Origin of the sequence: Romboutsia sp. Marseille-P6047 (genome assembly GCF_900604535.1) — a bacterium.
Classification (GTDB): Bacteria; Bacillota; Clostridia; order Peptostreptococcales; family Peptostreptococcaceae; genus Romboutsia_E.
Genome location: NZ_UWOT01000004.1, coordinates 1 through 57,671, shown reverse-complemented (window position 1 = coordinate 57,671; position 57,671 = coordinate 1). Strand labels below are relative to the sequence as shown.

Below are 57,671 nucleotides of genomic sequence, written 5' to 3'. Positions count from 1 at the left end.
ACGTTGCAAATGGATAATAAAATTATACATTACGCACATAATTGTCTGAACTCAAAAGTGCCGCTTTTAGGGCTCTTTTTTTATTGGGAAGAAAAATAAAAAATATAAATTAATGTAAATTAATAGAGTTTATTATTGTTTTGCATATATATTAAATAGGAGGAAATTCATATAATAATTCTTCTTAGGAGAGGATTTTTTGATTAGGGTTATGACTGTTTTTGGAACTCGACCTGAGGCTATTAAGATGGCTCCTATTGTTAAGGAGTTGGAAAGTAGAAGCGAGATAGAGAGTATAGTTTGTGTGACTGCTCAGCATAGAGAGATGCTAGATCAAGTTTTGACAACTTTTAATATAAAACCAGATTATGATTTGGATATAATGAGAAATAAGCAAAGCTTGGTAGAGATTAGTATAAGAGCTTTGGAAGGATTATATAAAATAATTAATATAGTTAAGCCCAATATAGTTTTAGTACATGGTGATACTACAACTACTTTGGTTGGAAGTCTTGCTGCTTTTTATAATAAAGTTTCTTTAGGACATGTTGAAGCGGGCCTTAGAACTTATGATAAGTATTCACCATACCCAGAAGAAATAAATAGACAAGTTACGTCTGTAATAGCAGATATGCACTTTGCACCAACTAATACAGCAAGAGATAATTTATTAAGAGAAAATAAAGATTTAAAAAATATATTTGTCACTGGAAATACTGCTATAGACGCTTTAAAAACAACAATTGATAAAAATTATACTCATCCATTACTAGACAGTATGAAAAATGATAGGATAATTTTACTTACAGCTCATAGAAGAGAGAATTTAGGTGAACCGATGAAACATATTTTTAGAGCGATAAATAAAATAACTAAAAAAATTGATGATGTTCAAGTTATTTATCCTATTCATCTAAATCCTTATGTTCAAGATATTGCAAAAGAAATTTTAGGTGATAATAAAAAGGTGCATTTGATAAAACCACTAGACGTAGTAGATTTTCATAATTTTTTAAATAAATCATATATGATTATGACTGATAGTGGTGGAATTCAAGAGGAAGCACCTTCATTAGGAAAACCAGTTTTAGTACTTAGAGATACTACAGAAAGACCAGAAGGTGTTAACGTAGGAACTCTTAGATTAACAGGAACCAAGGAAGAAGATATATATTATTTAGCAAATATGTTACTTAGTGATAAAAATGAATATGAAAAGATGTCAAAAGCTAGTAACCCATATGGAGATGGATTTGCTAGTAAGTATATAGTTGATGTTATAATTAATAGATTTTTAAATTAAAGATAGGGTATACCTTAAAATATATAATATTTTTAGGTGTACTTTATTTTTTTTTGTTATAAACATAAAAAAACATTGAATATTTGACACTAAGTAATGTAAATTATAATATGACTATATAAAATAAATTGGATAAACATAAAAAAGAGGGAATTTATGATGGTAAAGATAGGTGTTTGTGACGATATTTCATTGCAAAGAAATTTCACTGTAGAGATGATAAAAAGATATTTGAATAGTAGAAACATTGAATTTAGCATATATGAATTTTCGTCAGGTGAAGATCTAATAGAAAACTATCCAGATGGATTAGATATATTATTTTTGGATATTTTAATGGATGATATTACTGGTATGGATGCATCTAAAAAAATAAGAGAATTTGACGATAATGTAGAGATACTATTTGTAACATCAACTGTAGATTATGTTCATGAAGGATATGAAGTTAGGGCTTATAGATATATTATGAAGCCTATAAGTTATGAAACTATAGAAAAGCATTTAAAAGAATGTGTTGATAATATAATTAAAAGGAAAAATAATCATATAATTATAACTACTAAAAATAATTTAGTTAAAGTTGATTTAGATTCTATATTATATATAGAAACCTGTAAGCGAGAATTGATTATTCATGAAAAAGATAAATCGCATAGAGTGAAAATGTCTATGAAAAATATGGAGAAAATATTAAATGGAAAAAATTTTTTTAGATGTCATACTAGTTTTATTGTAAATTTGATGAAAGTTGATTCATTAAATAAAAATACTATATATATACAAGATAAAGAAGTTCCTATAAGTAAATATGCTATAAAAGAATTTAAAGTTAGTTTAGCTAATTGCTTAGGTGCAATTGTATGTTAAATGTATAAATGTGTCTAAGTTTGCACAGTTAACGACCAGTTATGCTAAAAGTCTTGAATGTAAATAAATAAAATGTTATTTTAAAACAAAGATTTTTAGGAGGCTAGTATGTTAAGTGTAAGATATAAAGATACTATTGTAAGTGTAATTGCTATTGTGAGTATGGGTATATTTATTAATAAGATAGATCAATCGATAGTATTTTTAACTTGCTATCTTCCACTAAATATTTTAGTTGGCTTAAAAAATGAAGAATGTATAGAAATACACTTTGTAAAATCTATATTTATTTTTTTGTTAACTATTTTAGCCACAGAAGTTATAGATATAGAATTTTATAAAGAATTAATATTGTTTTATACCATAATTAGTATAGTGGGAATAAATGTGCTTGCGCCTATTTATAAAAGAAATAATACTCCTAATAATTTAAGATGCATAAAAGATAAACTTATGATAGTTATATCTGTTATATATTTAGTGCTTATATTATTTAGCTTAAATTCAAATAAATTAATAGAATATATATTTTCTATAAGTAATCCTATATTAATTGTATATATAGTTTTAATAATAGAAATTGTAAGGGAAAATATAATAATAGACTAAAAAAGACAGCTTTTTGCTGTCTTTTTTTTTATCATATAAAAAAATTTTTAGCAAAATTTATACAAAAAATAATAAAATATAAGGTATTAAATTGTAGATATATAAATATATATATATAAGTATTGATATAAGTAAATTTAATTCTAGAAATAGGTAAATTGACAAAATAATAGGTGATGGTACCCTCTTATTGAAAGTAACATTTAACATAAAACCATGAATATGAAGCATATGTATATATGCCTAAATTCATGGTTTTTAGTATATAAAAAGGGGGATTTATGCGAGATTATACCGACTATAGGGGAAGCGTATTTGAAAATGAAAAAAAGTTATGGAATAAGGGAGCAACATCAAAATTAGAGTTTAATTACGATGAGCTTGAAGACTATAAAAGAGAGATTTTAAAGAATCTTATATTAAAAAATGTTAATAAAAAGAATAAAATTAAAATATTAGATATTGAAACTGGAAATGGATTTTTTGCAACTATTATGGCGGAAGAAGGTCATAATGTAACTGCTATTGATTCTAGTTCAAAAATAATAAGTTCAATTAATAATAATAATTTAAGCAAGAATAAAGTTAAAATTAATTTTAAGACAATGCATAAAAGCTCACTTGATTTTAAAGATAAAAGCTTTGATCTTATAATTTCTAGTAATATAGTATGGAAACTACAAAGTCCTGAAATTTCATTTAGAGAATGGAGAAGAGTTTTAAAAGATGATGGAGTTTTAGTTTATTTTGATTCAAATTGGTCAACAGAAGAAAATATTGAAAGTAGACCGTTATTGGATAAGGAAATTTTAAGAAAAAGTGGATTTTCAGATGTAAGTATTGACCAAAATTTATATAAATTATTATGGCATGAAAAAGGAGTTCTATCTTATAAACCTAAATCAATATTTATGGTAATAGCAAAAAAATAATTAAAAAAATAAATAGTATCCATAAGAATATTTGATGTATTATTCTAGCTTAATTTAGCTAATATTGGAAGAATGTATGATATAATTTTTAGATGAATATAGATGAATAATACAAAGGAGAATATTATGGAAACCTTAAAAAGCATGCTATTAAAAGAAATACCTAGTTTTAGAAAATTAGGTCACAAATTTGAGAACAAAGAGATATCAGCACTAGAATTTAAAGCAACATCAGGTGGGATGGGAGTTTATGCTCATCGTGGAGGAGAAGAGTTCATGATAAGACTTAGAATCCCATCAGGAATAATGAATATAGATCAATTAAAATTAGTTTATGAATTAGCTAAAAAATATAATTTAGAAAGTGTACACACTACTACTCGTCAAGCAATACAATTACATGGTTTAAGTATAGATGGTGTATGTGACATAATGGAAGAAGCTTTAGAAAATGATATGTACACAAGAGGTGGAGGCGGAAACTTCCCAAGAAACGTTTCAATATCACCATTATCAGGTGTAGATAAAGAAGAAGCTTTTGATGTTACTCAATATGCACAAGCTGTAAATAATCATTTTATGAGTAAAATAACTACTTATAAACTTCCAAGAAAGTTAAAAGTATCTTTTTCAAGCAGTAATAGAGATAATGGAAATGCTAAAATTGCAGATTTAGGATTTATAGCAGTTAAAAAAGATGATAAAGAATTCTTTAAAGTATATTTAACAGGTGGACTTGGAAAAAATGCTGCTAAAGCAATTGAGTTTGATGAATTAATAGAGACAAAGGATATATTATATCATGTAGAAGCTATAACTAATTTATTTATGGCTGAAGGTGATTATGGAAATAAAAATAAAGCTCGTACTAGATACATAACAGCTAGAATGGGTGAAGGAGCAGCTTTAGAGTGTTACAAAAAACATTTAGCTGATGTTAAAGAAAATGAAAATTTAGATGTAGTTATTGAGCAGAAGTCATATAACAAGTCTGGAGTAAAAATAGAATTAAATCATAATAGATTAATAGAGCAAAAGCAAGAAGGATTATATACTGTGTACTTCCACCCAATTGGAGGAATCTTAAAATTAGATACATTTAAAACTATATTAGATAATATACAAGGTGTAGAAGATGTAGAAATAAGATTATCAATGACTGAGGGAATGTACATAAGAAACTTAAATGGAGAAGAAGCAAAATCTTTATTAGAGTTAACTCAAAACCTTGGAGGAGAAACTAAGTTAGAACAAAGTGCTGCTTGTATAGGGGTTCCTACTTGTCAAATAGGTATAGCAGAAAGTCAAAACTTATTAAATGAAATATTAGACTACTTCAATGAAAAAGAATTCAATAAAGATATACTACCTTCACTACGTATATCAGGATGTAATAACTCTTGTGGTACTCATCAGATAGGTGCACTTGGATTTGCTGGAAAGAAAAAGAGAGTGAATGATGTTGTAACAGAGGCATTTGAACTTCATATGGACGGTGGATTAGATAGAGAGAATGCTGAGTTTGGTAAAGTTCGTGGAGATATTTGTAGAGATGATATTCCTAAATTCTTATATGATTTAGCAGTAGAAATAGATAATTCTGGTGTTAGTTATGAAGAGTTTGTAAATAATAAATCAGATGTTGTAGACTTAATAGTTGGAAAATACTTAGTATAAAATAATAAATTAAATAGAATAAACGATATGGTATATAAATTTACTATATCGTTTATTTTTTTATAAATAGTAAGTATAATTCATATTATACGAACAAATTAAAAAATATTACATAAAATGATAATATTTTCGTTACATATTATGGTAATGATGGTATAATTATCATAGAAAAAATAAAGGAAGTGAAGCAATGCTAGAGTCATCTTTGGCATATGTAGTAATAAGAAGTATTCCAGAAAGTATAATAATAATGCTATCTAGTTTTATATTATTAGATTTAAAATTAGATGTAAAAAAAATATTAAAACTTGGTTGCTTTTTAGGTGTTGTAGTATCACTTATAAGAAAATTACCAATATCTTTTGGAGTACATACGTTACTATCTATGATAATATTAGGATTAATATTGTTTAAAATAACTAAAAGAAAATTTGTGGAAGTAATTATAGTACCTTGTGATATATGGATATCTTTAGCTCTAAGCGAAGGGATATATTATTTAATTGCTACTGGCATATTAAAAATAGATGCTAGCATACTTACAGATTACAAAACTGTTCAAGGTGCAATATCAACTTTACCATCAATAGGAGTATTATTAATAATAGTATTAATGATAAAGTCTATGAAGAAAAAAATGATGAAAAGTTTTTAAAAGGAGAGTTTAATGGGGGCAATTGAAAATGTTTCCTTAAAACTTGCAAAAGGGTTGGGAAATAAGCTAAATAAGAGTGATGAAGAGGTAGAAGTTTTAAATTATGGTTTATTTTTTATAATACATACATTTAGTGCAATTTTAATAACATTTATATTCGGAATTATATTTAACGTATTAATAGAGATAATGTCAATATCTATTACAGCATCATTATTAAAGCGATACTGTGGAGGAACTCATTCAAGTACTCCTAATAGATGTATATTATCTGGACTTATATTATCTTTATTAATATCATTTATATCTAAATATATGGCTATTAATATTAGTGATATAAATTTAATAATACTTGAATTAGTATCACTGGTATTTTCAATATATTTTATTTATTTAAAATGCCCAGTTGGGTCAAAGAATAAACCATTAAAAAAAGAAAGTACTAGAAATAAGTTAAGAAAAAAGGCATTTAAGTTAATGTGCATATATGTATCATCTATTATATGTATGTTACTAATATATAAAATAAATCAGGTATACATAGTTAAATTAATTATAATATCTATGACAATGGGAATTATGCTTCAAATATTTGCGATGTCAAAAATAGGAGATTTTACTATTAACTTACTTGAAAAACTTTTTAATTTAATTAATATTAAGTAATAAATATTTTTAATATTTATATAAAATATTACACAAGGGGGGACATATATGAATTCATTATTTGATTCAATAGCTGGATTTATATCAAATTTAGCATCAAGTGCATCAACATATTGTATGTTTGTATTCTTTGAACCAGAAGTGCCAAAATCTCTGAGAGAAGAATAATAAAATAAAAACCATAAGGTGTTTATTTCCTTATGGTTTTTATTAAGTAAAATGATATAATATATTCAGGTGAAAATACATGGAAAAAGACAAAAGAATATCAGAACAAAATAAACGGCACGAATATGATAATAAAAGATACGAGAATGTTTTTAAATTAGTTATAATTTTGAAAATAATTTATATAACACTATCTTTAATAGCACTTTTAACTAAGTTAGCCGCAATGAAGTTTGATGTAAGTAATAATATACTTTTAGTAACTGTAGGCGGCGGAATAATATCTATTATGCTAAATTATTATTTATCTTGGTCTGCAAATTATACTAAAGATAGAGTTTATGATAAACCTACTATAAAAGACTATATTGAAAGTATAGTACTTATAGTTATATTTGCACTAGTAGTTGGAAATACTGGTGGAGGAAGTAGTGACTATAAGATATTAAGTATTTTAGCTGTAATAATAGGAGCAATACAATTTGGTCAAAAATATAGTATAGGAATATCTTTAGTATATTCAATTATCTTATTTACAATAGATATATTTATAAATATATTATCAGAAACCTCGATAGAGTTCTATTTTGAAAGGGATCTAGTTTTAGCTGCAGTTTTATTTATAATTGCAATAGTTCTTGGAATGTATGTAGATATTGAAAGACAGTATTTTAAAGAGCTAAAAATTGTTGCAAATATGGATGAACTAACTGGAATGTATAATCATAGGTATTTCCAAGATTCGTTAAGTTTAGCAATTGAAAAAAGTGATGAAATGAAGACTGAAGTATCTTTATTATTTATGGATATAGATTATTTTAAACATTATAATGATACACATGGGCATCAGGCTGGAGATTCACTACTTATGCAAATTGGGGATTTATTAAAAAAGTGTACAAGACATGGGGATATTGTAGCTAGATATGGAGGAGAAGAATTTGCAGTAATTCTTCCAAATACAGATCAAAAACAAGCTATGAAAGTAGCTGAAAGAATAAGACAAACTATTGAAATAAAATATTTTAATGGTCAAGATGAACAACCAAATAAAAACTTAACTATGTCTATAGGTGTATCAACATATCCAACTATAGCAAATAGTAAATATGATCTTATAAATACAGCTGACCACGCTTTATATAGAGCAAAAGCGTTTAATAGAAATAGAGTTGAATATTATCATATTGTATTAGAGGATTTATACAATTCTAATATAGATAAAGAAATATTAGACAATATAAATAAATTTATACGAATGATTAATCAAAAAGATAAATATACTTATGGTCATGTAGAAAGAGTTGTTAGAAGATGTAGAGAATTTGGAATATATTTAAAGCTAAGCACTAAAGAACAACTTAACTTACAAATAGGAGCATACTTACATGATATAGGTAAGTTTAATATATCAAAAGACATATTAAATAAAAGAGATAACTTAAATGTAGAAGAATTAGAATTATTTAAAGAGCATTGTATAAATGGAGAACAACTTATAAATGATGTGGAGTGCTTAGAACCATATACATACATGGTAAAATATCATCATGAAAGATATGATGGTAAAGGATATCCAGATGGATTAAAGGGAGAAGAAATACCTTACTTAGCACGTATAATTGCTGTTGTTGATGGTTTTGATTCTATTATATCAAAGCATCAATATATAAATAAAAAAGTAATAGAAGAGGCTAAGGAAAAAATAAAATCCAATTCAGGAAAAGCTTATGACCCAAAGTTAGTAAATTCATTTATGGAAATGTTAGAAAAAAATAAAAATAGTACATAAAAACCTTGGAGTAAAATATTGCTTTAAGGTTTTTTTTATACTATAATTAATAATGAGAATTATTATTAATTAGATGAGATACGAAGGGGGAATTAAAGTGAATTTAGTTGTTGTAGGTGGAAATGAAAAAATGAAGAAAGATTACATATCACTGGCTAAGCAAAAGGGGTATAAAGCTAAGGTATTTTTAAATATGTCACCAAAGGTAAAGAAATGTGTAGGAGAGCCTGACGCAATAGTTATATTTACATCAGCAGTATCCCATAAAATGGTAATATCAGTAGAAGAACAAGCTAGAAAGAAAAACATACCTATAATAAGGCATAGAAATAATAGTAAAGTAGCATTTACAGAATGTTTAAATTTAGTTGATGAATGTACAGGTAATTGTAAGAATTGTAAAATAAAAAGCTCGAAAAGAGGAAATTAAAATATGACTATTAAAACAAATAGGAAGTAAATCTAATTGAGGATTACTTCCTATTTATTTTTTTATAAAAATAAATAACAATTATATAATATGATATAATAAAATATATCACTTAATAAGGAGTGGGCAAAATGGAAAAGAAATTAGCTCAAGGTAATGACAAAGAAGCCCTTATAAAAAGGTTAAAAAGAATAGAAGGACAAGTAAAGGGAATTCAAAAAATGGTAGAAGATGAAAGATACTGTGTAGATATATTAGTACAAGTATCAGCAATAAGATCTGCCATAAATAAAGTAGGATCAATAATATTAGAAAATCACATAAAAGGCTGTGTAACAAACAGTTTAAAGAATGACGATACAGAATTAACAGAGGAAACAATACAAGAGCTTATGGACACAATAAGCAAGTTTACAAAATAGGGGGAAGATTATGAACCAACAGGGGTATGTAATTGAGATTGTAGACAAAAAAACTGCAAAGATGAAAATGCAAAGACATTCAGCATGTGCAGCATGTGGAAAATGTCAGACTTTATCTTCAGAATCAAAAGAAATACTAGTAGAAGTAGATAATACAATAGGTGCAAAAAAAGGAGACCATGTAGAAGTAAACATGGAAAATGTAAATGTACTAAAAGCAACAGCACTAGCATATATAGTGCCACTAATTTTTCTAATGATAGGAACAATGGGGAGTTACTTCATATTAGAAAAATTAAACGCACTGCAAGGAATGACATTAGAGGTAGTAAGTGGAATAATAGGAATAGCTTTAATGTTAATTTCTTATGTAATCTTAAAAAGAAATGACAATAAATTCAGAGAAAGCAAAAAATTCATACCGACAATAGTAAGGATATTAGATTAAAGCTAATGTATTGGTATAATTAAATTTTATTAAAAATAAATCTTAGAAATAATATACTTATATAACAAAAGGATTGGTGTTTGGAAATTTTAATCAAATATCAATCCTTTTATTATAACTGAATGTACTTTTATAGGCTTAAAATAAATATTAGTTTCAACTTAAAAATTATCAGTTAAACTATTTAACTGATATTCATGATATAAAAAGTATGATAAGATTATATATGAAATTTGGTAACAAAAGTAAGTTAAGGGTAAAGAATTTTAATATAGACTTGTTACTAGGGGGGACAATTATGCTAAAGGATAATATATTAAAATACTTAGGTGAAAAAACTGAAAGCTATATTCAAGATCAACAAAATGAAGTATATACAGCTCAATACATATCAGAAATATTTGGTGTAAAAAGAAATACTATAAGTCATTATATAAATCAAATGATTGATGAAGATAAAGTTATAAAGATAAATACAAGACCTGTTTATTTCTTTCATAAAAGTGTATTCGAGAAAAAATTCTTTAGAGTATCGAGGAATAACTTTTCCAGCATAGAAGAATTATTTGATGAGCATACAGATAAAGAGAAAACTGATGATACTTTCAAGGAATTAATTGGATATAATGGTAGTTTAATTGAATCCATAGATAAAATAAAAACATCTGTGCTTTATCCAACTAAAAATGGCCTACCAATTATGTTAAGCGGACCAACTGGTGTAGGAAAGAGTTTTACAGCAGACCTTATTTATAAATATAGTATCGAGCAGGGTGTAATAAAAAAGGATGCACCATTTATAATATTTAACTGTGCTCAGTATTATAATAACCCAGAATTACTGTCAAGCAATCTATTTGGTTATGTAAAAGGTGCATTTACAGGTGCAGACAAAAACCAACCAGGGATGATTGAAGCTGCAAATGGAGGAATATTATTTTTAGATGAAGTACACAGATTAAATAGTGAAGGTCAAGAAAAGTTATTTACTTTTATGGACAAAGGTTTAGTAAGACGTATGGGGGAGTCGGATGGATGGCACAAATCTGATGTTCGATTAATTTTTGCAACAACAGAGTCACTTTCTGAAAACTTCTTAGAAACGTTTTTACGAAGGGTGCCTATAACTATAAACATACCAGGGTTAAATGATCGAGATATATTAGAAAAGTTGCAGTTTGTATATACTTTTTTAATTAATGAATCAAAAACATTAAGTAAGAATATTCTCATATCTCAAAGAGCATTAGAAGCATTGGCATCTCATACATATAAAGGTAATGTAGGAGAATTAAAAAATACAATTAAGTATATATGTGCGTTGTCTTATTCTAAAAATATTGACTCAGATAAGATAATAATAAAATTAAAGGATTTACCGGAAAGTTTTTTAAAAGAGGCATCAAGCATAAAAGAATCTAAAATACAAAAGAGAAGTGATATTTTAATAACACCAACATCAAATTATAATGAATTATTATTTGATGATATTAATTCAACGAAGGATATTAAAAGTGTTTATAAAAAAATTTTTTATTTATATAAAACTTATCAAGATGATAGGGATAGAGAAAGATTTGAAAAAAATATATTTTTAGAAATTAACTCTTTTATAGATAGACTTATATTTGATAAATCAAAAGATAATAAAAATGTAATGCTGCAATTCATTATTTCGTCATTACAAGATGTTCTTAAATACATAGAAAATAGCTATAATATCAGACTAAATGGTAACTGTATTTACACTATAGCATACTTCCTGTATTTAAAAGGATGTGAAAATATCAGGTTTAGTAAGCATGAAGATAAATTAAGAGATAATCTTTACCACTATATTTTGGAAAATAATGAAGAAGAATTTAAGTTAGTATCTAAGTTATCTAGCTTAATAGATAGTAAAATGGATGTTAACTTATTCAAAGAAGATGAGATTTTTCTTTCATTTTATTTGAAAAGTTTAAAAATTTTCCAAGATAAAAAAACTATAAAGTCAGTAATACTAGCTCATGGATATTCAACTGCAAGCAGTATTAGTAGTGTTGTCAATAGAATACTAGAAAGTAATATATATGAACCATTTGATATGCCTATAGATATTTCAGTAAAAGAAATTGGTGAGAGACTTATTGAATATATACACAGAAATGATATATCTAAAGGACTTATAATTTTAGTTGATATGGGTTCATTAAAGGATATTTATAATCAAATAAAAGATCATATTAATTATCCAATAGCGATAGTTAATAATGTATCTACTCAAATGGCCTTATTTATAGGAGGATTACTAAATAAAGACTTATACATAGAAGAGGTAATTGAAAAAGTTAAAAATCACAATGAAACAGAATATAAAATAATTTATCCAGAAAAGGCAAAAGAAAAAGCTATAATAACTTCATGTATTACAGGTATAGGAACAGCTAAACAAATACAAAAGTTATTAGAAAAGAGTATTCCAAAAGAATTAGGTATAAATATTATAGCTAATGATTATGGCAGATTAAAAAGAGATGGTACTAAAGATGCATTGTTCCAACTATATGATGTCATAGCAATAATAAGTACATTAGACCCAGAAGTTGGTGATGTAAATTATATATCATTAGATGATCTGATTTCGGGGCGTGGAGAAGAAAAAATGCACAAAATATTTAACTCAGTAGCTGATGAAGATACTATTATCGCCATAAATAATAACTTAGTACGTAATTTATCTCTAGAAAGTATAGTTAGTTCAGTAACTATATTAGATAGTAATAAAATTTTAGAAAATGTTGAAATGTGCTTGAATGAATTAGAATTACTTATTGGAAGGCGAATACCTAATGATAAAAAAGTTACATTATACATACATATAAGCTGTCTTATAGAAAGATTAATACGTAAGGTTCCTATAGAAAATTATAATAACTTAGATACATTTGTACAGTGTCAAGAAAACATGATAAATAATATTAAAAAAGCTTTTAGTGGGATAGAAGAAACGTATAATGTCAAAATCAATGTTGAAGAGATTGGTTATGTGTATGATATTATAACGGCTCCAACAGAGGCTTTGAAAGAATTTTAGAAAAAAATAAAAAAGCATGCCACTAATTTGGCATGCTTTTTGCTTTATATTAAGTTGAGATGATAAAAAGGAAAGGGGGTAAATCACAATGGTAAAAATATTACTTGCTTCTCATGGAGATTTAGCATATGGGATTCAGAGCTCTATGAGAATAATAATGGGAGAGCAAAAAAATATATCTACACTATGTGCTTATAAAGATGAAGATTTTGATTTAAAAAAGGAAGTAGAAAATATATTTAAGGACTTAAAAGACGAAGATCAGTTAATTGTTGTAACAGATATTTTTGGAGGAAGTATTAATAATGAATTTATGACTTATATAGAAAGGGAAAATTTTCACTTAGTATGTGGACTTAATTTACCTTTAGTAATGGAATTAATACTTATTCAAGATGATTGTAACATAGGTGAAAATATCCAAAATGCTTTAGATAATTCAAAGCAAACTATTAAGTATTGTAATAGTGTTATAAAATCATTAGCTTTAGATGATGATGGATTTTAAATTGATTATAAAAATATAATAGGGGGAAATAAGATGATTAAATTATTAAGAGTTGATCATAGATTACTACATGGACAAGTAGCATTTTCTTGGACTCAATTTTTAGGAGTTGACTGCATACTAATTGCAAATGATGGACTAATGCACGATGAATTACGCAAAACAACAATAAAGCTAGCTAAGCCTCAAGGTGTAAAAGTTGTTATGAAAAATATACAAGACTCTATAGATGCTATAAACAGTGGAGTTACTGATAAATATAAGCTATTTGTAGTCGTAGAATCAATAGAAGATGCGAATAGATTAGTTAAAGGAACAGATAAGTTTGATGTTATTAACCTTGGAGGTATAAAAGCAAGGGAAGGAACAAAAAATATATCTAAAGCAATAAATATTACTCAGGAAGAAGAAGAGACTTTAAAAGAATTAATAAATTCTGGAGTTACAGTAGAAATAAGACAAATACCAAATGACCAAAAGATATTAGCAGAAAATGTATTAAATTAATTACTTAAAGGGGAGCTATGTTATGGTAACAGCTATATTACTTGGATTAGTAGCGATGATTGCTAATGCAGAATATTTATTAGGTACATCTCTATTATCAAGACCAATTGTTACTGGAGTATTAACAGGTCTTGTATTAGGAGATTTACAATCGGGGATAGTACTGGGTGCAACATTAGAACTTGCATTTATAGGAGCATTCTCGGTTGGAGCAGTAATACCACCAGAAATAATTTCTGGAGCAATTTTAGGCACAGCATTTGCTATTACTACAGGGCAAGGACCTGAAGTAGCATTAGCACTAGGTGTCCCAATAGCAGCATTAGCATTAGTAATAAAAAATGCTTGTATGATTTTTATACTTCCAATGTTTGTACATAAAGCAGATAAATATGCAGAAAAAGGAAATTGTTCTGGAGTTGAAAGAATGCATTTATTAGGAGGATTCTTTGGAGTTAACTTACCTATAGGACTAATAGTATTTTTCTCATATTTACTAGGTTCATCAGCAATTGAAAAAATATTAAATATAATACCTGAATTCATACAAAATGGATTAGCTATAGCTACAGGATTATTACCAGCACTAGGATTTGCGCTACTAGTTAAAATGATAATAAATAAAAAGGTTGCAGTATTCTATTTCTTAGGATTTGCATTATCAGTATATTTAGGCATACCAATAACAGGAATTGCAATATTTGGTACAATACTAGCGATTATTTTAGTTGGTTTAAATAATCAAAATAAAGTTGCTGTAGTAGGAGGTAATGACGATGACGACGACTTCTAAAGAAAATAAAAATATAACCATTCAAGATGATAGTACAACGATAACTAAAAAAGATTTAATGAAAGTATTTTGGAGATCATTTACTATGGAGTGGTCATGGAATTATGAAAGACAGGCTAATATGTCTTATGCATATGGTATGATGCCTATAATTAAAAAGTTGTACAAGACTGACGAAGAAAGAGCAGATGCATTAAAACGACACTTAGAATTTTTTAATACAACTCCTCATATATCAACATTAATACTGGGTATATCAACAGCAATGGAAGAAAGTAATTCAAAATCAGATAATTTTGATACTTCATCAATAAACAATGTAAAGGTAGGTCTTATGGGACCACTAGCTGGAATAGGTGACTCATTCTTTTGGGGGACACTTAGGGTTATTGCAACAGGTATAGGTACATCTCTAGCATTACAAGGAAACATATTAGGACCAATACTATTTTTATTAGTATTTAATATACCACATATACTAGTTAGGTATTTTGCTATGATGTGGGGATATAAGTTAGGTGCAGGAGTACTGGACAAAATACAAAAGTCTGGATTAATGGAATCTCTAACATATGGAGCAGCAATACTAGGATTAATGGTAATTGGAGGAATGACAGCAGAAATGGTAACTGTAAATATACCATTAACCATAGGTAGTGGAGATAGTGCAATGGCATTAGCAGACATATTAAATGGTATTATTCCAGGAATAATGTCTATAGGATTTACAGGATTTATTTATATGCTATTAGGTAAAAACTTTAAGACAACAACTATACTAATGATAATAGCTATAATAGGAATATTAGGTGCATTTTTCGGATTCCTAGCATAGGGGGATAACTATGAAAGAAACGATGTTTACTTATATAAATGAAGAATATAAGACAAATAAAAGTATATTATCTAACAGAAAGAAAAATCTAAAAGAGTTCATTAATTTAGCTAAAGATAAAAATTATGATGAATGGGTAGTTTTAGCTACTGGATCTTCTATCAATGCAATAGAGTGTGCTAAATACTATGTAGAAAATATATTAGAAATTAATATTGAAATGAAAATGCCTTCTGTATTTAGTAATTATGGTAAAGGTATAAATGAAAATGCCTTATATTTAGGAGTTACTCAAGGTGGTAGTAGCTATTCTACAATAGAGGCCTTAAAAACTGCAAGCAAAACAAATGCCGATATTATTTCTCTTACAGCTAATTTAAATAGTTCAGTATGTGATATTAGTAAAGTTGTCGTAGATATCGGTTGTGGTGAAGAAAAAGTTGGATATGTAACAAAAGGGTTTAGTGCAACGGTTCTTACATTTATGCTTATGGGATTAGAACTGGCATATGAGAGTGATAAAATTAATGAACAAACTTATATGGATGAACTAAGAAAGATAGAACAAGCTATAGAACATACTGATAATGTAATAGAAAAAACTTTGAATTGGTATGAAGAGAATAAAGAAGAACTAATTAGTGCAAAGCAAATAGCATGTATAGGATATGGTCCAGGATATGGAGTTACAAGAGAAGCTGATACTAAGATAACAGAAACTGTTAGAATACCGATGAATGGGCATGAACTAGAAGAATATATGCATGGTCCATATTTATCACTATCAAATAAACATCACATAATATTTATAGAGACTGAAGGAAAATTAGAAGATAGGCAACAAGCGCTAAGGTTATATCTGAATGAATACACAGATCATATTTATAAAATAACATATAAAAATTATAAAGAAGATAGACGTGACTTAGCGCTAGATATAAGTGTTGATGAATTAATAAGTCCACTACTATTTGTAATACCTATTCAAATATTGTCTTATTTTCTTGCAGAAGATAAGGGTAATAAATTAAGTCAAAAAATCTTTGAAGATTTTGATGATAAATTAAAAAGTAAAATATAAAATACATAAACTTAGGGGGATTTAATAATGTTAAAATTCAATGGACAAGAGTACAGAACAAGTATGAAATTAATATGTGAAGCAAGAGTAGATGCAGAAAGAGCAGCAGATGAATTAAGTAAAAGGGGATATAAAAATATATTCTTTACAGCAGTTGGTGGAAGTTTAGCACCAATGATGGCTATAGGTGAAATGGCAAAGCAAACAACTACATTACCAGTATTTGTAGAACAAGCAGCTGAACTATTATTAAGAGGTCATAAAAGTTTAGGTAAAGATTCTATAGTTGTAACAATGTCTAAATCAGGAGACACTAAGGAAACTGTTGAAATTGCTAAATGGTGTAAAGAACAAGGTATAACAGTAGTTTGTCTTACAAAAAATCCAGAATCTCCATTAGCAGAGTGTAGTGAATACTTAATTCCTATGAGACATGAGAATGGTGTTGAGTATGAATATATGTTATTATACTGGTTCTTCTTTAGATTATTAAATAATAATGGTGACTTTGAAGAATATAGTGAATTTGCAGATCAACTTGAAAAATTACCAGAAAATCTAATAAAAGCTAAGGCGAAATTTGATCCTATTGCAGCTGATATAGCTAAGAAGTACTATCAAGAACCATATATGATGTGGATTGGTGGAGGAGAAACATGGGGAGAAACTTATTTATTCTCTATGTGTTTATTAGAAGAAATGCAATGGCTAAGAACTAAATCAGTAACTTCAGCAGAATTTTTCCATGGAACATTAGAATTAGTTGAAGACGATGTTTGTGTATTCTTAGTTAAGGGAGAAGGCAAATGCCGTGAAATAGACAATAGAGTTGAAAGATTTGTTGAAAAATATACTAATAAATTTACTGTAATAGATAGTAAAGATTATGAGTTAGAAGGTATAGATGATAAATTCCGTTGGATATTAGCACCAACTATAATATCAACACTTTTAGTTGACCGCTTAGCTTTCCACTTTGAAGATAATACAGGTCACTCTTTAGATATACGTCGTTACTACCGTCAATTTGCTTATTAATTATTAACATAATAGAAGGATTAGCATTTGTGAGTTTTATCCAAATGCTAATCCTTTTTTATATAACCTTAAAATTTTTCCAAAATTTAAGGTTAAATTAAGGTTATTGGAAAATATAAGAGTAAACCAAAATTAAAGGAGGAATTTTTAATGTATAGCAAAGGAAAAATAATAACAGTAACAGTGGTTGCTCTTGTAGTTCTAGCAATAGGAATAGTAAAAGAAGGCCTTAATAAAGGAGATTTAGAAGAAGCGAATGCAGCTTATACTAAAGAAACTTATGTATCAGCTCAGACTACTAGTACAACAGAAACTAGTGCAGTAGCCCCTGAAAAACATGGTTGTAGAAGAGGTAAAGGACCATATGAAGAAACACTTCAACAACTACAAGAATCTGGTGTACTAACTGTAGATGATGTTAAAAAGATAGAAGAGTACAATAAATCTGAAAGAGATGCAAGATTAAAAGAAATGATAAATGAAAATATAAATAATATGGTAAAACAAAATGTAATAACATCTGCTAAAGGAGAAAAACTTAAAGAAGCTTTGTTAAAAGGTATTGAGAAGTAGGGGTGGCGTGTAGTTTTTGAGGCTCGAGCACCGGGTGGATTTGATATATTAATTTCTGACATGCAGCGAAGTGATGCTGCGAATGTCAGGAAATTAATATATTCACATCCACCTTTTTTGTGCTGAGTTAAAAACTACCGTAGCTACTTATCAAAATTTTTTAGGGGGATGAAAATTAATAAAAAAAATTAATAAAAATAGGGAAAGACATTAAATAAAATGGATATAGAAATATGGTAGTGGTATTATTTATGTAGATTAAAGATTTTTTAAGGAGTTTTTTATGAGAAAGATGTCTTTGCAAGGTAAGATTACCTTTGGGAATATTGTTGTTGTGTTTGCTGTTTTGGTTATTACCTTGGGCATTACTATGAGGTTTAGTACTGATATTTTTGTTGATAAGATTGAGAATAATATTGTTAATGTAGGGCAGATGCTTTCTAGAAATCCTTTGGTTATTAATAGTTTAGAAAGTGGTACTTCTAGTGATAATTTTACAAACTACCTAGATGATATTATCTCTCGTATTGATGATGTTGATATTATTGTTGTGGCTAATAATGATGGGACTAGGATTTACCATCCTAGTAAGGAGAATATAGGTAAGAGATTTGTAGGTGGAGATGAGAGTTCCGTTATTATGAGTGGAGAAAGCTATCTTTCTGAAGCGACAGGTACTTTGGGAAATCAAAAACGATACTTCACTCCTGTTTTGGATAAAGATAATAATCAGATTGGTTTTATAATGGTAAGTACTCTTACTGAAAGTATTAATAAAGTTATTAGTGATATTCTGAAGAACTATATTATCGTTGGAAGTATTATTTTTAGCTTAGGTATAGTAATATCATTAATCATTTCAAAAGGTATAAAAAGAACTTTACTTGGATATGAGCCAGAGCAGTTTACTAAATTATATCTTCAAAGACAAGAAGTATTATCTTCGCTAGAAGAAGGTATTATTGCAATTGATGATGAAGGTAAAATAATTGTTTTTAATGATGCAGCTCTTAATATGTTAAATATAAAAGAAGATAATGTTGAAGGTAAATTTATAAAAGATGTGTTTCCACAAACTAATTTATTAGATGTTATAGAAAGTAAAAAAGGTCAGTATAGTCAGCATATGACAATAGAAGATGTTAAAATAATCACTGATAGAATACCTATAATAGAAAACAATAAGGCTATAGGAGCAGTTTGTATATTTAGAAATAAAACAGAAGTTACAAAGTTAGCAGAGGAGTTAACTGGAGTTAATCAAATAATAGATGCATTAAGAGCAAATACTCATGAGTTTATGAATAAACTACATGTTATATTAGGTCTTTTACAGATAAATAAGGTAGATGAAGCAAAGTCATATATAAGCAATATAAATGAAGTTCAAAGAGAATCAACTAGTAATATAATTAGCAAAATAAAAGATCCAACAATAGCTGCATTACTTATTGGAAAGGTAAGTAGAGCTAAAGAAATTGGTATAAAACTTAATATATATCCAAAGAGTTACTTAGAGAATAACAATAAATACTTAAGTAGAAATGATTTAATAACAGTTTTAGGTAACTTAATAGAAAACTCAATTGATAGTATAAATGAAAAAGATGATGATTTTAAAGAAATAAGTCTTTTAGTATATAATGATAATGAAAACTTAATAATAAATGTACACGATACGGGAAAAGGAATAAAAGAAGAAAATATAGAAAAAATCTATCAAAAAGGATTTTCAACAAAAGGAAGTAGCAGGGGAACAGGACTATATTTAATTAAAAATATAGTAGAAACACATAATGGAGAAATTGACATAGAAAGTGAAGAAAATGAAGGAAGTTGCTTTACAATAAGAATCAGTAATAAGCATAATTAAATATTTAAAAATACATGAGGTAAAATTATGATAAAAGTACTTATAGTAGAAGATGATCCTATGGTTGCCAAAATAGATAAAACATACATAGAACAATTACAAGAATTTAAAGTAAGTAACATTTGCAATAATGGGAAAGAAGCATTAGAAATTTTAAATAAAGAAAAAATAGACTTAATAATACTAGACGTATACATGCCTAAACTAAATGGAATAGAAGTTTTAAGAGAAATAAGGAAAAACAACATACAAACAGATGTAATCATGGTAACAGCAGCAAAAGAAACCGAATCACTAAAAGAAATATTAAGTCTAGGAATATTAGATTACTTAGTAAAGCCATTTGAATACGATAGATTCATAAATGCATTAAAAAAATTCTTAAAAAAATATCAACTAATAAATGAAAATCAAACATTTAGTCAAAGAGACATAGATTCATTAATAAACACTAAAACAAATAAAACAATCATCAAAAAAGGACTAAATGAAAAAACACTAGAGAAAATAAGAGAATACATGAGAAAAAATATAAATACCAAAAGCACAAGCGAAGAAATAGCAGAACACGTAGGCCTATCAAGAGTAACAGTAAGAAGATACATGAACTACATGGTAGAAACAAACGAAATAACAAGTGAAATAGACTACTCAACAGGAGGAAGACCAAGCATAAAATACAAAATAACATGCAACTCAAATAGTTCAATATAGTTACTATAATAAATTACTTTATAGAGATAAGTATTATATAAATTAATTATATATAAATAATATGTAAACGAAAAATAAATGCCTACGGCAAAGTAAAAAATCTAAAAGATAAAACCAAAACCTACTCTAACATACCACCGCCCTTCAATATATTCGAAGTACATTGCAATGAAGTGGTGGAGAATGTGAATTGGACTGATATTTGCAGCGCCATTTGCTGCATGGAAGCCAATCACATCTCCCCACCCATTGCCGTATTTCGAATAGTCCTATGAACAATACTTACTAAAGGGTTTATATATTTTCAAAATATATACTTAGGAGAACGTTTTTTGTACTATATAACCATAAAGAAAAACAAATCATAGGGAGGAATAAAATGGATTACAATAAATTAGCATTAGAAATGCATGAAAATAATAAAGGAAAAATAAGTGTCACATCAAAAGTAAAAGTAGAAACAAGAGAAGACTTAAGTACAGCATACACACCAGGAGTAGCAGAACCATGTAGAAGGATACACCAAAATAAAGAAGACGTATATAAATACACAGCAAAAGGGAACTTAGTAGCAGTAGTATCAGATGGAACTGCAGTACTAGGGTTAGGAGATATAGGACCACAAGCAGCAATGCCAGTAATGGAAGGAAAATCAATACTATTCAAAGAGTTTGCAAATGTAGACGCATTTCCAATATGTTTAGATACAAAAGATGTAGATGAAATAGTAAAAACAGTAAAATATATAGCACCAACATTTGGAGGAATAAACCTAGAAGATATAGGAGCACCTAGATGTTTTGAAATAGAAAGAAGATTAAAAGAAGAACTAGATATACCAGTATTCCATGATGACCAACATGGAACAGCGATAGTAGTTGCAGCAGGATTATTAAACGCATTAAAATTAGTAGGAAAAAATATGGAAGATGCTAATGTTGTAATAAATGGAGCAGGCTCAGCTGGAATATCTATAGCTAAATTACTTTTACAATTTAATGTAGGAAATATAGTACTTGTAAATAGAGAAGGTGCAGTAGCTGTAGGTGAAGAGTGGATGAATGATGCTCAAGCAGATATGGCTAAAATAACTAACAAGTATAATGAAAAAGGAAGCTTAAAAGAAGTAATAAAAAATAAAGATGTATTCATAGGAGTATCAGGACCAAACTGTGTTACAGCAGAAATGATATCTACAATGAATAAAGATTCTATAGTATTTGCAATGGCAAATCCAACTCCAGAAATAATGCCTAATGAAGCTAAAAAAGGTGGAGCTAGAGTAATAGCAACAGGAAGATCAGATTTCCCTAACCAAATAAACAATGTATTAGTATTCCCAGGAATATTTAGAGGAGCACTAGATGTTTGTGCAACTGATATCACAGAAGAAATGAAGGTTGCAGCAGCAAGAGCAATAGCAAGTATAATAGATGAAAGTGAATTAAATGAAGAATATATAATACCAGGTGCATTTGATAAAAGAGTAGCTGAAATAGTTGCAAAAGAAGTTGGAAATATAGCAATAAAACAAGGTATATCAAAGTTATACAAAGAATCTCAAATTGAGTTAGTATAAGAGGTGATATAAATGCAAGGGGCTATTGGAAATAATAATGATGTAGTTAAGAAACAGGGGATAGAAATATACGGAATGAGTTTATTGTCATTTGCTTTAGTATCCTTAGTGGTATTGATAGCAACATTTACAGATAACCTACCAAGTGGCATGGTAGGAGCTTTAGCAATAATGATAGTTTTAGGTGGAGCATTTAATGAAATTGGGAATAGAACTCCAATTGTAAAAACTTATCTTGGAGGAGGCGCTATAGTTTGTATATTTGCATCGGCAGCAATGGTTACCTTTAATATAATGCCAACTTCAGTAGTTGAAAATGTTGATTTTTTTATGAATGATGTAGGTTTTTTAAACTTTTATATAGCAGCACTTATAACAGGTAGTATACTTGGAATGAATAGACAACTTTTAATAAAAGCATCAGTAAGATTTTTACCAGTTGCAATTTGTGCAATAACTTTTGCTTTAATACTAGTTGGTATAGTTGGAAGTGTAGTAGGATATGGATTTAAAGAAGCTATAATGTTTGTAGCAATTCCTATGATGGGAGGAGGAATGGGAGCAGGAGTAATTCCTTTATCTAATATGTACTCTCAAGCTCTAGGAACAGAAACTTCTCAACTTCTTTCAGTAATGATACCAGCATCTACTTTAGGAAATGTAATGGCTATAATAGGTGCAGGTATAATTGCGAAAATAGGAACAGTAAAGCCAAGTTGGTCTGGAAATGGCAAGCTTATGAAAAATGATTCTAGTGATTTAGATGAAAAGAAAAGTAATAAGTTAAATTTAAGAATGTTAGGAATAGGTCTATTATTATCTATTACATATTTGACACTTGGAACTTTAATTGGGAAGCTAGTTCCAGGTATACATGCTTATGCATGGATGATAATAGCAGTCGCATTTAGTAAGATAATAGGAATTATACCTGAAAACTTAGAACAAAGTGCAAATCAATGGGGACAATTTGTAATGACTAATTTGACTAGTGCTTTATTAGTAGGTATAGGAATTTCAATGATAGATTTAAATGCAGTTGTGAATGCAATAAGTCCACTTTATTTATTATTAGTCTTTGTTGTTGTTTCAGGAGTAGCAGTTGGAGCTGGTGTAGGTGGAAAGTTAGTAGGATTTTATCCTATAGAGTCTTCTATAACAGCTGGTCTTTGTACGACTAATATGGGTGGAACAGGTGATGTTGCTGTTTTATCTGCTTCTAATAGAATGGAGCTAATTCCTTTTGCTCAGATTGCTACTCGTATATGTGGGGCACTTATACTAATAGTTGCAAGCGTTCTTCTTAAGGTCTTGATGTAGTCGGGTCCGCCAGAAAAATAAAAAATTCCAGGTCATGCAGATAAAAAAACTCTGCAAATGATCTGGAATTTTTAATTTTTTCTGGCTAGGCCCAGATACTATGCAGGATTAAGGGGTGGGGAGATAAAATAAAAAAGATATTAACTTAGTTAATATCTTTTTTTATATGTGAACTTATTGGTTTTAGTTTTCTTATTAGTCTTCTTCTGTTTAGTATATTGTAAGTGTTGACTATTGAAGTTACTACTAGTATTCCTAGTGCTATTGATGCACTTATTGATAGTGTGTCTACTCCTTTTGATAGTCCTAGTTCGAATTCTTTTTGGACCATGTATAGCATTGTGTTGTATATTCCAAGCCCTGGTGCTAGTGGTAGTATTCCTGGTATGATGAATACTGTGGCAGGGTTTTTTAGTTTTCTTGCTAGTATTTCTCCACATAGTGCTACGAAGCTTGCTGCAAAGAATGTTGCGAATACTTCGTTTTCACTAAATCTAAATAGGAATATATAAAATAACCAGCCAATTCCTCCTGTTATTCCTGATGGAAGTAAGGATATTTTTGGTGCGTTGAAAAATACTCCAAAACCTACAGTTGCTAAAAATGCAAAGGTGAAGTTTAAGTAAAGTGGTATATTTAACATTATAAAGCACCTCCCATTCTAAACCACATTTCAAGTACAAACCCAACTCCAGCAGCGATTGAGATAAAAATTATTGTTGCATCGAAGAATCGTACAACTCCAGACATTAAATCTCCGGCTATTAAGTCACGTACACCCTTTATAAATGGAACCCCAGGTAGTAGTGGCATTATTGAGCCAACAATAAGCATTTTAGGAGTTGTTAAAAATCCTAATTCTGTAAGCATTACACCTGATGCTGCCATTAGTATTGATGAAATTAAACAACAAAATGTTGGTATGTAACTTATTTTTATTAATTGGTCATATACAATAGCTGCTACTATTGAAACCAAAAATGTTAATACAAAATCAAATGTAGTGTTTCCACCTACTAAGTAAGCAAATGAAGCAGATCCTAATCCTGTAAATACGTATATAAGCCAAGTTGGATATGCATTGAAACTTGCTATTTCCTTTAATCTAGCCATAGAGTCTTCTATAGTCATATCTGTGTTTTTTACAAAATCTCTTGAAAAATCATTTATAAGTGCTATTCTTCCTAAATTTATTGCTCTACGATTGATAGTTTTCATGAAAGAATACCCATCAAATCTATCATCTGAAATAATTATAACTGTAGGAGTAATAAATACATTAATATGATTAAACCCCCTAGATTTACAAATCCTTTTTAGTGTATCTTCAACACGATAAGTTTCAGCTCCATTGGATAGCATTAATTCTCCTATAAATAAAGCTAATCTAAGCATATTTTTTTTATAATGCGGTTCATCTACTCTTAGCATAAAACACCTCCCGTAAGACTTTTATGATAGAAGAATATTATATCAAATATTTAAGTAAAATAGGTGTTCTATATGTAAAAATAATTAGGTTATATTAAATAAAAAACTTTTACCTACTTATATGTAGTTTTTACATAAAAGTAAAATTATATGAAGGTAACATACTAAATTAAAAGCCATATAATACTACTATATAAAAATATAAGGGGGACAATAGAAAATGGTATTAACAGGAGCGCATTATATTTATCTTTTCTTCATGCTATTAATTTTAGTCATAATGATAATGAAGAAAGATGTCATTGTACCATGTATAGTAGGTATATTCTGCTTGGCACTATATTACACTCACAGTATACCTCAATCAACAAATGCAATATTCAATTCTCTTATTGTTTCATTAAATGAACTAGGTCCAATTATTCTAATCATCGCAGTAATGGTTGCATTATCTAAAGCACTAGAAGATAACAATGCAATTTACTATATGATAAAACCTTTTTCGAGAGTTATAAAAAATCCTACAACAGCTTTTTTCATAATAGGGATAGTAATGTGTACACTATCATGGTTTTTCTGGCCAACACCAGCAGTTGCATTGGTTGGAGCAATATTCTTACCAGTAGCAATGGAAGTAGGACTTCCTGCAATTGGTGTAGCTATGGCACTTAACTTATTTGGCCATGGTCTTGCTTTATCAACAGACTTTGTTATTCAAGGAGCACCACAAATAACTGGTTCAGCAGCAGGCATTGAAGCAAGTCAAGTTATAAGTGAAGGTATGCCACTATTTTGGGTAATGGCAGTAGTTACAATAGGGGCAGCATTTTATTTCTTAAGAAGAGATATTAAGAAAGGCATATTTAAAGATGAACTAAGTAAAGTTGAACATTCTCAAGTTAAGACTTTTAATAAAAAAGCAAAAATAGCAACTTTTCTAGTATTAATTGGTTTTATACTTGATTTAATTGCAATGTTTAAACTTAATTTAAAAGGTGGAGATGCTACAGCCTTACTAGGAGGAACAGCATTTATTTTAATTATGATTATAAATGCAATGAATCATAAAAAGAATTTCTTTGATTCAGTTTGCCAAAATATTATAGATGGATTTGTATTTGGTATAAAAATATTCGGTGCAATAATACCAATAGCAGCATTCTTCTATATGGGTGAAGTAGCACCATTAACATCTGTATTAGGTGAAGTACTACCAGCTACATCTCAAGGTTTACTTTCAGATATGGGTCTAGCACTAGCTGATGCTGTACCACTTAATAAATTTGCAGTAGCAAGTATACAAACAGTAGTAGGAGCAATAACTGGCCTTGATGGTTCTGGATTTTCTGGTATATCTTTAGTAGGTTCACTTGCATCAGTATTTGCAACAGCAGTAAATGCAAGTGTTGGAGCACTTTGTGCATTAGGTCAAATAGCAGGTGTATGGGTTGGTGGAGGATGTTTAGTTCCTTGGGGATTAATATCAGCTGCAGCAATCTGTGGAGTTAATCCGGTTGATTTGGCTAAGAGAAACTTTAAACCAGTAATGATTGGATTTATTGTTACTACCATTGTCGCGGTATTTATTATTTAGATAGAGAATTTATTTATATAACCTTGGTCTTGAGTATAGAAAATTAATTATTTAGATACTCAGTTTAATATGTACTGAAAGGACTAAATAATTAATTTTCAACTCTATTTACATATAAATAATAAACATTTATAGATATATGGAAACTTAAGGTAAAAATTGGAAAATTCGAAATGTTGATAAAATTCTATTAATTATCTATAATAAAACGATAGGGGAGAAATTAGGAGGGCTCATGAAAAATAAGAAATTGAAATTCTTGCTAAGTGCTGGTGCAGTTACATCTAGTATATCATTTACTAATATATCTGAAAGCATAGAAGAAGAATCGACTAAATATGCGGTGACAACAACAAATCTAAACTTTAGAAAAGTTCCAAGTTCAAAGGGCAAGGTTATTTATACAATAAAGAAAGATACAAAGGTAGAGATAATTTCTTATTATGGAAAATGGGTAAAAATAAAGTATAACAATACTACTGGATATTCTAGTAAGGATTATTTAAAAGTTTTAAGTAACATTAGTTCTAATAAATTAGATAATATGGAAGAGAATGAGCGGGTTGGATTTGTAACAGGATTAATGTTAAATGTAAGAAGTGGGCCAGGAACAACTTATCAAAAGATAGGTATAATAAATAGAAATACACAAGTTATAGTTTTAGGAAGTCAAGATGGATGGAACAAGATAAAATTATCAGATGGAACGATAGGTTGGTCAAGTGCAGATTACATAGAAATAAAGTAATAAAAAAGTCATATATTTATATGACTTTTTTATTTAAGTAAATTATATTAATTTAATACTTACTGATAACTTATAAAATATAGTTATATAAAAATAGTATTTTATTTATAATTTTCAGCTTTTACTTCAAAGAAAGATTGTGGATGGTCACATACTGGACATACATTTGGAGCTTTTTTACCAATATGTATATGTCCGCAGTTTTGGCATTTCCAAACAACGATGTCATCTTTTTCGAATATTACACCATTTTCTAAGTTCTCAAGTAACTTAAGATATCTTTCTTCATGTTCTTTTTCTATTTCTCCAACTGCTTTAAATAAGTAAGCTATTTTAGTAAAACCTTCTTCTTCAGCTTCCTTAGCAAAAGTAGCATACATATCTGTCCATTCATAATTTTCACCAGCTGCAGCATCTTTTAAATTTTCAGCTGTAGAAGGCATACCATCATGTAAAAGTTTGAACCATATTTTAGCATGTTCCTTTTCATTATTAGCAGTTTCTTCAAATATTGCTGCTATTTGATTATATCCTTCTTTTTTTGCCTTTGAAGCATAGTAAGTATATTTATTTCTTGCTTGAGATTCTCCAGCAAATGCTGTAAGTAAATTTTTTTCAGTTTTAGATCCTTTTAACTCCATATTTAGTGTACCCCCAAAAAATAAGATTTTATAAAGTGATGAAAACTATTATCATCCACATATTAATCTTATGCTAAGAATAAGAGGTATAGCACAAAAAAATATTTATGTATATAATAAAATAATTTAAGGAAAATTTATTTTATTAATTGGAAATCATAACCTAAATCTTTAGCAGAATCTATAACATCACCTAATATTTCAGTATTAGTTTTAGATACTGCATGTAAAAGTAATATAGAGCCATCATGAAGGTTGTCTAATATTTTTTTCTTTGCATATTTTAATTCCGGTTGTTTTTCAGGATCCCAATCGTCATATGCAAAACTCCAAAAAACTGTTTTGTATCCTAAGTCTTTTGTCATAGATAAGCTTTTCTCAGAGTAGCATCCCATAGGTGGTCTGAATAACTTATTCATTTTAGCGCCTATAAGTTTTTCATACTTAGTTTCTACATCTGATATTTCTTCATTAAACTCATTTTCATTAGATGTTAATGTTGGCATAGATGGATGAGTTGCACTGTGATTTCCTACAATATGTCCTTCCAAAACCATTCGTTTTATGAGATCAGGATTTTTATCTATATAAGATGATGTAACAAAGAAGACTGCTTGTACATTTTTCTCTTTTAAGATGTCTAATATTTTTGTAGTATATCCATTTTCATATCCTTCATCAAAAGTTAAATATAAAGTTTTACTTTTTCTATTTGAGTCTAAGTTATAAATTGCATCATAAGTTGATAATTCGTAGTTTAGGTCTGGGTTTATGTCAGGTGTTGTGTGTGTAGTATTTGGAATGTAGAACCAATTTGTTATTTCGTTGTCTAAATTATTTGATTTATTACTTTGAGATGATGAACTTGGTGTATTTTGATTTTTTGAATTACTATCTATATTTGAAACCTCACTAGATGAATTTTCATTTGAATTATTATTATTAAAGGAACAACCTGTAGCACAAAGTATAGTAAGTGCAAATAATGAAAAATAAATTAATAATTTACGCATAAATTTATACCTCCTTACACATAATAGTGTCGTTAATAAAATTTATTAACAAAAATCAAATAACTTAAACTTAAAAAGAGTGTAAAATATAGATATTTAAAAGGACATATTAATAAGTATATAAGTTTTTTGGGTCAAAAAGTAAAACAATAAATAAAAAAGTTAAAAAAATATATAAAAAAGTATTGCAATCAATAAAAATAGATGTTATAGTAATACTTGTCCGAAAGAGAAACGGGCGAAAAACAAAACGAACTTTGAAAATTAAACAGTAGGTTAATTTATATAACTAATTCTTATTTAAGAATTAAAACACAAACAACCAAGCCAGATATTCAGATAATGATTAGCTGAGCGAAGGAAATCAAATTTTATTTGAGCAACGGGATTTACCTGAATGAATATGAAGGTAAAGACGTTGGCAATATAAATTCGAAGAATTTATTTTTGAGAGTTTGATCCTGGCTCAGGATGAACGCTGGCGGCGTGCCTAACACATGCAAGTCGAGCGAACTTCTTCGGAAGTGAGCGGCGGACGGGTGAGTAACGCGTGGGTAACCTGCCCTATACACACGGATAACGTACCGAAAGGTACGCTAATACGAGATGACATATTTTTATCGCATGGTAGAAATATCAAAGCTCCGGCGGTATAGGATGGACCCGCGTCTGATTAGCTAGTTGGTAAGGTAACGGCTTACCAAGGCGACGATCAGTAGCCGACCTGAGAGGGTGATCGGCCACATTGGAACTGAGACACGGTCCAAACTCCTACGGGAGGCAGCAGTGGGGAATATTGCACAATGGGCGAAAGCCTGATGCAGCAACGCCGCGTGAGCGATGAAGGCCTTCGGGTCGTAAAGCTCTGTCCTCAAGGAAGATAATGACGGTACTTGAGGAGGAAGCCCCGGCTAACTACGTGCCAGCAGCCGCGGTAATACGTAGGGGGCTAGCGTTATCCGGAATTACTGGGCGTAAAGGGTGCGTAGGTGGTTTCTTAAGTCAGAGGTGAAAGGCTACGGCTCAACCGTAGTAAGCCTTTGAAACTGGGAAACTTGAGTGCAGGAGAGGAGAGTAGAATTCCTAGTGTAGCGGTGAAATGCGTAGATATTAGGAGGAATACCAGTTGCGAAGGCGGCTCTCTGGACTGTAACTGACACTGAGGCACGAAAGCGTGGGGAGCAAACAGGATTAGATACCCTGGTAGTCCACGCCGTAAACGATGAGTACTAGCTGTCGGAGGTTACCCCCTTCGGTGGCGCAGCTAACGCATTAAGTACTCCGCCTGGGAAGTACGCTCGCAAGAGTGAAACTCAAAGGAATTGACGGGGACCCGCACAAGTAGCGGAGCATGTGGTTTAATTCGAAGCAACGCGAAGAACCTTACCTAAGCTTGACATCCTTTTGACCTCTCCCTAATCGGAGATTTCCCTTCGGGGACAGAAGTGACAGGTGGTGCATGGTTGTCGTCAGCTCGTGTCGTGAGATGTTGGGTTAAGTCCCGCAACGAGCGCAACCCTTGCCTTTAGTTGCCAGCATTAAGTTGGGCACTCTAGAGGGACTGCCAGGGATAACCTGGAGGAAGGTGGGGATGACGTCAAATCATCATGCCCCTTATGCTTAGGGCTACACACGTGCTACAATGGGTGGTACAGAGGGCAGCCAAGTCGTGAGGCGGAGCTAATCCCTTAAAGCCATTCTCAGTTCGGATTGTAGGCTGAAACTCGCCTACATGAAGCTGGAGTTACTAGTAATCGCAGATCAGAATGCTGCGGTGAATGCGTTCCCGGGTCTTGTACACACCGCCCGTCACACCATGGGAGTTGGGGGCGCCCGAAGCCGGTTAGCTAACCTTTTAGGAAGCGGCCGTCGAAGGTGAAACCAATAACTGGGGTGAAGTCGTAACAAGGTAGCCGTATCGGAAGGTGCGGCTGGATCACCTCCTTTCTAAGGAGAATTGCCTACTGTTTAATTTTGAAGGTTTGTTTTTACATACACCGCTTTGAGGTTGTGATATGGCATGTTATTGTCAAGTAAGCCGAAAGGCGTGGCTTACAAATGACAAGTAACATTGCTATTATCATAGCCTCTTCGCTAGTTTATTGTAAAAAGCGTGGGTGAATAGGAAAGATAAAACCTTATAGTACTTTGAAAACTGCATAACATTTAGTGATATGACATCATTTAATTATATATAGACAAGAAAAGTCTTTAAAATTACAAACTTTAATAACTGGTCAAGTTATTAAGGGTGCAGGGCGGATGCCTTGGCACTAGGAGCCGATGAAGGACGTGATAAGCTGCGATAAGCTTCGGGGAGTTGCACGTAAACTTTGATCCGAAGATTTCCGAATGAGGAAACTCACTTAGAGTAATGTCTAAGTATCGTTAAGTGAATACATAGCTTAGCGAAGGGAACCCGGGGAACTGAAACATCTAAGTACCTGGAGGAAGAGAAAGAAAAATCGATTCCGTAAGTAGCGGCGAGCGAACGCGGAACAGGCCAAACCAATAAAGCTTGCTTTGTTGGGGTTGCGGACACGTCATAAACGAAGAGGTATCGTAAGTGAAGAGAGTTGGAAAGCTCCGCTATAAAGGGTAATAGCCCCGTAGCTGAAACGAGAAGACTTTAGATGTGATCCAGAGTACCACGGGACACGTGAAACCCTGTGGGAAGCAGGAGGGACCATCCTCCAAGCCTAAATACTACCTAGTGACCGATAGCGCATAGTACCGTGAGGGAAAGGTGAAAAGAACCCCGGGAGGGGAGTGAAATAGAACCTGAAACCCTGTACTTACAAGCTGTGGGAGCACATTACTTGTGTGACCGCGTACTTTTTGTAGAACGGGCCAACGAGTTACGTTAAGTAGCAAGGTTAAGCACTTAAGGTGTGGAGCCGTAGCGAAAGCGAGTCTTAAATGGGCGATTTAAGTTACTTGGCGTAGACCCGAAACCGGGCGACCTATCCATGAGCAGGTTGAAGCGAAAGTAAAATTTCGTGGAGGACCGAACCCACGAGCGTTGAAAAGCTCGGGGATGACTTGTGGATAGCGGTGAAATTCCAATCGAGCCCGGAGATAGCTGGTTCTCCCCGAAATAGCTTTAGGGCTAGCCTCAAGGTTGAGAGAAGCGGAGGTAGAGCACTGAATGTCCTAGGGGGTATTGCACTTACCGAAGACTATCAAACTCCGAATGCCGTATTCTTATACTTGGGAGTCAGACTGTGGGTGATAAGATTCATAGTCAAAAGGGCAACAGCCCAGATCGTCAGCTAAGGTCCCTAAATGTACGTTAAGTGGTAAAGGATGTGGGATTGCACAGACAACCAGGATGTTGGCTTAGAAGCAGCCACTCATTTAAAGAGTGCGTAATAGCTCACTGGTCGAGTGATCCTGCGCCGAAAATTTCCGGGGCTAAAACGTACTACCGAAGCTACGGCATCATTATGATGGGTAGGGGAGCTTCGTATGCAGGTTGAAGCATGACCGTAAGGACATGTGGACAGTATACGAGTGAGAATGTTGGCATGAGTAGCGAGATGTGGGTGAGAATCCCACAGGCCGTAAACCCAAGGTTTCCAGGGGAAGGTTCGTCCGCCCTGGGTTAGTCAGGACCTAAGCCGAGGCCGAAAGGCGTAGGTGATGGACAACAGGTTGATATTCCTGTACCACCAATAACCGTTTGAGAAATGGGATGACACAGAAGGATAAGCTAACCGTACTGTTGGTTATGTACGGGCAAGCATTGAGGCAGTTCCTACAGGCAAATCCGTAGGAATAATGCTAGGATGTGATGCGGAGCGAAATTTAGTAGCGAAGTAGCTGATTTCACACTGTCGAGAAAAGTCTCTATCGAGGTTAAAGGTGCCTGTACCGCAAACCGACACAGGTGGGTGAGGAGAGTATCCTAAGGCCAGCCAGAGAACTGTTGTTAAGGAACTCGGCAAAATGACCCCGTAACTTCGGGAGAAGGGGTGCCTGTCTATGACAGGCCGCAGAGAATAGGCCCAAGCGACTGTTTACCAAAAACACAGGTTTCTGCTAAGTCGCAAGACGATGTATAGGAGCTGACGCCTGCCCGGTGCTGGAAGGTTAAGGGGATCTGTTAGAGCAATCGAAGCAGTGAACTTAAGCCCCAGTAAACGGCGGCCGTAACTATAACGGTCCTAAGGTAGCGAAATTCCTTGTCGGGTAAGTTCCGACCCGCACGAAAGGCGTAACGATTTGGGCACTGTCTCAACAACAGACTGGGTGAAATTGTAATACCGGTGAAGATGCCGGTTACCTGCGACAGGACGGAAAGACCCCATGGAGCTTTACTGTAGCTTGACATTGGGTCTTGGTACTACATGTACAGGATAGGTGGGAGACTATGAAGCGTGAACGCCAGTTTGCGTGGAGTCATCCTTGGGATACCACCCTTGTAGTACTGGGACTCTAACCATAGGCCATGAATCTGGTCTTGGGACACTGTCAGGTGGGCAGTTTGACTGGGGCGGTCGCCTCCCAAAAAGTAACGGAGGCGCTCAAAGGTTCTCTCAGTACGGTCGGAAATCGTACGTAGAGTGTAAAGGCACAAGAGAGCTTGATTGCAAGACATACAGGTCGAGCAAGGACGAAAGTCGGACTTAGTGATCCGGTGGTTCCGCATGGAAGGGCCATCGCTCAACGGATAAAAGCTACCCTGGGGATAACAGGCTTATCTCCCCCAAGAGTCCACATCGACGGGGAGGTTTGGCACCTCGATGTCGGCTCATCACATCCTGGGGCTGTAGTAGGTCCCAAGGGTTGGGCTGTTCGCCCATTAAAGTGGTACGCGAGCTGGGTTCAGAACGTCGTGAGACAGTTCGGTCCCTATCCGTCGCAGGCGTAGGAAATTTGAGGAGACCTGTCCTTAGTACGAGAGGACCGGGATGGACGCACCTCTGGTGTACCAGTTGTTCTGCCAAGGGCATAGCTGGGTAGCTAAGTGCGGAATGGATAAGCGCTGAAAGCATCTAAGCGCGAAGCCGACTTCAAGATAAGATTTCCCACCGTAAGGGTAAGACCCCAGGAAGACTACCTGGTTGATAGGTCGAAGGTGTAAGTGCAGTAATGTATTTAGCTTATCGATACTAATAGGTCGAGGACTTGACCAAAATAAATTTAAATGATAAATATTGTAAATGATATGTAGTTTTGAAAGTATTATCATACTTTAATCCTAAAATGTTATATTTGCTGGTGTGGCTCAACGGTAGAGCAGCTGACTTGTAATCAGCAGGTTGTAGGTTCGATTCCTATCACCAGCTCCATTTAAGACTAAGATATTCTTAGTCTTTTTTTGTGTTCAAAAACGAATTTACAGAATATGTAAAAATAAATCGAATGAAAATAGTAGATTTTATCATATTAATTTGATATTATAACAAAAGACAATGATTTTGTCTGAAAAAAATAGAGACAAAGAAGTACGATTTATATATGGGCACTTGAATCGTATGGAGTTACTAGTGCAACCGGCTATGTTTAATTATAAGTCATTTAGAAATGAAACTAATTGATTTATAAACAGATATAGTCTTTTTTATTGCAAAAAGACTAATATCCTTTATTTAAACAAAAAATTATAGAAGCTAAGAAGTATGATTTGTAAATGGGCACTTAAATCATATGGAGCTAGTAGTGCAACCGGCTATATTTTAACTTAACTTAGTTTAGATATTTTAATCTAACTAAATAAGTTAAACTATAGCCTTTTTTTGAAGGGAGAATAGTATGAAAAACAATCTAAAAAGGAAAGTATTATCTATAGTTCTTACAATAGCCATGGTAATAGGGTACATGGTTCCAAATTTAGGTATAGTTAATGCAGAAACAAACGTATTACCAGAAGGATTTACAAGTGTAGCTATAGGTAACAATTACGGTAATGGAAGTGCAATTTTTGACAACACTAGTAAGACATTAGAAATTCAAGGCTCAGGTAACCTAATAGGAAAAGATAAGGGATCAGTTGATAGCTATCAATTTGTAAGTTACCAAGTTAATGGTGATGCTACAATTATAGCTAAATTAGAAAACTTTAATACGAGTAATGCTCCATATGGTCAAGCAGGAGTATTTATGCGTGAAAATAATACTAGCGACAATGCAGATTATTTTGGTGTATATGTAGAACCAAGTAAAGATCAATATAGATATGCTTATAGAGATAACTCTACAGGTGGAACTGGTGCAGCAGCTATATCAGGATTAACAAAAGAATCTAAAAATAAATATATAAAAATTGAAAAGAATAAAACTTCTTTTAAATATTATATAGCTAATGACAAAGATTTTAATGACATAATAGCATCTGGTGGACAAAGTATAAACTCATCATCTACTACATGGAACTTAGGATTTGTAGTAAGTAATGGAGGAAGTACAACATCAGCAGTTGCAAGTTTTAATGATATAACAATAAAAAATGAAAGTGGAATTATTTACACTTCAACAGATATACAAACTCCAGAAGTACCTGAAGTACCAGAAATACCAGAAACACCTGAACTTCCTAACTATGGTGTGGGAACATTACCAGATGGATTTAATAATTCATCAATAGGGAATGACAGTGAAAATGTATATGCTAATTTTGATAAAGATACAAAATCATTCACAGTAAATGGATCAGGTACATATATAGGAAAAGATGTATCATCAACTGATAACTATCAGTTTATAAATTACAAAGTAGAAGGTAACGCTACTATAGTAGCTAGATTAGTAGACTTTGATATGAGTAATGCAAAATATGGTCAAGCAGGTGTATTTGTACGTAATAATAATTCTACTAATGATGCAGACTACTTTGGCGTATATGTAGAACCAAGTAAAAATCAATATAGATATGCTTATAGAGATAATGCATCAGCAAAATCAGGTGCAGCTCAAATAGGTGAATTAAATGCAGATTCTAAAAATCAATATATAAAAATAGAAAGAAATAAAACTCAATTTAAAGCTTATATATCTAAAGACCCAACATTCCCAACCGATAAAACAATAGTAAAAACTCAAACTGTTGTAAATGAAAGTAACACTTGGTATGTAGGATTTGTAGTAAGTAACGGAGGAAGTGAAACTCCAGCAGTTGCTACTTTTGACAATGTAAGAATAGAAAATGAAGATAAACTTTACTATGATTCAACAATAGAAAAAATGCCAGTTGATACAGTAGAAAATGTAAAAGCTGAGGCTAAAGATTTTAAAGTAACTTTAAGCTGGGATGAAGTAAAAGATGCTACTTCATATGTAATAAAAAGATCAACAGAAAAAAATGGAGAATATAAAGAAATAGCAGAAGTTGATTCTTCTAAAACAACATATGAAGATTTAGAAGTAGTAAACTTCCAAACATATTACTATAAGATAATGGCAAAAAATGAAAATGGAAATGCATACGACTCAAAAGAAGTAGTAGCAGTACCAAACAATAGTAATCCAGACAATATACAATATGAAGATAATGCCGCTAATTTCAACATGATAGAAGAACCAAATGATACAGTATCAAATCCTGTAATAACATTAAAAGGTTCAGTTGATAAAGATGGAAAGATAACAATAAAGCAAAATGATAAAATAAAAGTAAATGCTATAGAAAAATCAAAAGATGAAGTATTTACTAAAAACTTAACATTAGACTTAGGAAGAAACATAATAGAAATTTACCATACAACAGAAGATGGAAAAACAACAGTAAAAACTTATAACATAGTATATTTAAACAATGGTAACTATGATATAATCGTTGATTCAACATACAATGGTGTTGAAGGAAGAGAAGTTGATGGAATAAAAACATATAGCACAATAACAGAAGCAGTAAACTCTGTACCAACTAAAAATACAGAACGTGTAAACATATTTGTAAAAAATGGCGTATATAAAGAAAAAACAATAGTACAATCACCATATATAAGTATAATAGGCGAAGATAGCCAAAAGACTATATGGACTTACGATGCTTCAAATGGAACAATAAATCCTGAAACAGGAGAAAAATATGGAACAAGTAAAAGTGCTAGTGTAACTATAAAATCAAAAGCTGTTGGATTTATAGCTGAAAACATTACAATAGAAAATGCTTACGAAGAAAAGCAAATAGTAGAAGGTGATCAAGCAGTAGCATTAAATAACCAAGCTGATCAAAGTATATTTATAAACTGTAGATTTATAGGAAATCAAGATACACTATTAGCAGATGCAAGTAGTTCTTCGCCAGCAAGACAATATTACTATAAATGTTATATAGAAGGTGATGTTGACTTTATATTTGGACGTGCACAAGCAGTATTTAATGACTGTGATATAGCATCAGTAAATAGAAACTTATCTCCAAAGAATGGATATATAACAGCAGCAGATACATGGGATAAAGATGCTTATGGATATGTAATAATGAATTCAAGATTAATTGGACTTGATGATATAGCTGATAACTCAGTATCTTTAGGAAGACCATGGAGACCAAGTAGTGCTACTGATACAGTAACTCCAGCAGTTGCATATATAAACTGCTACATGGGAAGTCATATAGCAACTAATGGTTGGGATGATATGGGTGCAAACTCTTTAGCATCAACAGCAAGATTCTTTGAATATGGAAGTTATGGACCAGGAGCTAAATTAAGTGATACTAGACCATTAATACAAAATAGTGAAATAGCAAATTACTCATTAGAAAATGTATTTTCAACTTCATCAGCATCAGTAAACGGAAATGATGCCTACAATGATGATTGGAATCCAACTGAAAAGTCAGATTCTACAAATATAAACTCTGCATACGATAACATAGTAAATGTTTCATTAGTAGAATTAAATATATCAGAATTACCTATGAATATAGGAGATACAGCAAAACTTATAGCAACAGTAGGGCCAGAGGATGCTACTGATAAAACAGTTATATTTGAATCAAGCAATGAAAATGTAGCTATAGTAGATAACAATGGAAATGTAAAAGCTGTAGGTATAGGAACAGCAGTAATAACAGCAAGAAGTGGTAGTGAAGAAGCTACATGTACAGTAACTGTTAAACTTCCATTAGTACAAATGAATAATGTACCAGAAATAAATGCAGAAGATGTAAATATAAAGTTAGGAGATACTTTTGATCCTAAAGATTATGTAAAAGCAAATGATAAAGAAGACGGAGATTTAACAGAAAAGATTGAAGTTATAGAAAATACAGTAGATACAAAAACAGCTGGAGAATATAAAGTAGTTTATAAGGTAACTGACTTAGATGGAGCAAGTTTCACTAAGGAGATAAAAGTAACTGTAAATGAAAAATTACAATTACCAGAAATTCCAGAAGTAGACCCGGAAGAACCGGAATTACCAAGTGATCCAGAAATACCAGTTGAACCAGAGGTTCCAGGTGAATCTGATACTCAAGAAATACCGAGTAAGCCTGAATCACCACAAGTTCCAAATGATAACCAAAATTCATCAGATGATAAAAATGACTCAAATATGGAATCAACTGCACTACCTCAAACAGGTGATAATAGTATACTAGGTTTAATAGCTTTAGTAGTTCTATCATCAGCAGTACTTTATATATTAAATAAAAGAAAAATAAATAATTAATATAAAAAGCAGATAATAAAACTTAATTTATTATCTGCTTTTCTTTTATTCATATATAAGAATAAAAATAAAGAAATAAAAAGGAATAGTAATGTATTTAAGATATATATTAATTTATTGAGTATGGCATTATAAATTATAGTTCATATTAAAAGTTAAAAAGCATAATAATAATTAGTATCATATCCAACTATCTAATCAAAAAAACAAAAAAATATTAGGAGGTGGGTGAAGATAATATATTTATATTTTTCTTTATCTCTAGGAATACTAATTTTACTATTTCTAATATATCCAAAAGTAAAAAGTATTCTATATGCAATAAGTATAATACTTTCCTTTAACTACATCGTTTGGAGATTCTCAGCAGTACCAACATATGGTATAAGCAAATATATAGGAATAGGATTACTTATTGCTGAAATACTTGGGTTTATACAATTTATGTTATTTGTATATATAAGCTCAAGAAATCCAAAGGAAGAATTTGAACTATTAAGAAAATCCCAAGATGAAAATCTACCTACTGTAGATATAGTTATACCAACATACAATGAACCTACATATATAATAAAAACAACTATAGCTGCAGCACTGGATATAAAATATGATAAAGATAAGAAAAATATATACGTATGTGATGATGGTAAAAGATACGAAGTGAAAAAATTATGTGAAGAGCTAAATGTACATTATTCAGTAAGAAAAGATAACACTTATTCAAAATCAGGAAACATAAACAATATGTTATTACATTCAAATGGAGATTTAATAGCTGTATTTGATGCAGATATGATTCCAAAGAGTAACTTTTTAGAAAAAACTGTGACATATTTTAATGATGAAAATGTTGGATTTGTACAAACACCACAAAGTTTTTATAATGCAGATATATTCCAAAAAGCTTTTAAGCGTAAAATTCCAGCAGAACAAGATTTCTTTATGAGGGATGTTCAAGAAAATCGTTCATATATAAACTCAGAAATACATGTTGGAACAAATGCTGTATTTAGAAGAACAGCTCTTGATGCTATTGGAGGATATCCTACTTTTTCTATAACTGAAGACATAGCACTAGGATTTTTGATTCAGTCAAAAGGATATAAAAGTGTATTTTTAAATGAACCGTTAGCATTAGGATTAAATCCAACTAATTTAAAAGACTTTTTAGTTCAAAGAGATAGATGGTGTAGAGGTAATCTTCAATTATTAAAAAGTAAAAATCCATTTAAAATAAAAGGATTAAAACTAAATCAAAAAATAGCTTATATAGATGGATTACTATCTTGGTATTCAAGTATATTAAAAATGATATTTATAATAGCTCCAATATTTTATTTATTAACAGGTATATTCTTTATAGACGCACCTATTAAAGATCTATTAGTAATGTTCGTACCATATTTTGCAGTTCAATATTCAATATTCAGTGTAAACTCACCAAATACAAGAACTATGTACTGGGCACATATATATGAAACAATAATGGCTCCATACAACGCAAAAAGTTGTTTTGCACATATATTTAAAAAATCAAATACAAAGTTTAAAGTTACAAATAAGGATGTAAAATCATCAGCTGGAAATATATATATAAAAGAAGCTTACCCTCATATAATTTTAATAATATTAACAATATTATCTTGGCTAATGGGATGTTATAGAGTTAGTACAGGTGAACTTAACTTAGGCATATTTGGTATAAACATACTATGGACAATATATAATGTAATACCAATGTTTGTACTAATACGTATATCATTAATAAAAGATTATAATGAAGAACCATATACGATAGTATGTGAATATATAAGACTACAGTTAGTTGAAGAAGATAAACTAGAAACAGAATTTAGTTTTAAGCTAATAGGTATTTCTGAAGATTACTTAACTTTAGAACAAGATAATGATAGAGTACTTCTAAAAGGAGAAAAATTAAAACTATCATTAAATGGAAATGTAATTTCAGGAGTAATAGAGAAATCAACTAATGGAGAAGCAATATTACAAATTGATAAAATATCAAAAGATGCATATCTAAATTTAATAAATATATACTCAGATTCACTAAGACCTTTCTATGATTTAGATAGAATAGTCAATAAAACAGACTATATACAACAATTAATGAAAGGAGAGATTGAATATTGAGTATAGGTAAAGTATCAGGAAAAAGAAAAGTAGCAACATCAGTAACAATAGCTGCTGTATGTGGATTAAGTATTTTATTTATGGATAACTATGATACTATAGAAGGTTTTACTAATAATGTAGTAAACAGTACTAGTCTGGTAAAATCAGATAGTCACACCAATATAGATAAACTTAAAAACACTTCAGACACATCAAATACAATAAGTAAGGTAAAAGAGTGGAATATAGGAGAAAAAAGTAATGACTATAATTTAAGTTACAATGAAAATAATGAAGTTTTACTTAAGTTTAGTAATACTCAAAATAATACATATATAACGAAAGAAGTTCCTTTATCATATGTAGATGGAGAGTTAACTAATTCATTATCATTGAAATTTAAAAATATAAATAATAGCATATCTCAAATTAGCTTTTACCTACAAGGTGATGAAAAGATGTTAGTAGGTAGTGGTGACAATCAATATATGGAATATTTTGAAGAGAAAATAGGAGATTACAAATTAGAAAACTCAAATAAATCAGATGCAATAAATATGACAATAGATATAGAAGAATCATTAAAAGAATTAGAGGGTCATATGACAAATGGTGTAAGACTAGCAATGAGAGTTGAATCTGATAGTGATTATCAGGACTTATATGATAGACAAGGTGAGATGATTTTAGAATCAGTAGAAGCTTTAAGTATAAAATATGGAGAGAATACACTTACACCATGGGCATACACTAATGGATATAATATAAATAATAACGTAGTAACATATGAGAACTTAAATGACTTTGAAAACATAAGTAGTGAGGTTAAAAACTATAATCCTAGATGTAGATATTTTAATTTAGAGATTAAAAATATAGATAATAGCGTAGAAAATATAGTTATAAATGTATATGGTAAAAACAATGAAGTAGCAAATATAAATATTGATTTAACTAAAAAATCAAAAACTGACTTAAGTTTTCAATACGACATATTGGAATATAATAATAAACTAGGTAATATAGAAAAAGTAGAGCTATTAGTAGACTCAAATCCATATAATACAATTACTAATCGAAGTGGTCAATTAGAAATAGTTTCGGCATATTTCTCTTCATTTGAAAAATAAAAATATAAAATAGATAGCAAAATTACTTGCTATCCATTTTTTTGTTTGAAAAACAAAATATTACTGATATAATATTCATAGCAAGGGAGGGATTTGTCGAAATGAATAATAAAATAAAAACAGGAATCATAGAATTTATAGGATTAATAATAGGATGTCTATCAATGAGTATAGGTCTAAACATGTTCTTTAAACCATATACAATAGCACCGGGAGGACTAAGTGGTTTATCACTAGTACTAAGTAAACTAACAGGACTATCAGTATCAACAATAATGTTAGCAATGGGTATACCACTACTAATATTCTCAGTGAAAATACTAGGTAAAAAAGATGCTATAAAAACACTAATAGGTATGTTAATACTATCAGGATTACTAGATGTAACAGCACCACTATCTAACGTATCAGTAACAGAAGATGTACTTTTATCAGCAATATCAGGAGCAATATTCTTAGGAGTAGGTATAGGTATGGTATTTAGCGTAGATGGTTCAACAGGTGGAACAGACTTAATAGCACTTATGGTAAATAGAATAATACCAAGTATACCTTTATCAAAATGTTTAATAGTTATAGATGGAATGGTAGTTGTATCAGCAGGTATTGCAAATGGAAATTTAGAAACTGGGCTATATTCAGGTATAGCTTTATATATAATAGCTAAATTAGTAGATGCAATAATATCAGGATTTGATTATTCAAAAGCATTTATGATAATAAGTGATAATGAAGAAATTCTAAGAGATGCAATAGTAAATGATATAAACAGAGGGGTTACAATACTAGATGGTAGAGGTGGATACACTAACAATAATAAGAGTATACTACTAGCAGTTGTAAAAAAGAAACAAGAAGTTCATCTTAAGAAACTTATAAAAAGAGTAGACCCAAGAGCATTTATAATAGTAAGTGATGTACATGAAGTACTTGGAGAAGGATTTAAGGATATAAATGTATAATTAAATATAATCAGATATAATAAATTAATGAAATAAAACTAGTAGAATAGTTATTATAAGAAAAGCATAAAATTTATTATAATCTAAGGTAAAAAGGTATGGATAGAAATTGGATTCATACCTTTAATTTTTTATAGAAGGATGATAAAAGTATGATTAATTTTACAGAAAAATATGAGTCACTTGAACTTGTTTCGAAGGATAAATCAAAATTAACATATACAGCCATCAATATAGAAACAAAAGAGAAGGTAATTTTAAAGCTTTACGAAAAAAGTCAGTATAAGGAAAGTAAATTTGATGAGTTAAAAAAGATTGTTCAATTTTCAAATATAAATGAAAATGAAAACTTGCTTAAAATAAACAATGTAGACAGTGGTTGTTATATGGACACTATATATTACATTGTTGAAATGGAATACACTGAATATGAAACTTTAGAAAAAATATTAGAGAATAAAGATTTTACAGAAAATGAAGCTTTAGGGATTATAAAACAAGTAATAAACGGATTACATGATTTACATAGACTAAATATAGTTTATAAAAATCTAAGCACTGAAAAAATATATATAAATGAAGATAATACTATAAAACTAGACTCTACAGGATATATAGATAAATATCCTAAAACAATAAAATATATATCACCAGAGCAAGTAGCTAACAAATCAATAAATAAAACATCAGACATATACTCACTAGGTATAGTACTATTTGAAATAATAAATAAAAAGCTACCATTCGTATGGGAAAATGGTAAAAAAGAATTATATAAAAGTATGATGGAAGAATTTTATATAGACAAAGAAAAATGTAGTTTAAACGTAATATCTATATTAGAAAACTGTTTGTATATAGATCCCAAAGATAGATATGAAAACTTAGATGCTTTTTTATTAGATATAAGCTCACACCTAGATTACAATATAAGAACATTTAGAAATGATATAGAATTTGAAAAGCAAGCTAAAGAAAGAATGATAGAAGCTAAATTAAAAGCAATAGCAAACATGGAAAAAAGCAAAAGTATAGAAGTAGAGAATAATAAAGACGATAATAATATTGAAGAAAATAATAATATTAATGAGAATCACAAGAATATAGACTCTAATGAAACTATAAATGAAAATAATATAAAAGAATCTGGAAAAAATGAAGATGATAATGAAGAATTTAAAGAAGTTAAAAATTTAAAAACTGAAGGTACAGGAAAAGAAGAGGACAGATCTAAATATAAAGAATATATGAAAATTGTATCAGCATGCGCAGCAGTAGGTATAGTATCTGCAACTTTAAAATTTGCAGGAAGTGATATTATTGAAGGTTTAAAAAATAAAGATAATGTACCAAATACAACTATATCAAATCAAAATAAACCAACAGGTTATACAAATAAAACAAGAGATAAAGTAAATCAACAAAACACAAATGCAACACAAGAGAATAACACTAATACAAATACAGATAATAGTGAATATACTCATAAAAAATATAACCCAATAGAAATTGAAGATGTAGAAATTGATAATACTTTAAATACAGATAACGAGCAAAATAAAAATGAAGGTGACACAAACACATCACAACCTAGCCAAGACAATAATACAGAAAATAATATACAACAAAAACCAGAGCAAAAACCAGAAGTGACACCAACACCAGAACAAACACCTCAGCAACCAGAACAGACACCAACGCCAGAACAAACGCCTCAGCAACCAGAGCAGACACCAACACCAGAACAGACACCTCAGCAACCAGAGCAAAAACCAGAACAAACTCCAAATACACCTACAGATCAGTCACCAATACAAGAACCACAAACAACACCTGAAGTTACACCACAATAAAAAGCAACTAACTTCTTAATCTTTATTATATGATTAATAAGATTTAATCATATAATAAAGATTATCTTAATATAATTATCCTAAACAATATAAAAATATTAAGGGGGATATATTATGGCTACTAAGAAACAAAAAAGAGAAAAAAGAAAATTAAATAAAAAAATGCAAAAAGAAATAGTTGCTAGAAAAAAAGAAGCTAATAAAGAAAATAAAAACGAAAAATAACTTCCTTAAATATAAAAAATATAAAAGATATAAAAAGGCTATATTAAAGATAAACTTTAATATAGCCTTTTCAAATAAAAGAAATATTAATTAGAAGCATAAGATAAATACATTCCAATCAAATCACTTTCCTTTATATTAGTATCGCTATTTTTTAAAACATTACTAACAATGCTTAACTTCTTAGAAATATCACCAGATAAAAACTCATCCTTAAGACTTTCTAAATCATCCATAGTATAATCACTAAGATTTATGTACTTATCAGTCTTACTAGACAAAGTATCAAAATCATCACTATCTTCTAAAGGAACAATAGAAACTCTCTTATCATTTTTATTCCAATAAACTAAAGAACTAATATCATCACATCTAACTAATAAATCATAATTATCTTCATTGGAAACAATATCCGACATTACCTTGGAAATACTTGCACTTTCCTTCACCATTTTTACCTCTGGTATAGAAGTAGAATTATTAGTATCTGAATCCTTACTAGCATTAATAGTATCATTAGAAACTGTAGTAAGATCTTTTGTAAAATTGGAATAATTACGGTAATTAATGTACATAATACCACCTACTAAGGCAACTATAAAGAATATGCAAATGAAAAATAATCTTCTTATAAATTTAAACATATAACATTCCTTTCATAAATTAGTATAATTTAATAATTTGATTATAAACATTTTCGTAAAATAAAATACAAATATCTTTATAGAAGTGATAAAATTTATAATTATAAATAAAAAGGAGTATTAAATGAGGGCAATTACAAAAAATAAAGAAATAAACTTAAGTAAAATTACAATAAGAGTACTTGCTATAATATTTTGGATGGGATTTATATTTTATTTGTCAAATCAACCAGCAACAGTATCAGCTAGTCAATCAGGATCATTTCGAAAAATGATTATAGAAATGCCTATACTAGGAGTTATAACAAAACCAATACTAACATCATCAATAGGGGAATTTTTTATAAGAAAATCAGCTCATATGTTTTTATACTTTGTATTAGCAATACTAACATATAGCTTAGTATATAATGGAATATATCATAGAAACTCACAAAAAATATTAAACTCAATAATAATAAGTTTAATAGTCGTATTTTTATATGCATGCACGGATGAATTTCATCAACTATTTATTCCGGGAAGAAGTGGAGAATTTAGAGATATAATGGTAGATACATTAGGTGGAATAATAGGACTTATATTAATAGGAATAACTAATCTTTTTCTTGGGAAAAGTAAAGTAAAGAATTAATATTTTAATATAAGAATAGTGGTGATAGCATGAAAAGGAAATCATCAAGTATTATACTAGCAATATTTTTTATGCTTACATTTTTTAAAGTAACATATGCACAGCCTGCATATGAAGATGCAAATTCAAGTGCATCGTGTGGAATAAAAAACATTTTATTAATAGGAGTAGATGGAGAAAATTTAGAGCGATATAATCGTTCTGACACTATGATTATTATGAGCATAGATCAAGAAAATAATAATATAAAACTAACATCTTTAGGTAGAGATACATATGTAGATATAAAAGGGCATGGTAAGGAAAAACTAACTCATGCTTATGCATATGGAGGTCCAGACTTATTAATAGAAACTATAAATAATAACTTTGGACTTAGTATAGATAGATATGCTACAGTGAATTTTTCTTCATTTATGAAAATAATTGATTTAATAGGTGGTGTAGAAGTAGAAGTAACAGAAAATGATGTTGAAGCACTTAATCAATTTATAAAAATCTGTTATAACTTATACCCACAAGAAAAAGATATAGAACTTATAGATAGTGCAGGTACTTATAATTTAAATGGATATCAAGCACTTGCTTTTAGTAGAATAAGATATCAAGATAGTACAGATGCTAGAAATTCTAGACAAAGAATGGTAGTCAAAGGCGCTCTTGATAATTTGAAGAAATCTGGTATTAGTGGATATATAGGTTCTCTAAATATAATATTATCTGGTGTTAAGACCAATTTGACTCCTTCTGAGATTGTGATACTTGGTTATAAGGCGTTAAGAATTGGTACCGATAATATGAAGACTTTGGAGTTTCCTTATTATAAGGAAGAAGTTAGACTTAAGGAAGCTGGTTGGGTAGTGCTTTGGGACAAAGATAAAAACTTAGAACTACTCGATAGTTTCATGTATAATTAGTAAAGTTTGTAAAGCCGGGTGGCGGGCGCTAATATTAATTTATAGTCATGCAGCTGAAAAAATGCTGCAAATGACTATAAATTAATATTTAGCTTCTGCCACCCTTTTTTTACTGTTTATAATACTATACGAGTAAACTGGTAGGGGATGGATTTAATTTATAGATGTTAGTTTTGCGTTTACTATTGTTCGGGCTCCGTTGAATTCGTAGCTGCATGTGTATAGGGTTATTATTTTGTCCTCACTTGTTACACTTATGTTTGTTTTGAATAGTGATTTATCTATGATTTTGTTTAGATAATCTTCATATTCGTTATCATTGCTAAAATTCATTTCTAAAAATTCTTCTGATGAGTCTGCTATATATACTGAGAATACTTCGTATGTATAGGTTTTACCTTTGTATTCAATTTCTATTTTATTGTTTTCATTAAAGAATGACTTGTCTTTGAAGTTTGCTAGTTCTCCGAACATTGTTTTGTTTCTCATGTGGTGTCCGTAGATTATTATGCTTTTGTCATTTTCAAAGTCATTTCTGTAGTCCATGAATATACTTCCTGATGCTAGGTAGTCTTTGTTGAAGTCGTGAGTAAGGTAGTAGTCGTTATCTGCTCCTTGCACGACAGGGTAGTCTATGTTTGTGTTGTCTACTTTAAGCCAAAATCTATAATCAGGGTTTGAAGAAGATAACTCTTCGTCTTTGTTGCTTTTTTTTGATTTCTCTCTAATTTCTGTATATACTTTATCTGCTTTTTTATATTCTGAAAGCTTTGTATAAATTTTATATCCAGAAAAAATTAAGATAGAAATTAAAATAATATTCGTTAAATTTCTTAAAAATTTTCTCAAAATATCACCTCAAATATATTATATATTAAAGATATAAATAGTTAAAAGCAAAAAATATCAAAAATATGGTAAAAAACTGTCTTGTTTTGTCGAATCTATTTTAAACTTTACAGATAAATGTTATTATATGGAATGAAAAGTAGTTTTATGTGGATATGTGTCTGGTTAAATAGAATCAACAATAAAATACTTATTAAAGATATGTAAAAGCTTATAAATTATATGGTGTTTTGTTATAAGCTTTTTATTATGCTAAAAAGGAATGTGAACAATTCAACATAAAAAGCTTAAAAAATTCGGAAAATTTAAATGGAGGATAACTTATGGAAGAAACTATTGACTTAAGGGAGTATTTTGGAATTATCAAGAAAAGATCAAAACTTATAATAGCTATAACAGTAGTAGCAGTAATAATAAGTGCACTGGTTAGCTTTTTCTTATTGAAACCAGTATATGAAACAAACACTACATTAATAGTAAATAGAAGTGAGTCTAAGGAAACTCAAAGTATGACAGGTGATGAGTATAATGTTGCTCAAAAGTTGGCAGTTACATATGGAGAAATAATAAAATCTAGAACTGTACTTAATGAGGTAATAGAAGATTTAAACTTAGACATGACTTACTCTGATTTAGTATCAAATGTAACTGTAGGACAAGTTGGTGATACACAAATCATTAATGTAAAAGTACAAGATACCAATCCTATACAAGCTAGAAATATAGCAAATGCTATACCTAAAGTATTTACAACAGAAGTAAAAAGGATAACTAAGGCAAATGGAGCTGAGGTAATAGATAAAGCAATAACTCCAGAAGAACCAGTTTCACCTAACAAAAAGATGAATATAGCAATAGCAGGTGTGCTTGGAATTATGGTAGGACTATTCTTAGTATTCTTAATAGAATATATGGATACTAAAATGAAAAAGCCTGAAGATATAACAAAACACTTAGGTCTTCCAATATTAGGTGTAATACCTAAAGATGATATAGCTTAAAGGAGGTATAGATATGCAGTTACATATACATAGAAATCCAAAGTCTCATATATCAGAGGCATATAGATTATTAAGAACAAACATAGAGTTTTCTAATGTAGATAAGAATCTAAAAACTATATTAATTACTAGTTCAGGTCAAAATGAGGGTAAGAGTACGGCTATATCAAATATAGCTGCAAGTTTTGCAAGTCTTGAGAATAAAAAAGTTCTGTTAATAGATTGTGATTTAAGAAATCCAACTGTTCATAAGATGTTTGGAGTTAGCAATATAAATGGAATTACAGATGTGCTTACAGGACAAAAAGATGTAGAAAAGTGTATAGAGAATACTAAGGTTAGTAATTTAGATATTTTAAAGGTTGGTAAAATACCACCTAATCCTTCTGAAATGCTTCAATCTAAGAAAATGAAAAGTTTTATGGAAGCTATAAAACCTCATTATGATTACATATTTATAGATACACCACCTGTTGGAATTGTTACTGATGCCAGTATACTTGCTCAGTATGTAGATGGAACAATTCTTTTAGTTGCAGCGAATGAAGCAGATATAGAAGCTACTAAAATTGCTAAGGAAAGATTAGAAAGTGTTAATGCTAATATTCTTGGAGCAGTTTTAAATAAATTTGAAGCAGATGAGAAGAGCTACGGATATTATAACTACTACTATGGTAGTTCAAGTGAAAAAAGGAAGCCAAAGCGTGGCTTATTTGGTAGAAAGTAGATAAGAAAGTTTTTGGGAGGGGAAGTTTTTGGAGAGAGAACTGGGTACTTATAGTGAAATAATTGATAGTAGTAACCTTAAAGAGAGTAAGATTTATTTATTTTTAAAAAGAGCCATGGATATAGTAGGCTCTTTATGCGGACTTATAATATTATCACCAGTGTTTCTAATAGTTGCAATTTTAATAAAACTAGAAGATCCTAAGGGAAAAGTAGTTTTCTCACAAGAGAGAAACGGAATTAATGGAAAAACATTTAATATGTACAAATTTAGAAGTATGGTTCATAACGCAGAAGAGTTATTAGAACAACTTCAAGAACAAAATGAACAAAGCGGTCCTGTTTTTAAAATAAAAGACGATCCAAGAATAACTAAAGTAGGTAAGTTTATACGTAAAACAAGTATAGATGAACTTCCTCAACTTTTAAATATACTTAAAGGAGATATGAGTATAGTAGGTCCAAGACCTCCCATTCCTAGAGAAGTTGCTCAATATACAACTTATCAAAGGCAAAGACTTCTTGTTAAGCCAGGACTTACTTGTTACTGGCAAGTAGGAGGAAGAAATGAAATTGGATTTGATGAATGGATAGAACTTGATATTAAGTATATAGAAGAAAGAAATTTATGGATTGATATAAAATTAATCTTTAAAACTGTATTCGTTTTATTTGGAGATAAAACAGCAAGTTAGAAGAGGGGAATAAAAATGAGTTATATAGATGTATATAAAAACTGGACTAATAATGAATATTTTGACAAAAAAACAAGAGAAGAACTTATAAATATAAAAAATGATGAAAAAGAAATAAAAGATAGATTTTATAAAAACTTAGAATTTGGTACAGGTGGACTTAGAGGAGTAATAGGCGCAGGTACTAATAGAATTAACATATACACAATAAGAAGAGCAACGTTTGGACTTGCTAATTACATAATAAATAAATGCGGTGAAGAAGGTAAACAAAAAGGAGTAGTAATAGCTCATGATAGTAGATTCATGTCTAGAGAATTTTGTTTAGAAACTGCTAAAACATTAGCAGCTTGTGGAATAAAAGCTTATATTTACAACGACTTAAGAACTACACCAGAACTTTCATTTGCAGTAAGACATCTAGGATGTATAGCAGGAGTAGTTATAACAGCAAGTCATAACCCACCAGAATATAATGGATATAAAGTTTATTGGAGTGACGGTGGACAAGTTTGCCCTAAGGTTGCAGAAGAAATAATAACGGAAGTAAATAAAATAGAAAACTATGAAAGTATACCAACTACAGAAGAAACTAATAAACTAATAACTTTATTAGATGACAGTGTAGATACTGCTTTTATAGAAGCTGTAAAAAAACAAGTTATAAGACAAGATATAATTAACAAAGTTGGTAAAGAAATGAAGATAATCTTCACTCCTATACACGGAACAGGAAACTTACCAATAAGAAGAGCATTAAAAGAAGTTGGATTTGAAAATGTAGAAGTAGTAAAAGAACAAGAATTACCTGATTCTAACTTCTCTACAGTAGAGTATCCAAACCCAGAAGAAAAAGCAGTTTTCGATATAGCTATAGAAATGGCAAAAGAAAATGGAGCAGACTTAATAATAGGTACTGACCCAGACTGCGATAGAGTAGGTTTAGTTGTAAAAGATACAGAAGGAGAATACGTAGTTCTTAATGGAAACCAAGTAGGATCACTTTTAGTTGATTATGTATTAACTCAAAGAAAAGACGAGTTAAAAGACATGAAAAATCCAAGTATAGTAAAAACAATAGTAACATCAGAGCTAGGAGCAGTTATAGCAAAAAGCTTTGGAGTAGACTGTTTAAATACACTTACAGGATTTAAATTCATAGGTGAAAAAATAAATGAGTTTGAGATAAATCAAGATAGAACATTCATAATGGGATATGAAGAAAGCTATGGATACTTAATAGGTACTCATGCTAGAGATAAAGACGGAGTAGTATCATCATTACTAATATCTGAAATGGCTGCATTCTATTATGATAAAGGAATGACTCTATATGAGGGGTTACAAGAAGTCTATAAAAAGTATGGATACTACAAAGAAGAACTAGTATCTATGACATTAAAAGGTATAGATGGAATGGAAAAAATTCAGTCAATGATGGCTAATTTTAGAAATTCTAATATAGAAAAAATAGCTAATATAAAAGTTGAAAAATTAAATGACTACAAACTAGGAATTGATAACTTACCAAATTCAGATGTACTTAAATTTATATTAGAAAATGGAAGCTGGGTAGCAGTTAGGCCATCTGGAACAGAACCCAAGATTAAATTCTACTTTGGATGTAACGGGAGAAAAAAAGTAGAAGTAGATAACAAACTACAAGAAATGGTAAAAGAAATAACTACATTATAAATATACAAGTGAATATAGATGGGGTGATAGGGAATGTTATGTGCTTTAATAATGGCTGGAGGAAAAGGAACTAGATTCTGGCCTCTTTCTACAGAAGAAAAGCCAAAACAGTTTTTAAACTTAATAGGTGAAGAAACTATGATACAAATGACTGTAAATAGAATAAAACCTATTATACCAGTAGAAAGAATATTCATATCTACTGGAGAGATGTATGTAGATTTAGTAAAAGAACAATTACCAGAAATTCCAGAAAGAAATATAATAGTAGAACCACAAGGTAGAAATACAGCTCCTTGTATAGCATTATCTGCTTTTGTGATAAACAGATATTATAACGATGCTACTATGGTAGTTCTTCCATCAGATCATCTTATTGGTGATGAAAATGAGTTTAGAAAAGTTGTAACTAGTGCAGATGAGTTTGTTAATAAGAATTATGAATCGATTATAACTTTAGGAATGAAGCCAACTAGAGCTGAAACTGGATACGGATATATAAGATACAGTAACAATGAAACTAAGGTTAATGATCATAAAGTTATAAAAGTTGATGCTTTTGTTGAAAAGCCTAATAAAGAAAAAGCTGAGATGTACTTAAATGAAGGTAACTATTTATGGAATGGTGGTATGTTCTTATGGAGTATTAATAATGTACTAGATCAGATTAAGAAGTATTCACCAAATACTTACAATGCTCTTGAGGAAGTTGAGACTACTTCAGAAGAGAAGTTACAAGAGACGATAAATAAAAATTATAAAGATACTGAGGCTATATCAATTGACTATGCTGTACTTGAGAAGTCTAAGGATATTTATGTTATTCCAAGTAGTTTTGGTTGGGATGATGTAGGTAGTTGGGAAGCACTTGATAGATATAGGGATAAGGATGAAGCTGGAAATGTTTTAGTAGGAGATACTAAGACAGTTGAAGGTGAAAATAACTTGGTTATATCTTCTAGTCAGAGTGTAGTAGTTGAAGGTTTAAGTGATATATATGTTATTGAACATGATGGGAAAATATTGATAGGAAAAAAATCAAATGTAGCTAATATAAAGGAATTAAAAGAAATTATATAGATAGAGGGAGATATAAAATGCAAAAGAAAAAAGTAGCACTAATAACAGGTATAACAGGACAAGATGGTTCTTACTTAGCGGAGTTACTATTAGAAAAAGGATATGAGGTACATGGGATAATAAGAAGAGCTAGTACTTTTAATACAAAAAGAATAGATCATTTATATCAAGATCCACATGAAGGAGATGTAAGTTTATTTTTACATTACGGAGATATAACAGATTCAAGTAACTTAAATAGATTAATAGAAAAAATACAACCAGATGAAATATATAACTTAGCAGCTCAATCTCACGTTGGAGTATCTTTTAACTCACCAGAGTACACAGCTGAAGCAACAGGAGTAAGCACACTTAGAATATTAGATGCAATAAAAGAAACTGGTGTTAAGACTAAATTCTACCAAGCATCTACAAGTGAATTATTCGGAGGACTTCCAGATACTGCACCACAAAGCGAAAAAACTCCATTCTATCCAAAATCACCATACGGAGTTGCAAAATTATACTCTTATTGGATAACTGTAAACTACAGAGAATCATACGATATATTTGCTTGTAACGGAATATTATTCAACCATGAATCTCCAAGAAGAGGAGAAACTTTCGTTACTAGAAAGATAACTAGAGCTGCTGCTGCTATACATTTAGGAAAGCAAGAAAAGTTATACTTAGGAAATATGGATGCCAAAAGAGATTGGGGTCATGCTAAAGATTATGTAGAAGGAATGTGGAGAATATTACAACAAGATAAACCTCAAGATTATGTATTATCAATGAATGAAACTCATACAGTTAGAGAGTTCGTTGAGCTTGCTTTTGCTGAGTTAGGATATGAAATAGAGTGGCAAGGAACTGGAGTAGATGAAAAAGGTATAGATAAGAAGAGCGGAAGGGTTTTAGTTGAGGTTGATCCAAGATACTTCAGACCTGCTGAGGTTGAATTATTATGGGGAGATAGTACTAAGGCTAGAACTGAGTTAGGTTGGGAGCCTAAGTATTCATTTATGGATTTAGTTAAGGAAATGGTTCAATCAGACTTAGAAGAACTTAAAAATGGTGGAGGATACAAATCTAAGTTTGAAAACTAAATCCATTCGTAAGCGGAGCTTGTGGTGAGATATAAATTTACTTCCATGCATACAAAAGGTGTATGCCAATGTCAGTTAAATTTATATTCTCACCGCTGCGCTCTGGTACTTGCGGATAATTAGTTTTTAAAGCTTAGATTAATAGAATGGAGAGAGATGATGAAATTAGATTCTAAGATATATGTTGCTGGACATAGAGGTTTGGTTGGTTCGGCTATTGTTAGAAATTTACAGGATAGAGGATTTACTAATATTATTTGTAGGACGCATAAGGAATTGGATTTAGCTAATCAGGCTGATGTTAGAGCGTTTTTTGAGGAAGAGAAGCCTGAGTATGTGTTTTTAGCTGCGGCTAAGGTTGGTGGAATTCATGCGAATAATACTTATCCTGCTGATTTTATATATGATAATTTGATGATTCAAAATAATGTTATTAAGGCTGCTCATGATTTTAAGGTTAAGAAGTTATTATTTTTAGGTAGTACTTGTATTTATCCTAAGATGGCTCCTCAACCGATAAAGGAAGAGTATCTTTTAACTGGAAGTTTAGAAGAAACTAATGAAGCTTATGCTGTTGCTAAGATTGCAGGTCTTGAGATGTGTAAGTTCTTTAAGAGACAATATGGAGATAACTTTATAAGTTGTATGCCTACTAATTTATATGGTCCTAATGATAATTTTGATTTAAATAATTCTCATGTATTACCAGCACTTATTAGAAAGTTCCATGAAGCTAAGATTAATAATAGTGATGTTGTTGAAGTTTGGGGAACTGGTACTCCACTTAGAGAGTTTTTATATGTTGATGATATGGCTGATGCTTGTGTATTCTTAATGGAAAATTATGATGGTGAAGGTCATGTAAATATAGGAACTGGTGAAGAGGTTTCTATAAAGCAGCTTGCTGAGACTGTTAAGGAAGTTATTGGATTTGATGGTGAGTTAGTGTTTAATACTGACATGCCTGATGGTACTCCTAGAAAGTTAACTACTGTAGATAAGTTACATGGACTTGGATGGAAGCATAAGGTTAGTTTAAATGAAGGAATTAAGTTAGCTTACAATTGGTTCTTAGAGAACTATAAATAAAATATTAAGTAATAAAATCTGATAATTAAGGATGCTAAAAATTAGTATCCTTATTAATAAGAAAGAGGATACATATGAAGAAACAAAATGTATTAATGGCACATAACTATTATCAAGTTCCTGGTGGAGAAGATACAGTTTTTCATAATGAGGTTAAAATGTTAGAGAAAAATGGTCACAAAGTGACTAAATATACTAGACATAACGATGAAATAAAAGGTGGAATACTTAGTAAGTTAAAATTAGGTATAGAAACTATATTTTCTTTAAAAACATATAAGGAAGTTAAAAAGTTAATAGATGAAAATGATATAGATGTAGTACATGTTCATAATACATTACCATTAATAAGTCCATCTATATACTATGCAGCTAGATCAAAGAAGGTTTCTGTAGTTCAGACTATACATAACTTTAGGTTATTATGTCCAGGAGCTACATTTACTAGGAATGGCGAAATATGTGAAGATTGCTTAGCTAGAGGATTAGAACAATCATTAAAAAATAGATGTTATAGAAATTCATTATCTCAAACATTTATAATGTATACTATGTTAAAATTCCATAGGCTAATTGGTACTCATAAAAAAGTTAACTATATAACCTTAACTAATTTTAATAAAAATAAAATATTAAATTTAGTTAATGATGAAAGGAAAGTTTATATTAAACCAAACTTTATAGAGAAAAGAGATAAAGTAGAAAGAGAGCTAAAGGATTATTTTGTTTATATAGGTAGACTAGAGGATATAAAAGGAATTAATTTTTTAATAGAAGCATGGAAAGAAGTTAATAAAAAGGTTAATTTATATATAATTGGTGATGGACCAGAAAAAGATAGAATCAAAATCTTTATAGAAGAAAACAAGTTAAATAATATAAAGATTTTAGGATTTATGGAACGGGAAAAAGCATTTGATATTATAAGAAAATCTATAGCAGTTATAGTTCCATCACAGTGTTATGAAGGTTTTCCAATGACAATAGCTGAGAGCTTTGCTTTAGGTGTTCCTATAATAGGAAATAATTTAGGTAATGTGAGTTCATTAATTAAAAATGAATATAACGGTTTATTATTTGAAAAAAATAGTATGTTAAGTTTAAAGAGTAAAGTTGAAAAATTATTCTATAATAAAGAATTGAATATAGAATTAGGAAATAATGCTTATAGTACATTTTATAAATATTATACTGATGATAAAAACTATGAAGCTTTAATAAATATATACAAAAGTTTGGTAGGTGATAATAATGCAAAGTAAATCTAAGCCAAAATTAAAGGTTTGTAACATATTAGGTGTGAATATAAATGTAACTAATATGAAGGATACTATTAAAGTTATAACGCATAATTTAGAAGATATAAAAGGTAATTATATATGTGTATCTAATGTTCACACAACAGTAATGTCGTATGAGGATGAACGTTATAGAAATATTCAAAATAGTGGTTTTATGGCTTTGCCAGATGGTAAACCTTTATCTATAGTTAGCCAAAAAAGAGGATTTAAGGAAGCTGAAAGAGTGACAGGTCCAGATTTAATGGAGGAGATATTTAAAATATCTGAAGAAAATGGATATAGTCATTATTTTTATGGTAGTACTCAAAAAACTTTGGATACATTGCAAGCAAAATTAAATGAGAAATATCCTAATATGAAAATATCGGGTATGTATTCACCCCCATTTAGAAAATTAACGGAAGAAGAAGATAAGAAAGTAATAGAAAGTATAAATAAAGTTAAACCAGATTTTATATGGGTAGGGTTGGGGGCTCCTAAACAGGAAATTTGGATGTGTAAACATAAAAATAAAGTAAATGGATTAATGTTAGGTGTTGGTGCCGGGTTTGACTATCATGCAGGTAATATATCAAGAGCTCCTAAGTGGATGCAGAATATGAGTTTAGAATGGCTATATAGATTGATGCAAGATCCAAAAAGACTATTAAAACGATATATAAATACGAATTTAAAATTTATATATATATTAACTATTAAGAGAGTGTAATAATATGGAGTTAATAT

At 30.2% G+C, this 57,671-nt stretch carries 48 protein-coding genes, 1 tRNA gene, 2 rRNA genes and 2 riboswitches; of the genes, 45 read left to right on the top strand and 6 right to left on the bottom strand.

The window, feature by feature from the left end; all coding sequences use genetic code 11:
* Window positions 1-211: 211 nt before the first annotated feature.
* The 24 genes from wecB to EIH23_RS05140 all read left to right on the top strand — a co-directional run bounded on the left by wecB (window position 212) and on the right by EIH23_RS05140 (window position 23,869).
* Window positions 212-1,303, top strand: a complete 1,092-nt coding sequence (gene wecB / locus EIH23_RS05255; protein WP_122639384.1) for a non-hydrolyzing UDP-N-acetylglucosamine 2-epimerase — start codon at window positions 212-214, stop codon at window positions 1,301-1,303.
* A 156-nt stretch (window positions 1,304-1,459) separates the two neighbouring features.
* Complete coding sequence (locus EIH23_RS05250) at window positions 1,460-2,173, top strand: LytR/AlgR family response regulator transcription factor (protein ID WP_122639179.1); 714 nt, start codon at window positions 1,460-1,462, stop codon at window positions 2,171-2,173.
* Between the two features lie 108 nt (window positions 2,174-2,281).
* A complete protein-coding gene (locus tag EIH23_RS05245) occupies window positions 2,282-2,782 on the top strand; it encodes a hypothetical protein (RefSeq protein WP_122639178.1) in 501 nt (166 codons plus the stop codon).
* A 281-nt stretch (window positions 2,783-3,063) separates the two neighbouring features.
* On the top strand, window positions 3,064-3,714 hold the full coding sequence (locus EIH23_RS05240; protein ID WP_122639177.1) for a class I SAM-dependent methyltransferase: 651 nt from the start codon (window positions 3,064-3,066) through the stop codon (window positions 3,712-3,714).
* A gap of 126 nt (window positions 3,715-3,840) precedes the next feature.
* Window positions 3,841-5,391, top strand: coding sequence for a nitrite/sulfite reductase (locus tag EIH23_RS05235; RefSeq protein WP_122639176.1), 1,551 nt, complete (start codon window positions 3,841-3,843; stop codon window positions 5,389-5,391).
* 190 nt (window positions 5,392-5,581) lie between these two features.
* Entirely contained in the window at window positions 5,582-6,046 is a 465-nt protein-coding gene (locus EIH23_RS05230) for a hypothetical protein (RefSeq protein WP_122639175.1), read from the top strand.
* A 12-nt stretch (window positions 6,047-6,058) separates the two neighbouring features.
* The gene (locus tag EIH23_RS05225; protein ID WP_122639174.1) at window positions 6,059-6,712 is read left to right on the top strand and encodes an accessory gene regulator ArgB-like protein; all 654 of its coding nucleotides are present in this window, start codon (window positions 6,059-6,061) and stop codon (window positions 6,710-6,712) included.
* Window positions 6,713-6,760: 48 nt separating this feature from the next.
* The gene (locus EIH23_RS05220) at window positions 6,761-6,880 is read left to right on the top strand and encodes a cyclic lactone autoinducer peptide (protein WP_122639173.1); all 120 of its coding nucleotides are present in this window, start codon (window positions 6,761-6,763) and stop codon (window positions 6,878-6,880) included.
* Between the two features lie 79 nt (window positions 6,881-6,959).
* A complete protein-coding gene (locus EIH23_RS05215) occupies window positions 6,960-8,672 on the top strand; it encodes a bifunctional diguanylate cyclase/phosphohydrolase (RefSeq protein ID WP_122639172.1) in 1,713 nt (570 codons plus the stop codon).
* Between the two features lie 97 nt (window positions 8,673-8,769).
* The gene (locus tag EIH23_RS05210; RefSeq protein ID WP_122639171.1) at window positions 8,770-9,102 is read left to right on the top strand and encodes a DUF2325 domain-containing protein; all 333 of its coding nucleotides are present in this window, start codon (window positions 8,770-8,772) and stop codon (window positions 9,100-9,102) included.
* 131 nt (window positions 9,103-9,233) lie between these two features.
* Window positions 9,234-9,524, top strand: a complete 291-nt coding sequence (locus EIH23_RS05205; protein WP_122639170.1) for a metal-sensitive transcriptional regulator — start codon at window positions 9,234-9,236, stop codon at window positions 9,522-9,524.
* A 10-nt stretch (window positions 9,525-9,534) separates the two neighbouring features.
* On the top strand, window positions 9,535-9,972 hold the full coding sequence (locus EIH23_RS05200; RefSeq protein ID WP_122639169.1) for a SoxR reducing system RseC family protein: 438 nt from the start codon (window positions 9,535-9,537) through the stop codon (window positions 9,970-9,972).
* A 298-nt stretch (window positions 9,973-10,270) separates the two neighbouring features.
* Entirely contained in the window at window positions 10,271-13,048 is a 2,778-nt protein-coding gene (locus EIH23_RS05195) for a sigma 54-interacting transcriptional regulator (protein ID WP_122639168.1), read from the top strand.
* Window positions 13,049-13,136: 88 nt separating this feature from the next.
* Window positions 13,137-13,556 carry a PTS sugar transporter subunit IIA gene (locus EIH23_RS05190; RefSeq protein ID WP_122639167.1) on the top strand — a complete coding sequence of 140 codons (420 nt, stop codon included), beginning with the start codon at window positions 13,137-13,139 and terminating at the stop codon, window positions 13,554-13,556.
* A 33-nt stretch (window positions 13,557-13,589) separates the two neighbouring features.
* Window positions 13,590-14,063 carry a PTS sugar transporter subunit IIB gene (locus tag EIH23_RS05185; RefSeq protein ID WP_122639166.1) on the top strand — a complete coding sequence of 158 codons (474 nt, stop codon included), beginning with the start codon at window positions 13,590-13,592 and terminating at the stop codon, window positions 14,061-14,063.
* Between the two features lie 22 nt (window positions 14,064-14,085).
* On the top strand, window positions 14,086-14,856 hold the full coding sequence (locus tag EIH23_RS05180; protein WP_122639165.1) for a PTS mannose/fructose/sorbose/N-acetylgalactosamine transporter subunit IIC: 771 nt from the start codon (window positions 14,086-14,088) through the stop codon (window positions 14,854-14,856).
* Window positions 14,840-15,691, top strand: coding sequence for a PTS system mannose/fructose/sorbose family transporter subunit IID (locus EIH23_RS05175; protein WP_122639164.1), 852 nt, complete (start codon window positions 14,840-14,842; stop codon window positions 15,689-15,691). Before EIH23_RS05180 ends, EIH23_RS05175 begins: the two co-directional genes overlap by 17 nt.
* Window positions 15,692-15,701: 10 nt before the next feature.
* Complete coding sequence (locus EIH23_RS05170) at window positions 15,702-16,772, top strand: SIS domain-containing protein (RefSeq protein WP_122639163.1); 1,071 nt, start codon at window positions 15,702-15,704, stop codon at window positions 16,770-16,772.
* A 27-nt stretch (window positions 16,773-16,799) separates the two neighbouring features.
* Window positions 16,800-17,810, top strand: a complete 1,011-nt coding sequence (locus EIH23_RS05165; protein ID WP_122639162.1) for an SIS domain-containing protein — start codon at window positions 16,800-16,802, stop codon at window positions 17,808-17,810.
* 150 nt (window positions 17,811-17,960) lie between these two features.
* Window positions 17,961-18,383, top strand: coding sequence for a hypothetical protein (locus tag EIH23_RS05160; RefSeq protein ID WP_122639161.1), 423 nt, complete (start codon window positions 17,961-17,963; stop codon window positions 18,381-18,383).
* Window positions 18,384-18,666: 283 nt separating this feature from the next.
* On the top strand, window positions 18,667-20,256 hold the full coding sequence (locus EIH23_RS05155; RefSeq protein ID WP_122639160.1) for an ATP-binding protein: 1,590 nt from the start codon (window positions 18,667-18,669) through the stop codon (window positions 20,254-20,256).
* 27 nt (window positions 20,257-20,283) lie between these two features.
* On the top strand, window positions 20,284-20,970 hold the full coding sequence (locus EIH23_RS05150) for a response regulator (protein ID WP_122639159.1): 687 nt from the start codon (window positions 20,284-20,286) through the stop codon (window positions 20,968-20,970).
* Between the two features lie 379 nt (window positions 20,971-21,349).
* On the top strand, window positions 21,350-22,549 hold the full coding sequence (locus EIH23_RS05145) for an NAD(P)-dependent malic enzyme (protein WP_122639158.1): 1,200 nt from the start codon (window positions 21,350-21,352) through the stop codon (window positions 22,547-22,549).
* Between the two features lie 12 nt (window positions 22,550-22,561).
* Window positions 22,562-23,869, top strand: a complete 1,308-nt coding sequence (locus EIH23_RS05140; RefSeq protein ID WP_122639157.1) for a 2-hydroxycarboxylate transporter family protein — start codon at window positions 22,562-22,564, stop codon at window positions 23,867-23,869.
* Between the two features lie 145 nt (window positions 23,870-24,014).
* On the opposite strand, the gene EIH23_RS05135 is transcribed toward EIH23_RS05140, so the two are convergent.
* Both EIH23_RS05135 and EIH23_RS05130 read right to left on the bottom strand, forming a co-directional pair.
* On the bottom strand, window positions 24,015-24,512 hold the full coding sequence (locus tag EIH23_RS05135; RefSeq protein ID WP_122639156.1) for a threonine/serine exporter family protein: 498 nt from the start codon (window positions 24,510-24,512) through the stop codon (window positions 24,015-24,017).
* Window positions 24,512-25,300 carry a threonine/serine exporter family protein gene (locus EIH23_RS05130; protein ID WP_122639155.1) on the bottom strand — a complete coding sequence of 263 codons (789 nt, stop codon included), beginning with the start codon at window positions 25,298-25,300 and terminating at the stop codon, window positions 24,512-24,514. The genes EIH23_RS05135 and EIH23_RS05130 overlap by 1 nt, the downstream gene beginning before the upstream one ends.
* A gap of 220 nt (window positions 25,301-25,520) precedes the next feature.
* Here EIH23_RS05130 and EIH23_RS05125 point away from each other — a divergent pair, with 220 nt between their 5' ends.
* Complete coding sequence (locus tag EIH23_RS05125) at window positions 25,521-26,894, top strand: hypothetical protein (RefSeq protein WP_122639154.1); 1,374 nt, start codon at window positions 25,521-25,523, stop codon at window positions 26,892-26,894.
* Window positions 26,895-27,129: 235 nt separating this feature from the next.
* Entirely contained in the window at window positions 27,130-27,642 is a 513-nt protein-coding gene (locus EIH23_RS05120) for an SH3 domain-containing protein (protein ID WP_122639153.1), read from the top strand.
* Window positions 27,643-27,743: 101 nt separating this feature from the next.
* Here EIH23_RS05120 and rbr read toward each other — a convergent pair whose 3' ends face one another.
* On the bottom strand, window positions 27,744-28,283 hold the full coding sequence (rbr, locus tag EIH23_RS05115; protein WP_122639152.1) for a rubrerythrin: 540 nt from the start codon (window positions 28,281-28,283) through the stop codon (window positions 27,744-27,746).
* A gap of 137 nt (window positions 28,284-28,420) precedes the next feature.
* On the bottom strand, window positions 28,421-29,296 hold the full coding sequence (pdaA, locus tag EIH23_RS05110) for a delta-lactam-biosynthetic de-N-acetylase (protein WP_122639151.1): 876 nt from the start codon (window positions 29,294-29,296) through the stop codon (window positions 28,421-28,423).
* Between the two features lie 443 nt (window positions 29,297-29,739).
* On the opposite strand from pdaA, the gene EIH23_RS05105 reads away from it, so the two are divergent.
* From EIH23_RS05105 to EIH23_RS05070, 8 genes are all read left to right on the top strand, one after another.
* Window positions 29,740-31,243: ribosomal RNA gene (locus EIH23_RS05105) — 16S ribosomal RNA — on the top strand.
* A 288-nt stretch (window positions 31,244-31,531) separates the two neighbouring features.
* Window positions 31,532-34,434, top strand: a 23S ribosomal RNA gene (locus EIH23_RS05100).
* The 16S and 23S rRNA genes sit together here with 1 tRNA gene alongside, the layout of an rRNA operon.
* A gap of 81 nt (window positions 34,435-34,515) precedes the next feature.
* Window positions 34,516-34,590, top strand: a tRNA-Thr gene (locus EIH23_RS05095).
* A 135-nt stretch (window positions 34,591-34,725) separates the two neighbouring features.
* A riboswitch (cyclic di-GMP riboswitch) is annotated at window positions 34,726-34,809 on the top strand.
* 88 nt (window positions 34,810-34,897) lie between these two features.
* Window positions 34,898-34,981: riboswitch (cyclic di-GMP riboswitch) on the top strand.
* A 72-nt stretch (window positions 34,982-35,053) separates the two neighbouring features.
* Entirely contained in the window at window positions 35,054-38,920 is a 3,867-nt protein-coding gene (locus EIH23_RS05090) for a pectinesterase family protein (protein WP_122639150.1), read from the top strand.
* Between the two features lie 228 nt (window positions 38,921-39,148).
* A complete protein-coding gene (locus tag EIH23_RS05085) occupies window positions 39,149-41,071 on the top strand; it encodes a glycosyltransferase family 2 protein (RefSeq protein ID WP_122639149.1) in 1,923 nt (640 codons plus the stop codon).
* On the top strand, window positions 41,068-42,183 hold the full coding sequence (locus EIH23_RS05080) for a hypothetical protein (RefSeq protein ID WP_122639148.1): 1,116 nt from the start codon (window positions 41,068-41,070) through the stop codon (window positions 42,181-42,183). The genes EIH23_RS05085 and EIH23_RS05080 overlap by 4 nt, the downstream gene beginning before the upstream one ends.
* 101 nt (window positions 42,184-42,284) lie before the next feature.
* Window positions 42,285-43,145, top strand: coding sequence for a YitT family protein (locus EIH23_RS05075; RefSeq protein WP_122639147.1), 861 nt, complete (start codon window positions 42,285-42,287; stop codon window positions 43,143-43,145).
* A gap of 152 nt (window positions 43,146-43,297) precedes the next feature.
* The gene (locus EIH23_RS05070) at window positions 43,298-44,998 is read left to right on the top strand and encodes a protein kinase domain-containing protein (protein ID WP_122639146.1); all 1,701 of its coding nucleotides are present in this window, start codon (window positions 43,298-43,300) and stop codon (window positions 44,996-44,998) included.
* A 311-nt stretch (window positions 44,999-45,309) separates the two neighbouring features.
* Here EIH23_RS05070 and EIH23_RS05065 read toward each other — a convergent pair whose 3' ends face one another.
* Window positions 45,310-45,798 carry a hypothetical protein gene (locus EIH23_RS05065; RefSeq protein ID WP_122639145.1) on the bottom strand — a complete coding sequence of 163 codons (489 nt, stop codon included), beginning with the start codon at window positions 45,796-45,798 and terminating at the stop codon, window positions 45,310-45,312.
* Between the two features lie 193 nt (window positions 45,799-45,991).
* Here EIH23_RS05065 and EIH23_RS05060 point away from each other — a divergent pair, with 193 nt between their 5' ends.
* Both EIH23_RS05060 and EIH23_RS05055 read left to right on the top strand, forming a co-directional pair.
* Complete coding sequence (locus EIH23_RS05060) at window positions 45,992-46,501, top strand: VanZ family protein (protein WP_122639144.1); 510 nt, start codon at window positions 45,992-45,994, stop codon at window positions 46,499-46,501.
* 29 nt (window positions 46,502-46,530) lie between these two features.
* The gene (locus EIH23_RS05055) at window positions 46,531-47,418 is read left to right on the top strand and encodes an LCP family protein (RefSeq protein ID WP_122639143.1); all 888 of its coding nucleotides are present in this window, start codon (window positions 46,531-46,533) and stop codon (window positions 47,416-47,418) included.
* Window positions 47,419-47,571: 153 nt separating this feature from the next.
* On the opposite strand, the gene srtB is transcribed toward EIH23_RS05055, so the two are convergent.
* Complete coding sequence (gene srtB, locus EIH23_RS05050) at window positions 47,572-48,267, bottom strand: class B sortase (RefSeq protein WP_122639142.1); 696 nt, start codon at window positions 48,265-48,267, stop codon at window positions 47,572-47,574.
* 323 nt (window positions 48,268-48,590) lie between these two features.
* Here srtB and EIH23_RS05045 point away from each other — a divergent pair, with 323 nt between their 5' ends.
* The 9 genes from EIH23_RS05045 to EIH23_RS05005 all read left to right on the top strand — a co-directional run bounded on the left by EIH23_RS05045 (window position 48,591) and on the right by EIH23_RS05005 (window position 57,654).
* Complete coding sequence (locus EIH23_RS05045) at window positions 48,591-49,268, top strand: YveK family protein (RefSeq protein WP_122639141.1); 678 nt, start codon at window positions 48,591-48,593, stop codon at window positions 49,266-49,268.
* 13 nt (window positions 49,269-49,281) lie between these two features.
* Entirely contained in the window at window positions 49,282-49,995 is a 714-nt protein-coding gene (locus EIH23_RS05040; protein ID WP_122639140.1) for a CpsD/CapB family tyrosine-protein kinase, read from the top strand.
* Between the two features lie 28 nt (window positions 49,996-50,023).
* Window positions 50,024-50,689 (top strand): sugar transferase, encoded by a 666-nt coding sequence (locus tag EIH23_RS05035; RefSeq protein ID WP_206425642.1) that lies wholly within the window; start codon window positions 50,024-50,026, stop codon window positions 50,687-50,689.
* Window positions 50,690-50,704: 15 nt separating this feature from the next.
* Entirely contained in the window at window positions 50,705-52,384 is a 1,680-nt protein-coding gene (locus EIH23_RS05030; protein WP_122639139.1) for a phospho-sugar mutase, read from the top strand.
* 33 nt (window positions 52,385-52,417) lie between these two features.
* The gene (locus EIH23_RS05025; RefSeq protein WP_122639138.1) at window positions 52,418-53,464 is read left to right on the top strand and encodes a mannose-1-phosphate guanylyltransferase; all 1,047 of its coding nucleotides are present in this window, start codon (window positions 52,418-52,420) and stop codon (window positions 53,462-53,464) included.
* Between the two features lie 17 nt (window positions 53,465-53,481).
* Window positions 53,482-54,555, top strand: a complete 1,074-nt coding sequence (gmd, locus tag EIH23_RS05020) for a GDP-mannose 4,6-dehydratase (RefSeq protein WP_122639137.1) — start codon at window positions 53,482-53,484, stop codon at window positions 54,553-54,555.
* A 159-nt stretch (window positions 54,556-54,714) separates the two neighbouring features.
* A complete protein-coding gene (fcl, locus tag EIH23_RS05015; RefSeq protein WP_122639136.1) occupies window positions 54,715-55,644 on the top strand; it encodes a GDP-L-fucose synthase in 930 nt (309 codons plus the stop codon).
* A 74-nt stretch (window positions 55,645-55,718) separates the two neighbouring features.
* A complete protein-coding gene (locus EIH23_RS05010) occupies window positions 55,719-56,906 on the top strand; it encodes a glycosyltransferase family 4 protein (protein WP_122639135.1) in 1,188 nt (395 codons plus the stop codon).
* The gene (locus EIH23_RS05005; protein WP_122639134.1) at window positions 56,896-57,654 is read left to right on the top strand and encodes a WecB/TagA/CpsF family glycosyltransferase; all 759 of its coding nucleotides are present in this window, start codon (window positions 56,896-56,898) and stop codon (window positions 57,652-57,654) included. Before EIH23_RS05010 ends, EIH23_RS05005 begins: the two co-directional genes overlap by 11 nt.
* Window positions 57,655-57,671: the final 17 nt, after the last annotated feature.

Excerpts from the sequence above, each read along its gene's own strand:
- EIH23_RS05005 (WP_122639134.1), top strand. The coding sequence starts at position 56,896 with ATGCAAAGTAAATCTAAGCCAAAATTAAAGGTTTGTAACATATTAGGT.
- pdaA (WP_122639151.1), bottom strand. The coding sequence starts at position 29,296 with ATGCGTAAATTATTAATTTATTTTTCATTATTTGCACTTACTATACTT.
- EIH23_RS05060 (WP_122639144.1), top strand. The coding sequence starts at position 45,992 with ATGAGGGCAATTACAAAAAATAAAGAAATAAACTTAAGTAAAATTACA.
- rbr (WP_122639152.1), bottom strand. The coding sequence starts at position 28,283 with ATGGAGTTAAAAGGATCTAAAACTGAAAAAAATTTACTTACAGCATTT.
- EIH23_RS05135 (WP_122639156.1), bottom strand. The coding sequence starts at position 24,512 with ATGTTAAATATACCACTTTACTTAAACTTCACCTTTGCATTTTTAGCA.
- EIH23_RS05190 (WP_122639167.1), top strand. The coding sequence starts at position 13,137 with ATGGTAAAAATATTACTTGCTTCTCATGGAGATTTAGCATATGGGATT.
- EIH23_RS05070 (WP_122639146.1), top strand. The coding sequence starts at position 43,298 with ATGATTAATTTTACAGAAAAATATGAGTCACTTGAACTTGTTTCGAAG.
- EIH23_RS05235 (WP_122639176.1), top strand. The coding sequence starts at position 3,841 with ATGGAAACCTTAAAAAGCATGCTATTAAAAGAAATACCTAGTTTTAGA.
- EIH23_RS05140 (WP_122639157.1), top strand. The coding sequence starts at position 22,562 with ATGCAAGGGGCTATTGGAAATAATAATGATGTAGTTAAGAAACAGGGG.
- EIH23_RS05025 (WP_122639138.1), top strand. The coding sequence starts at position 52,418 with ATGTTATGTGCTTTAATAATGGCTGGAGGAAAAGGAACTAGATTCTGG.
- EIH23_RS05225 (WP_122639174.1), top strand. The coding sequence starts at position 6,059 with ATGGGGGCAATTGAAAATGTTTCCTTAAAACTTGCAAAAGGGTTGGGA.
- EIH23_RS05125 (WP_122639154.1), top strand. The coding sequence starts at position 25,521 with ATGGTATTAACAGGAGCGCATTATATTTATCTTTTCTTCATGCTATTA.
- EIH23_RS05010 (WP_122639135.1), top strand. The coding sequence starts at position 55,719 with ATGAAGAAACAAAATGTATTAATGGCACATAACTATTATCAAGTTCCT.
- EIH23_RS05045 (WP_122639141.1), top strand. The coding sequence starts at position 48,591 with ATGGAAGAAACTATTGACTTAAGGGAGTATTTTGGAATTATCAAGAAA.
- EIH23_RS05090 (WP_122639150.1), top strand. The coding sequence starts at position 35,054 with ATGAAAAACAATCTAAAAAGGAAAGTATTATCTATAGTTCTTACAATA.
- EIH23_RS05200 (WP_122639169.1), top strand. The coding sequence starts at position 9,535 with ATGAACCAACAGGGGTATGTAATTGAGATTGTAGACAAAAAAACTGCA.
- gmd (WP_122639137.1), top strand. The coding sequence starts at position 53,482 with ATGCAAAAGAAAAAAGTAGCACTAATAACAGGTATAACAGGACAAGAT.
- EIH23_RS05160 (WP_122639161.1), top strand. The coding sequence starts at position 17,961 with ATGTATAGCAAAGGAAAAATAATAACAGTAACAGTGGTTGCTCTTGTA.
- EIH23_RS05205 (WP_122639170.1), top strand. The coding sequence starts at position 9,234 with ATGGAAAAGAAATTAGCTCAAGGTAATGACAAAGAAGCCCTTATAAAA.
- EIH23_RS05155 (WP_122639160.1), top strand. The coding sequence starts at position 18,667 with ATGAGAAAGATGTCTTTGCAAGGTAAGATTACCTTTGGGAATATTGTT.
- EIH23_RS05165 (WP_122639162.1), top strand. The coding sequence starts at position 16,800 with ATGTTAAAATTCAATGGACAAGAGTACAGAACAAGTATGAAATTAATA.
- EIH23_RS05075 (WP_122639147.1), top strand. The coding sequence starts at position 42,285 with ATGAATAATAAAATAAAAACAGGAATCATAGAATTTATAGGATTAATA.
- EIH23_RS05245 (WP_122639178.1), top strand. The coding sequence starts at position 2,282 with ATGTTAAGTGTAAGATATAAAGATACTATTGTAAGTGTAATTGCTATT.
- EIH23_RS05055 (WP_122639143.1), top strand. The coding sequence starts at position 46,531 with ATGAAAAGGAAATCATCAAGTATTATACTAGCAATATTTTTTATGCTT.
- EIH23_RS05185 (WP_122639166.1), top strand. The coding sequence starts at position 13,590 with ATGATTAAATTATTAAGAGTTGATCATAGATTACTACATGGACAAGTA.
- EIH23_RS05180 (WP_122639165.1), top strand. The coding sequence starts at position 14,086 with ATGGTAACAGCTATATTACTTGGATTAGTAGCGATGATTGCTAATGCA.
- EIH23_RS05215 (WP_122639172.1), top strand. The coding sequence starts at position 6,960 with ATGGAAAAAGACAAAAGAATATCAGAACAAAATAAACGGCACGAATAT.
- EIH23_RS05145 (WP_122639158.1), top strand. The coding sequence starts at position 21,350 with ATGGATTACAATAAATTAGCATTAGAAATGCATGAAAATAATAAAGGA.
- EIH23_RS05040 (WP_122639140.1), top strand. The coding sequence starts at position 49,282 with ATGCAGTTACATATACATAGAAATCCAAAGTCTCATATATCAGAGGCA.
- EIH23_RS05065 (WP_122639145.1), bottom strand. The coding sequence starts at position 45,798 with ATGTACATTAATTACCGTAATTATTCCAATTTTACAAAAGATCTTACT.
- EIH23_RS05170 (WP_122639163.1), top strand. The coding sequence starts at position 15,702 with ATGAAAGAAACGATGTTTACTTATATAAATGAAGAATATAAGACAAAT.
- EIH23_RS05175 (WP_122639164.1), top strand. The coding sequence starts at position 14,840 with ATGACGACGACTTCTAAAGAAAATAAAAATATAACCATTCAAGATGAT.
- EIH23_RS05120 (WP_122639153.1), top strand. The coding sequence starts at position 27,130 with ATGAAAAATAAGAAATTGAAATTCTTGCTAAGTGCTGGTGCAGTTACA.
- EIH23_RS05150 (WP_122639159.1), top strand. The coding sequence starts at position 20,284 with ATGATAAAAGTACTTATAGTAGAAGATGATCCTATGGTTGCCAAAATA.
- wecB (WP_122639384.1), top strand. The coding sequence starts at position 212 with ATGACTGTTTTTGGAACTCGACCTGAGGCTATTAAGATGGCTCCTATT.
- EIH23_RS05195 (WP_122639168.1), top strand. The coding sequence starts at position 10,271 with ATGCTAAAGGATAATATATTAAAATACTTAGGTGAAAAAACTGAAAGC.
- EIH23_RS05220 (WP_122639173.1), top strand. The coding sequence starts at position 6,761 with ATGAATTCATTATTTGATTCAATAGCTGGATTTATATCAAATTTAGCA.
- EIH23_RS05240 (WP_122639177.1), top strand. The coding sequence starts at position 3,064 with ATGCGAGATTATACCGACTATAGGGGAAGCGTATTTGAAAATGAAAAA.
- EIH23_RS05130 (WP_122639155.1), bottom strand. The coding sequence starts at position 25,300 with ATGCTAAGAGTAGATGAACCGCATTATAAAAAAAATATGCTTAGATTA.
- EIH23_RS05030 (WP_122639139.1), top strand. The coding sequence starts at position 50,705 with ATGAGTTATATAGATGTATATAAAAACTGGACTAATAATGAATATTTT.
- EIH23_RS05250 (WP_122639179.1), top strand. The coding sequence starts at position 1,460 with ATGATGGTAAAGATAGGTGTTTGTGACGATATTTCATTGCAAAGAAAT.
- EIH23_RS05230 (WP_122639175.1), top strand. The coding sequence starts at position 5,582 with ATGCTAGAGTCATCTTTGGCATATGTAGTAATAAGAAGTATTCCAGAA.
- fcl (WP_122639136.1), top strand. The coding sequence starts at position 54,715 with ATGAAATTAGATTCTAAGATATATGTTGCTGGACATAGAGGTTTGGTT.